Origin of the sequence: Vibrio hepatarius (assembly GCF_018860525.1) — a bacterium.
GTDB classification, from domain to species: domain Bacteria; phylum Pseudomonadota; class Gammaproteobacteria; order Enterobacterales; family Vibrionaceae; genus Vibrio; species Vibrio hepatarius_B.
On the sequence record NZ_JAHKPM010000044.1, the window covers coordinates 52,938 to 110,608 of the forward strand.

The 57,671-nt window shown below is 43.2% G+C and carries 53 protein-coding genes and 1 rRNA gene (1 of these 54 only partly in view); 13 read left to right on the forward strand and 41 right to left on the reverse strand.

Annotated elements, in window-relative coordinates:
* Positions 1-23: 23 nt before the first annotated feature.
* From KO511_RS12815 to KO511_RS12830, 4 genes are all read right to left on the reverse strand, one after another.
* Positions 24-1,581, reverse strand: a 16S ribosomal RNA gene (locus tag KO511_RS12815).
* A 553-nt stretch (positions 1,582-2,134) separates the two neighbouring features.
* Positions 2,135-2,662, reverse strand: a complete 528-nt coding sequence (gene hemG, locus KO511_RS12820; protein ID WP_215987811.1) for a menaquinone-dependent protoporphyrinogen IX dehydrogenase — start codon at positions 2,660-2,662, stop codon at positions 2,135-2,137.
* Positions 2,663-2,671: 9 nt separating this feature from the next.
* Entirely contained in the window at positions 2,672-4,129 is a 1,458-nt protein-coding gene (locus KO511_RS12825; RefSeq protein ID WP_125319546.1) for a TrkH family potassium uptake protein, read from the reverse strand.
* Between the two features lie 42 nt (positions 4,130-4,171).
* Entirely contained in the window at positions 4,172-4,798 is a 627-nt protein-coding gene (locus tag KO511_RS12830; protein ID WP_215987812.1) for a YigZ family protein, read from the reverse strand.
* Between the two features lie 242 nt (positions 4,799-5,040).
* Here KO511_RS12830 and fadB point away from each other — a divergent pair, with 242 nt between their 5' ends.
* Together fadB and fadA are read left to right on the forward strand one after the other, a co-directional pair.
* On the forward strand, positions 5,041-7,212 hold the full coding sequence (gene fadB, locus KO511_RS12835) for a fatty acid oxidation complex subunit alpha FadB (protein WP_215987813.1): 2,172 nt from the start codon (positions 5,041-5,043) through the stop codon (positions 7,210-7,212).
* Positions 7,213-7,224: 12 nt separating this feature from the next.
* Positions 7,225-8,400, forward strand: a complete 1,176-nt coding sequence (gene fadA / locus KO511_RS12840; RefSeq protein WP_215987814.1) for an acetyl-CoA C-acyltransferase FadA — start codon at positions 7,225-7,227, stop codon at positions 8,398-8,400.
* A 48-nt stretch (positions 8,401-8,448) separates the two neighbouring features.
* Here fadA and punR read toward each other — a convergent pair whose 3' ends face one another.
* Positions 8,449-9,357 carry a DNA-binding transcriptional activator PunR gene (gene punR, locus KO511_RS12845; RefSeq protein ID WP_215987815.1) on the reverse strand — a complete coding sequence of 303 codons (909 nt, stop codon included), beginning with the start codon at positions 9,355-9,357 and terminating at the stop codon, positions 8,449-8,451.
* A gap of 147 nt (positions 9,358-9,504) precedes the next feature.
* Here punR and punC point away from each other — a divergent pair, with 147 nt between their 5' ends.
* A complete protein-coding gene (gene punC / locus KO511_RS12850) occupies positions 9,505-10,704 on the forward strand; it encodes a purine nucleoside transporter PunC (RefSeq protein ID WP_215987816.1) in 1,200 nt (399 codons plus the stop codon).
* Positions 10,705-10,747: 43 nt separating this feature from the next.
* Here the strand turns inward: punC and glmU are convergent, their stop codons facing one another.
* The 23 genes from glmU to KO511_RS12965 all read right to left on the reverse strand — a co-directional run bounded on the left by glmU (position 10,748) and on the right by KO511_RS12965 (position 30,925).
* Positions 10,748-12,106 carry a bifunctional UDP-N-acetylglucosamine diphosphorylase/glucosamine-1-phosphate N-acetyltransferase GlmU gene (gene glmU / locus KO511_RS12855; RefSeq protein ID WP_215987817.1) on the reverse strand — a complete coding sequence of 453 codons (1,359 nt, stop codon included), beginning with the start codon at positions 12,104-12,106 and terminating at the stop codon, positions 10,748-10,750.
* Between the two features lie 149 nt (positions 12,107-12,255).
* On the reverse strand, positions 12,256-12,678 hold the full coding sequence (locus tag KO511_RS12860) for a F0F1 ATP synthase subunit epsilon (protein ID WP_215987818.1): 423 nt from the start codon (positions 12,676-12,678) through the stop codon (positions 12,256-12,258).
* A gap of 18 nt (positions 12,679-12,696) precedes the next feature.
* Positions 12,697-14,100, reverse strand: a complete 1,404-nt coding sequence (atpD, locus tag KO511_RS12865; protein WP_215987819.1) for a F0F1 ATP synthase subunit beta — start codon at positions 14,098-14,100, stop codon at positions 12,697-12,699.
* A 35-nt stretch (positions 14,101-14,135) separates the two neighbouring features.
* Positions 14,136-15,002, reverse strand: a complete 867-nt coding sequence (gene atpG, locus KO511_RS12870) for a F0F1 ATP synthase subunit gamma (protein WP_125319554.1) — start codon at positions 15,000-15,002, stop codon at positions 14,136-14,138.
* Between the two features lie 43 nt (positions 15,003-15,045).
* Complete coding sequence (gene atpA / locus KO511_RS12875) at positions 15,046-16,587, reverse strand: F0F1 ATP synthase subunit alpha (protein WP_215987820.1); 1,542 nt, start codon at positions 16,585-16,587, stop codon at positions 15,046-15,048.
* A gap of 13 nt (positions 16,588-16,600) precedes the next feature.
* Positions 16,601-17,134, reverse strand: coding sequence for a F0F1 ATP synthase subunit delta (gene atpH, locus KO511_RS12880; RefSeq protein ID WP_215987821.1), 534 nt, complete (start codon positions 17,132-17,134; stop codon positions 16,601-16,603).
* 14 nt (positions 17,135-17,148) lie between these two features.
* The gene (atpF, locus tag KO511_RS12885) at positions 17,149-17,619 is read right to left on the reverse strand and encodes a F0F1 ATP synthase subunit B (protein ID WP_215987822.1); all 471 of its coding nucleotides are present in this window, start codon (positions 17,617-17,619) and stop codon (positions 17,149-17,151) included.
* 71 nt (positions 17,620-17,690) lie between these two features.
* Complete coding sequence (gene atpE / locus KO511_RS12890; protein WP_006957448.1) at positions 17,691-17,945, reverse strand: F0F1 ATP synthase subunit C; 255 nt, start codon at positions 17,943-17,945, stop codon at positions 17,691-17,693.
* Between the two features lie 56 nt (positions 17,946-18,001).
* Positions 18,002-18,814 (reverse strand): F0F1 ATP synthase subunit A, encoded by an 813-nt coding sequence (gene atpB / locus KO511_RS12895; protein ID WP_125319558.1) that lies wholly within the window; start codon positions 18,812-18,814, stop codon positions 18,002-18,004.
* Between the two features lie 3 nt (positions 18,815-18,817).
* Positions 18,818-19,213 (reverse strand): F0F1 ATP synthase subunit I, encoded by a 396-nt coding sequence (locus KO511_RS12900; RefSeq protein WP_215987823.1) that lies wholly within the window; start codon positions 19,211-19,213, stop codon positions 18,818-18,820.
* 186 nt (positions 19,214-19,399) lie between these two features.
* Positions 19,400-20,281: a ParB/RepB/Spo0J family partition protein gene (locus tag KO511_RS12905; RefSeq protein WP_215987824.1), complete on the reverse strand. Its 882-nt coding sequence runs from the start codon at positions 20,279-20,281 to the stop codon at positions 19,400-19,402.
* 23 nt (positions 20,282-20,304) lie between these two features.
* Positions 20,305-21,078 (reverse strand): ParA family protein, encoded by a 774-nt coding sequence (locus tag KO511_RS12910; protein ID WP_215987825.1) that lies wholly within the window; start codon positions 21,076-21,078, stop codon positions 20,305-20,307.
* Positions 21,079-21,092: 14 nt separating this feature from the next.
* The gene (rsmG, locus tag KO511_RS12915) at positions 21,093-21,725 is read right to left on the reverse strand and encodes a 16S rRNA (guanine(527)-N(7))-methyltransferase RsmG (RefSeq protein WP_215987826.1); all 633 of its coding nucleotides are present in this window, start codon (positions 21,723-21,725) and stop codon (positions 21,093-21,095) included.
* Complete coding sequence (gene mnmG / locus KO511_RS12920) at positions 21,725-23,620, reverse strand: tRNA uridine-5-carboxymethylaminomethyl(34) synthesis enzyme MnmG (protein WP_215987827.1); 1,896 nt, start codon at positions 23,618-23,620, stop codon at positions 21,725-21,727. The genes rsmG and mnmG overlap by 1 nt, the downstream gene beginning before the upstream one ends.
* Before the next feature lie 449 nt (positions 23,621-24,069).
* Positions 24,070-24,504 (reverse strand): FMN-binding protein MioC, encoded by a 435-nt coding sequence (gene mioC / locus KO511_RS12925; RefSeq protein ID WP_215987828.1) that lies wholly within the window; start codon positions 24,502-24,504, stop codon positions 24,070-24,072.
* A 50-nt stretch (positions 24,505-24,554) separates the two neighbouring features.
* Positions 24,555-25,916 carry a tRNA uridine-5-carboxymethylaminomethyl(34) synthesis GTPase MnmE gene (gene mnmE, locus KO511_RS12930; RefSeq protein ID WP_215987829.1) on the reverse strand — a complete coding sequence of 454 codons (1,362 nt, stop codon included), beginning with the start codon at positions 25,914-25,916 and terminating at the stop codon, positions 24,555-24,557.
* 123 nt (positions 25,917-26,039) lie between these two features.
* Complete coding sequence (gene yidC / locus KO511_RS12935; RefSeq protein WP_215987830.1) at positions 26,040-27,695, reverse strand: membrane protein insertase YidC; 1,656 nt, start codon at positions 27,693-27,695, stop codon at positions 26,040-26,042.
* Between the two features lie 2 nt (positions 27,696-27,697).
* Positions 27,698-27,955, reverse strand: coding sequence for a membrane protein insertion efficiency factor YidD (gene yidD / locus KO511_RS12940; protein WP_215987831.1), 258 nt, complete (start codon positions 27,953-27,955; stop codon positions 27,698-27,700).
* Complete coding sequence (gene rnpA, locus KO511_RS12945; RefSeq protein WP_252724357.1) at positions 27,922-28,245, reverse strand: ribonuclease P protein component; 324 nt, start codon at positions 28,243-28,245, stop codon at positions 27,922-27,924. Before rnpA ends, yidD begins: the two co-directional genes overlap by 34 nt.
* A gap of 46 nt (positions 28,246-28,291) precedes the next feature.
* Complete coding sequence (rpmH, locus tag KO511_RS12950) at positions 28,292-28,426, reverse strand: 50S ribosomal protein L34 (protein WP_006880025.1); 135 nt, start codon at positions 28,424-28,426, stop codon at positions 28,292-28,294.
* 229 nt (positions 28,427-28,655) lie between these two features.
* Entirely contained in the window at positions 28,656-29,393 is a 738-nt protein-coding gene (locus KO511_RS12955) for an amino acid ABC transporter ATP-binding protein (protein ID WP_215987833.1), read from the reverse strand.
* Positions 29,390-30,061 carry an amino acid ABC transporter permease gene (locus tag KO511_RS12960; protein WP_215987834.1) on the reverse strand — a complete coding sequence of 224 codons (672 nt, stop codon included), beginning with the start codon at positions 30,059-30,061 and terminating at the stop codon, positions 29,390-29,392. Before KO511_RS12960 ends, KO511_RS12955 begins: the two co-directional genes overlap by 4 nt.
* A gap of 117 nt (positions 30,062-30,178) precedes the next feature.
* Positions 30,179-30,925: an amino acid ABC transporter substrate-binding protein gene (locus KO511_RS12965; protein WP_215987835.1), complete on the reverse strand. Its 747-nt coding sequence runs from the start codon at positions 30,923-30,925 to the stop codon at positions 30,179-30,181.
* 377 nt (positions 30,926-31,302) lie between these two features.
* Here KO511_RS12965 and dnaA point away from each other — a divergent pair, with 377 nt between their 5' ends.
* The 5 genes from dnaA to KO511_RS12990 all read left to right on the forward strand — a co-directional run bounded on the left by dnaA (position 31,303) and on the right by KO511_RS12990 (position 38,231).
* Complete coding sequence (gene dnaA, locus KO511_RS12970) at positions 31,303-32,709, forward strand: chromosomal replication initiator protein DnaA (RefSeq protein ID WP_125319572.1); 1,407 nt, start codon at positions 31,303-31,305, stop codon at positions 32,707-32,709.
* A 69-nt stretch (positions 32,710-32,778) separates the two neighbouring features.
* Positions 32,779-33,879: a DNA polymerase III subunit beta gene (dnaN, locus tag KO511_RS12975; protein WP_215987836.1), complete on the forward strand. Its 1,101-nt coding sequence runs from the start codon at positions 32,779-32,781 to the stop codon at positions 33,877-33,879.
* Between the two features lies 1 nt (position 33,880).
* A complete protein-coding gene (recF, locus tag KO511_RS12980; RefSeq protein WP_215987837.1) occupies positions 33,881-34,963 on the forward strand; it encodes a DNA replication/repair protein RecF in 1,083 nt (360 codons plus the stop codon).
* A 13-nt stretch (positions 34,964-34,976) separates the two neighbouring features.
* Positions 34,977-37,394 carry a DNA topoisomerase (ATP-hydrolyzing) subunit B gene (gene gyrB / locus KO511_RS12985; RefSeq protein WP_215987838.1) on the forward strand — a complete coding sequence of 806 codons (2,418 nt, stop codon included), beginning with the start codon at positions 34,977-34,979 and terminating at the stop codon, positions 37,392-37,394.
* A 402-nt stretch (positions 37,395-37,796) separates the two neighbouring features.
* Complete coding sequence (locus KO511_RS12990; protein ID WP_215987839.1) at positions 37,797-38,231, forward strand: Hsp20 family protein; 435 nt, start codon at positions 37,797-37,799, stop codon at positions 38,229-38,231.
* 74 nt (positions 38,232-38,305) lie between these two features.
* Here the strand turns inward: KO511_RS12990 and KO511_RS12995 are convergent, their stop codons facing one another.
* The 3 genes from KO511_RS12995 to glyQ all read right to left on the reverse strand — a co-directional run bounded on the left by KO511_RS12995 (position 38,306) and on the right by glyQ (position 42,780).
* On the reverse strand, positions 38,306-39,556 hold the full coding sequence (locus tag KO511_RS12995) for a valine--pyruvate transaminase (protein ID WP_215987840.1): 1,251 nt from the start codon (positions 39,554-39,556) through the stop codon (positions 38,306-38,308).
* A gap of 226 nt (positions 39,557-39,782) precedes the next feature.
* Positions 39,783-41,849, reverse strand: coding sequence for a glycine--tRNA ligase subunit beta (glyS, locus tag KO511_RS13000; protein WP_215987841.1), 2,067 nt, complete (start codon positions 41,847-41,849; stop codon positions 39,783-39,785).
* A gap of 13 nt (positions 41,850-41,862) precedes the next feature.
* Positions 41,863-42,780 carry a glycine--tRNA ligase subunit alpha gene (gene glyQ / locus KO511_RS13005; RefSeq protein WP_215987842.1) on the reverse strand — a complete coding sequence of 306 codons (918 nt, stop codon included), beginning with the start codon at positions 42,778-42,780 and terminating at the stop codon, positions 41,863-41,865.
* A gap of 470 nt (positions 42,781-43,250) precedes the next feature.
* Here glyQ and KO511_RS13010 point away from each other — a divergent pair, with 470 nt between their 5' ends.
* Both KO511_RS13010 and KO511_RS13015 read left to right on the forward strand, forming a co-directional pair.
* Entirely contained in the window at positions 43,251-43,811 is a 561-nt protein-coding gene (locus KO511_RS13010; RefSeq protein WP_215987843.1) for a TMEM165/GDT1 family protein, read from the forward strand.
* Between the two features lie 161 nt (positions 43,812-43,972).
* Positions 43,973-44,233 carry a hypothetical protein gene (locus KO511_RS13015; protein WP_215987844.1) on the forward strand — a complete coding sequence of 87 codons (261 nt, stop codon included), beginning with the start codon at positions 43,973-43,975 and terminating at the stop codon, positions 44,231-44,233.
* Positions 44,234-44,277: 44 nt separating this feature from the next.
* Here KO511_RS13015 and tusA read toward each other — a convergent pair whose 3' ends face one another.
* Positions 44,278-44,526: a sulfurtransferase TusA gene (gene tusA, locus KO511_RS13020; RefSeq protein WP_215987874.1), complete on the reverse strand. Its 249-nt coding sequence runs from the start codon at positions 44,524-44,526 to the stop codon at positions 44,278-44,280.
* Positions 44,527-44,660: 134 nt separating this feature from the next.
* Here tusA and KO511_RS13025 point away from each other — a divergent pair, with 134 nt between their 5' ends.
* Positions 44,661-44,837 (forward strand): hypothetical protein, encoded by a 177-nt coding sequence (locus KO511_RS13025; RefSeq protein ID WP_215987845.1) that lies wholly within the window; start codon positions 44,661-44,663, stop codon positions 44,835-44,837.
* A gap of 240 nt (positions 44,838-45,077) precedes the next feature.
* Here KO511_RS13025 and acuI read toward each other — a convergent pair whose 3' ends face one another.
* From acuI to ilvG, 6 genes are all read right to left on the reverse strand, one after another.
* Complete coding sequence (gene acuI / locus KO511_RS13030) at positions 45,078-46,058, reverse strand: acrylyl-CoA reductase (NADPH) (protein WP_215987846.1); 981 nt, start codon at positions 46,056-46,058, stop codon at positions 45,078-45,080.
* A 246-nt stretch (positions 46,059-46,304) separates the two neighbouring features.
* On the reverse strand, positions 46,305-47,855 hold the full coding sequence (gene ilvA / locus KO511_RS13035; RefSeq protein WP_215987847.1) for a threonine ammonia-lyase, biosynthetic: 1,551 nt from the start codon (positions 47,853-47,855) through the stop codon (positions 46,305-46,307).
* A gap of 3 nt (positions 47,856-47,858) precedes the next feature.
* Complete coding sequence (gene ilvD / locus KO511_RS13040; protein WP_215987848.1) at positions 47,859-49,700, reverse strand: dihydroxy-acid dehydratase; 1,842 nt, start codon at positions 49,698-49,700, stop codon at positions 47,859-47,861.
* A 27-nt stretch (positions 49,701-49,727) separates the two neighbouring features.
* Positions 49,728-50,657 (reverse strand): branched-chain amino acid transaminase, encoded by a 930-nt coding sequence (locus KO511_RS13045; protein ID WP_215987849.1) that lies wholly within the window; start codon positions 50,655-50,657, stop codon positions 49,728-49,730.
* 12 nt (positions 50,658-50,669) lie between these two features.
* Positions 50,670-50,954 carry an acetolactate synthase 2 small subunit gene (gene ilvM / locus KO511_RS13050; protein ID WP_215987850.1) on the reverse strand — a complete coding sequence of 95 codons (285 nt, stop codon included), beginning with the start codon at positions 50,952-50,954 and terminating at the stop codon, positions 50,670-50,672.
* A 1-nt stretch (position 50,955) separates the two neighbouring features.
* Positions 50,956-52,602 (reverse strand): acetolactate synthase 2 catalytic subunit, encoded by a 1,647-nt coding sequence (gene ilvG / locus KO511_RS13055; protein ID WP_215987875.1) that lies wholly within the window; start codon positions 52,600-52,602, stop codon positions 50,956-50,958.
* A 488-nt stretch (positions 52,603-53,090) separates the two neighbouring features.
* Between ilvG and KO511_RS13060 the strand changes: the two genes are divergently transcribed.
* On the forward strand, positions 53,091-54,614 hold the full coding sequence (locus tag KO511_RS13060) for a YifB family Mg chelatase-like AAA ATPase (RefSeq protein WP_215987851.1): 1,524 nt from the start codon (positions 53,091-53,093) through the stop codon (positions 54,612-54,614).
* A 27-nt stretch (positions 54,615-54,641) separates the two neighbouring features.
* On the opposite strand, the gene KO511_RS13065 is transcribed toward KO511_RS13060, so the two are convergent.
* A complete protein-coding gene (locus KO511_RS13065; RefSeq protein ID WP_215987852.1) occupies positions 54,642-55,628 on the reverse strand; it encodes a DUF2860 domain-containing protein in 987 nt (328 codons plus the stop codon).
* A 210-nt stretch (positions 55,629-55,838) separates the two neighbouring features.
* Between KO511_RS13065 and KO511_RS13070 the strand changes: the two genes are divergently transcribed.
* Complete coding sequence (locus tag KO511_RS13070; protein WP_215987853.1) at positions 55,839-56,723, forward strand: acyltransferase; 885 nt, start codon at positions 55,839-55,841, stop codon at positions 56,721-56,723.
* 57 nt (positions 56,724-56,780) lie between these two features.
* Here the strand turns inward: KO511_RS13070 and KO511_RS13075 are convergent, their stop codons facing one another.
* A complete protein-coding gene (locus tag KO511_RS13075) occupies positions 56,781-57,383 on the reverse strand; it encodes a thiol:disulfide interchange protein DsbA/DsbL (protein WP_215987854.1) in 603 nt (200 codons plus the stop codon).
* Between the two features lie 30 nt (positions 57,384-57,413).
* A protein-coding gene (locus KO511_RS13080) for a serine/threonine protein kinase (protein ID WP_215987855.1) crosses the window boundary here: on the reverse strand, positions 57,414-57,671 show its end. 729 nt of this gene lie beyond the right edge of the window; the window shows 258 of its 987 coding nt (coding positions 730-987); the start codon falls outside the window, past its right edge — the gene reads right to left on this strand; the stop codon is at positions 57,414-57,416.

Here is a 57,671-nt window from a genome sequence, read left to right on the forward strand (position 1 = left end):
ACTCATCAAAAATAATCATCGTATAAGGAGGTGATCCAGCGCCAGGTTCCCCTAGCGCTACCTTGTTACGACTTCACCCCAGTCATGAACCACAAAGTGGTAAGCGTTCTCCCGAAGGTTAAACTACCTACTTCTTTTGCAGCCCACTCCCATGGTGTGACGGGCGGTGTGTACAAGGCCCGGGAACGTATTCACCGTGGCATTCTGATCCACGATTACTAGCGATTCCGACTTCATGGAGTCGAGTTGCAGACTCCAATCCGGACTACGACGCACTTTTTGGGATTCGCTCACTTTTGCAAGTTGGCCGCCCTCTGTATGCGCCATTGTAGCACGTGTGTAGCCCTACTCGTAAGGGCCATGATGACTTGACGTCGTCCCCACCTTCCTCCGGTTTATCACCGGCAGTCTCCCTGGAGTTCCCGACATTACTCGCTGGCAAACAAGGATAAGGGTTGCGCTCGTTGCGGGACTTAACCCAACATTTCACAACACGAGCTGACGACAGCCATGCAGCACCTGTCTCAGAGCTCCCGAAGGCACACCTGTGTCTCCACTGGCTTCTCTGGATGTCAAGAGTAGGTAAGGTTCTTCGCGTTGCATCGAATTAAACCACATGCTCCACCGCTTGTGCGGGCCCCCGTCAATTCATTTGAGTTTTAATCTTGCGACCGTACTCCCCAGGCGGTCTACTTAACGCGTTAGCTCCGAAAGCCACGGCTCAAGGCCACAACCTCCAAGTAGACATCGTTTACGGCGTGGACTACCAGGGTATCTAATCCTGTTTGCTCCCCACGCTTTCGCATCTGAGTGTCAGTATCTGTCCAGGGGGCCGCCTTCGCCACTGGTATTCCTTCAGATCTCTACGCATTTCACCGCTACACCTGAAATTCTACCCCCCTCTACAGTACTCTAGATGACCAGTTTCAAATGCTATTCCGAGGTTGAGCCCCGGGCTTTCACATCTGACTTAATCATCCACCTGCATGCGCTTTACGCCCAGTAATTCCGATTAACGCTCGCACCCTCCGTATTACCGCGGCTGCTGGCACGGAGTTAGCCGGTGCTTCTTCTGCAGCTAACGTCAAATGAATGCGCTATTAACACATCCACCTTCCTCACTGCTGAAAGTACTTTACAACCCGAAGGCCTTCTTCATACACGCGGCATGGCTGCATCAGGCTTGCGCCCATTGTGCAATATTCCCCACTGCTGCCTCCCGTAGGAGTCTGGACCGTGTCTCAGTTCCAGTGTGGCTGATCATCCTCTCAGACCAGCTAGGGATCGTCGCCTTGGTGAGCCCTTACCTCACCAACTAGCTAATCCCACCTGGGCATATCTTGACGCGAGAGGCCCGAAGGTCCCCCTCTTTGGCTCCCGTTCATTACAAACAAAAGCATTATGCGGTATTAGCCATCGTTTCCAATGGTTATCCCCCACATCAAGGCAATTTCCCAGGCATTACTCACCCGTCCGCCGCTCGACGCCGAAGTAGCAAGCTACTTCTCGTTTCCGCTCGACTTGCATGTGTTAGGCCTGCCGCCAGCGTTCAATCTGAGCCATGATCAAACTCTTCAATTTAAAGTTTTCTCGGCTCAATGAATACTGACTTCAAAACTAATATTCATTCGAAAATGAACATGTCATTCTAAAGCTATTATCGTTCTCTTCTTAAATTAATAGGAACAGAACGATAATGAATTGACTGTGCCAAATAATGCCTTTCTACAAGAGAAAGTCGTTATTTGTATTGGTCACTCAGTTCATTGATACCTAAAGTGATTCAATAGAATCATTTTTGGATTATCATCAACGAGTGCCCACACAGATTGATAGGTTTATATTGTTAAAGAGCATTGTTCTGGACTTAACTCAGAACAGACGACCATTTTAGTCATATAAAGCTGAGTGTCAAACACTTTTTTCAACTTATTTTTCAGCATTTCTGCTTGACCATTAAGTCTCGCTATCTAAGTAACTTTTCACTTCGATGTATCTTTCCGAAGCCTTTCCTAGACAGCGAGGGGCATTATAGAGATAACATTTACAATGACAAGCGATTTTGAACATTTTTTTTATTTTTTTGCTTTTCGATTAAAATTTAAGCCCAAGCGGCCAAATTTGCATCTATTCTCTATAAATCACTAAACTTTTTAGCAAATAAAGAGACTTTTCCCCAATTGGTGTACTCAACCTCTTTATCAGTATTGGTCTCGCCTCCGGTCATGCTCATAATCAGCTTAATCATCACCTTATCGAACCAATTATAGCGAGGGTAATAAAGTGCACCTGCAAATACTCCGATCAATTTAGGCTGCCAAGGAGACTTGGCCAGGAACTTTTGTATATAGACACTACCTTCGACTGTATCTTTACCTTGACTTTCTTTTCTCGCGGTTAGATTTACGCAAAAAAAACCTACTTTTAAGCTATCTAGTTGAGCTTTATTCTGCTTAATAAATTGGTACAACTTCTTATTCAAGTGACCATAGCGGATGGAAGCACCAATCAATACTTTGTCATAAAGTGAAAAGTCGATATTTTTTACAACATGCAAATCTAAGGTTTCAACGTCCATGTGCGATAAATTGTTCTCGATATAGGTGAGTATTTTTTTCGTCTGGCCTTCACGGGACGAATACAGAAACAAAGCTTTTAGCACAAGGCCTCCTTAGCTACGCCAAAAAGTAGGCGTCAATAAAATCAATAAAGTGAAGATCTCTAATCGCCCAAACAGCATTGAGACAATCAACACCCACTTAGCCTTTTCATTGATATCACCAAAATGCAAAGCCACTTCTCCCAAGCCTGGCCCAAGGTTATTTAAGGTAGCGGCAACAGCAGAGAAAGCGCTAAGTTCATCCATACCTGCAGCAATTAGACCCAGCATACAAACCACAAAAACAAGAGCGTAAGCTGAAAAAAACCCCCACACTGCATCTACAACCCGTTGTGAAAGAGCTGAGCCACCCACCTTGATGGTATAGACAGCCCTCGGGTGAACAAGACGTTTTAATTCACGCGCTCCCTGTAGTGTCAGTAGTAGTACACGAATGACCTTCATTCCTCCACCAGTAGAACCCGCACAACCGCCTATAAATGAAGAGAATAGAAGTAACACTGGTAAAAACAGCGGCCAGTCAGCAAAACCCGTTGTTGTAAAGCCTGCTGTTGTGGAGATAGAAACGGTTTGAAATAAAGCTTGATCAAACGCATCGTAGAAAGAGCTATAGGAGTGATGATTTAATAAAATCAGGAAACAAACGGTAAAAAGGAGTATTTGAATTAAGATAAAAGCTCTAAACTCTGGATCTTTCCAATAGTATTTGGGGTGTACACCGCCAGAGGCAAATGCTGCAAAATGCAGCGAGTAATTACAAGCAGAAATAAGCAAAAATACTACTGTGATTATATTAATGGCATAACTATCAAAATAGCCAATACTCGTATCATGAGTTGAAAAACCTCCAATTGCTATGGTGGAAAAACTATGCCCAATAGCATCAAAGGGTGTCATACCTGCCAACCAAAAAGCTAATGCACAAGCAATTGTCAGACTTAGGTATATATACCATAACGCTTTAGCCGTCTCTGCTATCCGTGGAGTCATTTTACTATCTTTCACTGGCCCTGGTATCTCAGCACGATAAAGCTGCATACCACCAATTCCCAGCACAGGCAGAATCGCAACAGCCAAAACAATGATCCCCATCCCACCAAACCATTGCAAAAACTGGCGATAAAACAAAATAGCTTTTGGTAAATCATCAAGGCCAACAATAACTGTCGCTCCAGTAGTTGTTAAGGCAGAAAAAGACTCAAAGAAAGCATCCGTTACCGACACACTTGGGTTATCGGACAACAAGAAAGGAATCGAACCGGCACTACCGATAACTGTCCAGAATAGCACTACGATCAAAAAGCCGTCTCGTGCCTTAAGCTCATGTTTATGTCGCCGATTTGGCCACCAGCATATGGCTCCACAAATAAATAGAAAAAAGAAAGTTGTCACAAAGGAAACACCAGCACCGTCACGATAAATTAAAGCGACAAGGGCTGGAGCCAACATGGATACACTAAAAAGAGCGAGCAAAAGCCCGACAATTCGGATAATTGAACGAAATTGCATGAATTGATGATTACCGAAGCAAAGCTTCCGACTTCCTGATTATCATTGTTTGCCATCTAGTGGGGTTACCAAAATTCTGGCACCACTCTTATTTATTACACTCCGAGTGAAATCATTGACATAGCGCAGCTCAATGTCCACAACCATTTTAACTTGTTGACTATAGTCAGCTTCAACTTCTTGTGCCTCAAATTGGCAGAGTAAGCTTTGGACAATAGCAACAAAACCATAGTCTAACTCTAGTAGTAGTTTTGTGGTTATTTTTTTCTCAATTGTTTGAAGCAACTTGAGCGCCTTTTGCACTCCGCCACCATAGGCCCTAACAAGACCTCCCGTACCCAGCTTTATTCCTCCTGAATACCTAGTGACCACAGCTGTCATTTCACCGACTCCAGAGCCAGCCAGTTGAGCTAAAATTGGTTTACCTGCCGTCCCCGATGGTTCTCCATCATCACTGAATCCCCACTTCATTGAATCTTCAGGGCGACCAACAACAACCCCCCAACAATGGTGTCTAGCCGCTGCATGTTGGATTTTAACCTGGTCGATGAATGCCTTAGCTTCAGCGTTAGATGGAGTATGTTTCAGTTGAGTGATGAATAGGCTTTTTTTGATTTCCTCTTGATAAAAAATCAACTCTTTAGGTATAAGAAATGGCTTGTCATTCATTGCACTATGACCAAATTTTTCTATTTGTTGAGTCTATCACGTGAGACAAATAAGAGCGCCTAAAAGATCAGTCTCAGCGCACAATGTTAAACACTTGTTTAAAAAATGTATTGAATTTCATTTCTTCTGAGGCCAAACTGAAATAACTGGTCAAACCAGAATAAAATATAACGACATTTCTCAATGTCGGCTTAAGACCGACATACGCGCAATCCCAAGATTGTATGTCATGGAGATAGATAATGATTTACCAAGCCGAAACCCTACAGGTGAAGGAATTACATGATGGTATCGCTGAGCTCATTTTTTGCTCGCCGAAATCCGTTAACAAACTCGACCTTGCAACACTCGAATCGCTAGATAAAGCGCTTGAAGCTCTAAAAAGCCATCATGGGCTAAAGGGTTTACTACTCACATCGGATAAAGATGCCTTCATTGTTGGTGCTGATATTACTGAGTTTCTCGGACTGTTTTCTAAACCAGAGACAGAGTTGGATAAATGGCTTCAGTTTGCTAACAGCGTTTTCAACAAATTAGAAGATTTACCTGTCCCAACACTGTCTGTTTTGAAAGGGCATGCTCTTGGTGGTGGTTGTGAGTGTGTACTTGCTACCGATATAAGAATTGGTGACAAAACGACTAGTATTGGATTACCTGAAACTAAACTAGGCATAATGCCTGGCTTTGGAGGTTGTGTTCGACTCCCCCGCCTTATCGGCGCTGACAGTGCAATGGAAATCATCACTCAAGGTAAAGCATGCCGCGCTGATGAAGCGCTGAAGATCGGGTTGCTCGATGCGATTGTCGAAAGTGAATCTTTACGCGAGTCCGCATTAGCTACATTATCACAAGCAATCAACGAAAAAGTTGACTGGCAACAACGGCGCAACCAAAAAACATCAGCACTGACTTTAAGCAAACTAGAAGCCATGATGAGCTTTACTATGGCGAAAGGCTTAGTCGCTCAAAAAGCAGGTCCACACTACCCGGCACCAATGAAGGCGGTTATAGCGATCGAAGAAGGTGTACAGAGCGCTAGAAATGAAGCGCTAGATATTGAACGTAAGTATTTTGTACAACTTGCTAAGTCAGAAGAAGCGAAATCTCTCGTTGGACTATTCCTTAACGATCAGTATATTAAGGGAGTCGCCAAAGACGCCGCAAAGGCAGCAAACAAAGGCACTCAGCGCGCTACTGTTTTAGGTGCTGGCATTATGGGTGGTGGCATCGCCTACCAATCGGCCTTGAAAGGTGTGCCTGTTTTAATGAAAGACATTGAACAAGCATCGCTTGATCTCGGTATGAAAGAAGCATCTAAGTTACTCAACAAACGCCTATCTCACGGCCGCATTGATGGATTTAAGATGGCTGACATTTTGGCATCCATAACTCCTAGCTTACATTATGCTGGTATCGACGATTCAGATGTAATTGTCGAAGCCGTTGTCGAGAACCCAAAGGTCAAAGCAGCGGTTCTTAGCGAAGTCGAACAGCAAGTGAATACAGATACAGTCATTGCTTCTAATACCTCGACGATACCAATTAATCAGTTAGCAAAATCACTTCAACGCCCTGAAAACTTCTGTGGTATGCACTTCTTCAATCCAGTACACAAAATGCCATTGGTTGAAATAATCCGTGGTGAGAAGACATCAGATGAAACCATCAATCGTGTTGTGGCATACGCAGCAAAAATGGGCAAATCACCGATCGTCGTCAATGACTGCCCGGGATTTTTCGTCAACCGCGTGTTATTCCCCTATTTTGGTGGTTTCAGCATGCTACTACGTGATGGTGCAGATTTTTCTAAAATTGATAAAGTCATGGAACGTAAATTTGGCTGGCCAATGGGACCTGCTTACCTGCTAGATGTGGTTGGTATTGATACCGCTCACCATGCACAGGCCGTTATGGCGCAGGGCTTTCCGGAGCGAATGGGTAAAGCTGAACGTGACGCCATTGACGCTCTATTTGACGCCAAAAAATATGGCCAGAAAAATGGTCATGGCTTCTACAGTTACAATATCGACAAGCGCGGAAAACCGAAAAAAACCTTTAACGAAGATGTGTTACCTATCCTCTCTGATGTTTGCTCTAAAAAACAAGACTTCGATGACCAAACAATCATCCAACGTATGATGATTCCGATGATCAATGAAGTGGCATTATGCCTACAAGAAAAAATCATAGCTTCTCCTCAGGAAGGGGATATGGCTCTAGTATATGGGCTAGGTTTTCCTCCATTTCGTGGTGGCATATTCCGCTACCTTGACAGTATTGGTATCGCAGAATTCGTAGCGATGGCAAAACAACACTCAGATTTAGGAGCCATGTACCAAGTACCACAACTACTAATCGACATGGCCGCCAATGGTGAAACCTTCTATGGCAATCAGCAGCAAGGTTCTATCTAAGGAGATACCCAAATGACACATCAAACTAAAAGCGTTGTCGTCGTAGATTGTTTACGTACACCTATGGGGCGCTCTAAAGGTGGAGCCTTCCGTCATACTCGCGCTGAAGACCTATCAGCTCATTTAATGAAAGGTATACTGGCACGTAATCCACAGGTCGATGCTAAGGAAATTGAAGATATATATTGGGGTTGTGTTCAGCAAACTTTAGAACAAGGCTTCAATGTAGCACGTAATGCCGCACTACTGGCTGGGTTGCCAATTGAAATTGGTGCCGTCACAGTAAACCGCTTGTGTGGTTCATCGATGCAAGCATTACACGATGCAACTCGAGCTATAATGACAGGCGATGCTGATATTTGCTTGATAGGAGGAGTTGAGCATATGGGACACGTTCCCATGAATCATGGCGTAGACTTCCACCCTGGTATGTCAAAAAACGTTGCCAAAGCTGCCGGCATGATGGGCCTAACAGCCGAAATGTTGGGTAAAATTCATGGTATTACTCGCGAGCAACAAGATGAGTTTGCAGCCCGATCCCATGCACGTGCCCACGCTGCGACCATTGAGGGACGCTTTAAAAACGAAATATTACCGACAGAGGGGCACTCACAAGATGGTACGCTCTTCACACTTGAGCATGATGAGGTAATTCGACCTGAAACATCGATTGAAGGACTTTCTCAACTTAGGCCAGCCTTTGACCCAGCGAATGGCACTGTCACCGCAGGTAGCTCATCCGCTCTTTCTGATGGTGCATCAGCCATGCTAATTATGAGTGAAGATAAAGCAAAACAACTGGGTCTAAAAATTCGAGCACGCATCAAAGGCATGGCTATTGCCGGTTGCGATCCGTCGATTATGGGTTACGGCCCAGTACCCGCCACTCAAAAAGCACTAAAACGTGCAGGCTTATCTATCAAAGATATGGACATAGTCGAGCTAAATGAAGCCTTTGCAGCACAATCTCTGCCATGTGCAAAAGACTTAGGTCTACTCGAGGTAATGGAAGAGAAGGTAAACCTCAATGGTGGTGCAATCGCTCTTGGCCATCCATTAGGTTGCTCAGGTTCTCGCATTTCAACCACTCTGATCAACCTTATGGAAGATAAGAACGCTAAATATGGTCTAGCGACTATGTGTATTGGCTTAGGTCAAGGTATTGCTACCGTGTTCGAACGCCCGTAACCTTAACATATAAGGCCAGGTTAAACTGGCCTTATTCATATCCACATATTATTCATCATATTTAAGCCAATCCTTGTGCAATTTCTCACCATCACCTAAATAATCTACCATCCATTGAATCAGTTTATGATTGGCATCTTTACGCCATACCAAGCAGCATCGACTAACTGGATTATCATCTGGCAATAACTTTTCTAACAAAGCACCCTGGTGAACTAAAGGCACAGCAATATGACTTGGCATGTAGCCAACACCTACGCCATTTTTTAAGCACTCTGTTGCCGTATGCCAATTTGGCAACAGTAATCGACGCTGGTATGGGTAATGGCCAGAATGACGTTTAGGCAACACATTAGATGTATCATCCAAACAAATGGCTGGAAATTGGCTGACAAACTCTTCTGTCAGAACCTGATACTGTGCACATGGGTGGTGTGGGGCAACTACAAATGTCCAATCCAGACCTCCCATATCCTTCACTTCAAAGTCACCCCCAACCGGAATAGCCGAGGTCGCGCCAATAACAATGTCCGCTCTTTCTTGTGATATTGCTTCCCAAGAACCATTAAATACTTCCATATTAATTTGTAGCTCTGCATATGGAAAAGTTTGGTAAAAATCTTCAACCAAGGGCTTTAAGCATTCGAGCTTTACAACATTATCAAGAGTCAATTTCAATGTTTTTTGCCAGCCATGCGCCGCACGCTTAGTTTGAGACTTAACCTCTTCCATCTGTCGTAACATGGCTCTGGCTTGCTCGACAAACACCTCTCCAGCAACAGTCAACTCCACCTTTCTGGGGAGACGCCGAAACAAAACAACATCTAGGTCCTGCTCAATCTGACGAACACCATAACTGATTGCAGAGGGTACCTTATGTAATACTTGCGCAGCAGAAGTAAAACTTCCAAGCCGAGCAACCGTATCCACCAGCTCTAAAGATGCTTGAGAAAACATACCTACCATTTCCCTTCAATTTTTTTGATTGATAACCATAAAAAATAGCGCTTAAAAGCTAAAAACATCATGGGTAAAATATAAAAGCCTACATTAACACTGATAAATAACGAAAGTAATCCATGAATTATTTTGAATGGAATTCAAATGAATATATCTAAACTGCAATTTTTCTATTTAGCCTGTCTATCCATGCTGGGATTTGTCGCCACCGACATGTATCTTCCTGCTTTTAAAGCGATGCAACATGATTTTGCAACTGGACCAGAACAAATAGCACTATCTCTCACCGTCTTTCTTATCGGAATGGCTATCGGACAACTATCTTGGGGACTCGCATCTGATAAATTTGGTTATCGAAACACTCTAGCTGCTGGCTTGAGCCTATTTACACTTGCCTCTTTGGGTTTAACATTTAGCGATCAAGTATGGCAACTTCTGACTCTGCGCTTCATTCAAGCTATCGGTGTTTGTGCCCCAGCAGTTATCTGGCAAGCTATGGTCATTAAACGTCATGCAAATAAAAGCCAACAGATTTTTGCCACTATTATGCCCCTAGTGGCACTTTCCCCTGCATTAGCACCTCAATTGGGCGTAGCACTCTCTGATCTCTGGGGATGGCGTAGTATATTTATTACTTTAACTATTGTTGGATTGGTATTGATCGCTGCAACTATGGCGCAGGGGAGCCCAAAAGAGAAAACCAAAAAATCTTCTATTAAAGCTGATATAAAAGCCTTAATCACATCTAAAACCTATTTGGGTAATGTGGCGATGTTTGCCACAGCATCGGCAGCATTCTTTGCTTACCTAACTGGCATGCCAGAAATAATGGCTCAATTAGGTTATGATGCTAAGGATATAGGCCTAAGCTTTATACCTCAAACCATTGCTTTTATGGCTGGTGGATACCTAGGTAAAAAATGCGTTTCTAAACATGGTGATGAATACATCCTTCGCCAGATTATCGGGTTATTCAGCCTTGCTGCGATTGTTATTTTGATAGCCTCACAATTTCACCTTTCTTCTATCTGGCCCATTTTGGCTCCATTCTGCCTAATAGCTGTCGCAAATGGTGCTCTTTACCCCATTGTTGTCAACAGAGCGCTAGCAAGTGCCAAACAAAGCCCAGCAACAGCAGCGGGTTTACAAAACAGCTTACAAATATGTATCAGTAGCCTTGCTAGTGCATTAGTCGCAGCAATGGCTAGCCAAGCCCAAGCCGTAACAGGTGTTGCCATCATAATATGTATGGGTGGGCTATGGATTGGCTATTGGCTGGCGAATCGCAACCAACCAGAGGCAACTATAGATGCTAGTGAAACACAAATAGTGACTGAAAAATAGGTAGCATTAAAAAGCGCCGCTAAATAGCGGCGCTTTCGATATATTATTTTTTAGTCGGCCTTTGCCAATTTTTTATCATTCGCTCTTTAACGCGAGTAATGACCAACTCACCTTCCTCAACATCTTTAGTTAAAGTAGTTCCTGCACCAAGAGTCACACCATCAGCCACTACCACTGGTGCAACTAACTGGCTATCAGAACCAATAAAGACATCATTACCTATGATAGTTCTAAACTTGTTAACGCCATCATAGTTACAGGTGATCGTACCAGCACCAATATTAGTTCGCTCACCAATTTGAGCATCACCTAGGTATGTTAGATGATTAGCCTTGGAGCCTTCGCCTAATAGAGTGTTTTTTACTTCAACAAAGTTACCTACATGAGAGCCATTGCGCATTTCAGCACCAGGGCGAAGGCGTGTGAATGGACCAACGGTACAATCCTCTGCCACTGTGGCACCTTCAATCACACTGTATGGACGAATAACAGTGTTGTCATCGATTTCACAATCCTTAAGTACGCAACCGGTGCCAATTGTCACTTTATCACCTAGTGTGACTTTACCTTCAATAATGACATTGGTATCGATTTCACAATCCACCCCACACTGTAACTCTCCACGAAGATCAAAGCGCGCTGGATCGCGTAACATTACCCCTTGTTCGAGTAACTTTTGTGCCTGCATTTCTTGAAAAGCACGCTCTAAACGAGCAAGCTGCGCTCTATCATTCACTCCCTCTACTTCTATAGCATTTACAGGATGAACGGCTTCCACAGCACGCCCCTCATTATGGGCAGCTGCAATAATATCAGTAAGGTAATATTCACCTTGAGCATTGTTATTGTTAAGGCCAGAAAGCCAGCGTTTCAAATCACCACCAGTAGCAACCATAACACCAGTGTTGATCTCTTTAATCAGCTTTTGCTCTTCTGTCGCGTCTTTTTGCTCAACAATAGCTACAACTGGCCCATTATTACGAACAATACGACCGTAACCCGTTGGGTTATCCAACACGACTGTTAGTAACGCGATACCACCATTAGGTTGAGCATCAAGTAGACTTTCTAGTGTTTCCTCAGATATTAAAGGCACGTCACCGTAGAGAACTAAAATCTTTTCATCATTTTCAAATTGAGCAGATGCTTGATCAACCGCATGTCCTGTACCCAACTGTTCGGCCTGAAGAACCCAGTTAACTGGCTCGCCACAAAGTTCTCTCTGCATCTGATCACCACCATGACCAAATACTAGGTGCACATTTTGTGCTCCCAAATTTTTACATGTGTCAACAACATGTTGAACCATAGGCTTTCCAGCCAAGGTATGTAACACCTTAGGCTTACTAGAGTACATGCGAGTCCCTTTACCCGCTGCGAGAATCACCGCGCTAAATTTCATTCAAAACCTTTAGATGAAGTTATTAAACTGAGAAGTATTTTAGACTTTAACTAAAAATTAGTTAACTGCTCTGGAAGTATTTCCCTTAAAAAATAGAAAAAAGGCGGTCATTTGACCGCCTTTATCACTTTAAAACACCGAAAGTTGCCTTAACGGCGTTTCTTTGTCAGCTCGATAACACGTAGCTGAGCAATGGCTTTTGCCAGCTCACTGGCCGCTTGAGCAAAGTCCATATCGCCATGCTGATTCTGAATATTCTCCTCAGCGCGGCGCTTGGCTTCTTCTGCCTTCGCTGCGTCTAGCTCCTCACCACGGATAGCTGTGTCTGCCAATACAGTCGCTGTACCAGGCTGCACTTCTATCATACCACCGGAAACGTAAATAATTTCCTCGTGGCCGTGCTGTTTCACAATACGCACCATACCAGGCTTGATAGCGGTCAGTAGCGGAGTGTGGCCATGGAAAATACCTAGCTCACCCTCGCTACCGGTCACCTGAAACGTTTCAACACGACCAGAAAATAATTTCTTTTCAGCGCTGACTACGTCTAGGTGAAAGGTTATTGGTGCCATATCGCCTCCTAGTTAGCCTTATAGCTTCTTCGCATTCTCGATGGCATCGTCAATTGCACCACAGTACATAAACGCTTGCTCTGGAACGTCATCGTAATCACCAGCTAGAAGACCTTTGAAGCCACGTAAAGTCTCTTTAAGAGATACGTAAACACCTGGGTCGCCAGTAAATACTTCCGCTACGTGATAAGGCTGAGTAAGGAAACGCTCTATCTTACGTGCACGAGATACAACTTGCTTATCACCTTCAGATAGCTCATCCATACCTAGAATCGCAATGATATCTTTCAGCTCTTTATAACGCTGTAGAGTAGATTGAACACCACGCGCAATGTCGTAATGCTCTTGACCTACCACTAAAGGATCTAGCTGACGAGAAGTCGAATCTAGTGGGTCGATCGCTGGGTATAAACCCATAGCTGCAATATTACGGTTAAGTACAACCGTTGCATCTAAGTGCGCAAACGTTGTTGCTGGAGATGGGTCAGTCAAGTCATCCGCAGGAACATATACCGCCTGTACAGACGTGATAGAACCGGCTTTAGTTGATGTGATACGCTCTTGAAGTACACCCATTTCTTCCGCTAGAGTAGGCTGATAACCTACCGCTGAAGGCATACGACCAAGAAGTGCTGACACTTCAGTACCTGCCAATGTGTAACGGTAGATGTTATCAACAAACAGAAGAACATCACGTCCTTCATCACGGAAACGCTCAGCCATTGTCAAACCAGTCAAAGCAACACGTAAACGGTTACCTGGTGGCTCGTTCATCTGACCGTAAACCATCGCAACTTTTGACTCTTCAGGATTTTCAACGTTTACAACGCCAGCTTCCTGCATCTCAAAGTAGAAATCGTTACCTTCACGAGTTCGCTCACCAACACCAGCAAACACTGATAGACCTGAGTGCTGTAATGCAATGTTGTTGATAAGCTCCATCATGTTAACGGTCTTACCTACACCTGCACCACCAAATAGACCAATTTTACCACCCTTAGCGAATGGACAAATCAAGTCGATTACTTTAACACCCGTCTCTAGCAGGGATGTTTCGTTTGACTGCTCTTCGTAGCTTGGCGCTTCACGGTGAATAGAGTATTTCTCTTCTGCACCGATGTCACCACGCTCGTCAATTGCGTCACCTAGAACGTTCATGATACGACCTAGGGTCTTAGTACCAACGGGTACTGAAATTGGAGCGCCAGTATTGACAACTTCCACTCCACGACGTAAACCATCAGAGCTACCCATTACGATACAACGAACTACGCCACCGCCTAGCTGTTGCTGAACTTCAAGAACTAAACGCTCTTTTGAGTCCGTTACGTTTAGAGCGTCATATACACTAGGTACTTCACTCTGTGGGAACTCTACGTCGACTACCGCACCGATGATCTGTACGATCTTACCTGTAGCCATCGTTAATCCTCTAAACTATTTAGTTTTACCTACGCTTAAACCGCAGCCGCACCACTAACAATTTCCGACAGTTCTTGTGTAATCGCAGCCTGACGGGCTTTGTTGTACACAAGTTCTAGATCATCAATCAAATTGGACGCGTTATCAGTTGCAGCTTTCATCGCAACCATTCGAGCCGCTTGCTCACAAGCAAGGTTCTCAATTACTCCCTGATACACCTGTGACTCTACGTAACGAACTAATAGTGCGTCCAGTAAAGGCTGTGGCTCAGGCTCATAAATGTAGTCCCATGAATGATCACGCTGCATCTCTTCGCTATCTGATTTAGGCAAAGGTAGCAATTGATCGATCGTTGGTTGCTGAACCATAGTGTTGACAAACTTATTGAACACTACATACAGACGGTCCAGTTCACCTTCATCATATCTCTTCAGCATTACGCTCACAGAACCAATCAGGTCTTCCAAACTTGGGCTATCACCCAGGCCTGATACCTGTGCAGCAACTTTAGCGCCACTGTTATTAAAAAACGCAGTTGCTTTTGAACCAACGACGGCCAGTTCAACTTCAGCACCTTTGTCTTTCCAAGCTTTCATATCTGTAATGGCTTTCTTGAACACGTTAATGTTCAAACCACCACACAAGCCTCGGTCTGTAGAAACTATGATGTAACCAACTCGTTTCGCCTCACGCTCCTCTAGGTACGGATGACGGTACTCTAGATTTGCGTTTGCCACATGACCGATCACTTTACGCATTGTTTCAGCATATGGACGAGAAGCTTCCATAGCGTCTTGAGAACGACGCATTTTTGAAGCTGCTACCATTTCCATCGCTTTCGTAATTTTCTGCGTGCTTTTAACACTACCGATTTTATTACGTATCTCTTTTGCGCCGGCCATCGTTACTCTCCATTAGCTGGTGGCAATTAATGCCACCGACCTATTACCAAGTTTGGGTTGCTTTGAAATCGTCGACCAGCTTCTTAAGCTGAGCTTCGATATCTTTGTTGTAAGCACCCGTCTTGTCGATCTCAGACGCAAGTTCTGCGTATTGACCGCGAGCATACGATAGTAAAGCCGCCTCGAAATCTAGAACTTTATTCAGTTCTACATCATCAAGATAGCCACGCTCTGCTGCAAAGATAGTTAACGCTTGGTCAAAAACAGACATAGGAGCATACTGCTTTTGCTTCATTAGCTCTGTTACTTTCTGGCCATGATCCAACTGTTTCTTCGTAGCATCATCAAGATCAGAAGAAAACTGAGCAAAAGCTGCAAGTTCACGGTATGCAGCAAGTGCTGTACGTATACCACCTGATAGTTTCTTGATGATTTTAGTCTGAGCTGAACCACCTACACGAGATACTGATATACCAGGGTCAACAGCAGGGCGAACGCCCGCATTGAATAGCTCAGTTTGCAGGAAGATCTGACCATCTGTAATCGAGATTACGTTAGTCGGTACGAATGCTGAAACGTCACCAGCTTGAGTTTCAATGATAGGTAGGGCAGTCAAAGAGCCAGTCTTACCTTTCACTTCACCATTAGTGAACTTTTCTACATAATCCGCGTTAACACGAGCAGCACGCTCTAGTAGACGAGAGTGAAGGTAGAATACATCACCTGGGAATGCTTCACGGCCTGGTGGACGCTTAAGTAGTAGGGAAATCTGACGATAAGCAACAGCTTGTTTAGATAGATCATCATAAACAATCAATGCATCTTCACCGCGATCACGGAAATACTCTCCCATCGTACAACCTGCGTAAGGCGCAAGATATTGCAGCGCTGCAGATTCAGAAGCTGACGCAACAACCACAATTGTGTTTGCTAGAGCACCATGTTCTTCTAGTTTACGAACCACGTTAGCGATAGTCGAAGCTTTCTGACCAATTGCCACGTAAATTGAGTAAATACCAGAATTTTTCTGGTTAATGATCGCATCAATCGCTAAAGCAGTTTTACCCGTTTGACGGTCACCAATCACAAGTTCACGCTGACCACGACCAATTGGGATCATTGAGTCAACAGACTTGTAACCAGTTTGAACAGGTTGATCAACCGATTGACGGTCGATTACACCTGGTGCAATCACTTCTACAGGCGAAGATAATTTAGCTTCAATTGGACCTTTACCATCAATAGGCTCACCTAGTGTATTCACTACGCGCCCTAGCAACTCAGGACCAACTGGTACTTCGAGAATTCGACCTGTACCTGTAACTTTCATGCCTTCCTTTAGGTCAGCATATGGACCCATTACCACAGCACCAACCGAGTCACGCTCAAGGTTAAGTGCTAGCGCATAACGGCTACCCGGTAATTCAATCATTTCACCTTGCATCACGTCTGCTAGACCGTGAATGCGAATGATACCATCACTTACCGATACGATAGTACCTTCGTTGCGAGCTTCACTAACAACATCGAAAGATTCGATACGTTGTTTAATTAGATCGCTAATTTCAGTGGAATTAAGTTGCATGCTCCAATCCCCATTAAGACTGCAATGCATCGCTTAAGCGATTCAGACGACCACGCGCTGAATCATCGATGACTAAGTCTCCGGCTCGAATAATCACCCCACCAAGTAGGGCCTCATCTATACTGCAATTCAGCTTCACTTTGCGTTCTAAACGCTGCTCAAGTTTGCTGCTGATATTTGTAGCTTGTTCTTGTGAAAGTTCTGAAGCCGAAATAACTTCAACATCAATCTCTTTCTCACGCTCTTTTTTAAGCGCTAGGAACTGCTTACAAACATCAGGAAGGGTCGACAAACGACCATTCTCTGCCATTACCTTTAAAAGGTTTTGGCCATGAACATCAACCTGGTCACCACAAACAGCTACAAATACTTCTGCCAGTTTATCTGCTGACATATACCCTGTTAGGAGTTCGTGTATTTGCTCGTTTTTAGCAACTTCTGCAGCAAAAGATAACATCTGACCCCATTGGTCCAATGCACCCTTTTCCACAGCAAAGTCGAATGCTGCTTTAGCATAGGGGCGTGCGATAGTAGTCATATCAGACATATGCACCCCTCCATCTAAAGTTTTGCAGTAATGTTGTCAAGAATATCTCTGTGCGCATCTTTATCAATAGAACGCTCAATGATTTTCTCAGCACCAGCTACAGCCAGAGTTGCAACTTGTTTGCGCAGCTCATCGCGTGCACGATTACGTTCAGCTTCAAGTTCAGCTTCGGCTTGTGATAGAATTTTCTGACGTTCAGTCTGAGCTTCTTCACGTGCTTCATCTAGAATTTGAGCTTTGCGTTTATTCGCTTGCTCGATGACCTCAGTTGCTGTGCGCTTCGCTTCTTTCAACTGATCAGAAGCGTTTGCTTGTGCTAGATCCAAGTCCTTAGCAGCACGTTCGGCTGCTTGCAGGCCGTCAGCTATTTTCTTCTGACGCTCTTCGATCGCTTGCATTAACGGTGGCCATACATATTTCATGCAGAACCAGACAAATAGTGCAAACGAGATTGCTTGACCTAGCAGAGTTGCATTTATGTTCACAACAGCTACCCCTTCTATTCGGACTAAGTGTTAATCAATAACAAGCTAAGCTTGTCGACTCTTAACAGTGATTAACCTAGTTGACCAACGAACGGGTTCGCAAACGTGAATAGAAGTGCGATTACGATACCAATCATTGGAACCGCATCAAGTAGACCCGCGATGATGAACATCTTAACTTGTAACATAGGAGCCATTTCTGGTTGACGCGCTGCACCTTCAAGGAATTTACCACCTAAAAGAGCGAAACCAATCGCTGTACCAAGAGAAGCAAGACCGACGATAAGACCTACGGCGATTGCAGAAAAGCTCAGTAAAGTTTCCATTACTATCTCCAATTTATAGTTGTTGGCTAGTTGCCCAAATAAAAGCTTTAAAAAAATTAATGATCACTGTCTTCGTGTGCCATTGACAGGTAAACAACTGTCAACATCATAAATACGAAGGCTTGAATCGTAATAACCAATACATGGAATATTGCCCACGGAAGTGAACCCATCCATTGTAAATACCATGGCAGCATAGCCGCACAAAGAATGAATACAACCTCACCCGCGAACATATTACCGAATAGACGCATACCAAGTGATAAAGGTTTTGCTAATAGCGAAACCACTTCAATAAGTAGGTTAAACGGAATCATTAGTGGGTGATTAAATGGATGTAATGCTAATTCTTTAGCGAATCCACCTAGACCTTTCACCTTGATGCTGTAATAAATCATCAGAGCGAACACGCCTAGAGCCATAGCCATGGTGATATTTACATCAGCAGACGGTACAACCTTAAGATAAGGAATACCAAGCCAATGCTCTGCTGGGTAAGGTAAGAAATCGATAGGAACCAAGTCCATCAAGTTCATTATAAATACCCAACAAAAGATAGTCAGTGCTAAAGGTGCGATCAGTGGGTTGCGTCCATGGAACGTGTCTTTGACGTTTTCTGCGACAAATTCAACGATCATTTCTACAGCACACTGAAGCTTACCTGGTACACCCGCTGTTGTTCTCTTTGCTACTTTGTAAAAGATTCCAAGGAAAATTAAACCAGTAAACCAAGAAAAAAACAGGCTATCGATATGTACGTTCCAGAAACTTGCCTCCTCCGCTACAAGACCTAACTTATAAGTAGAAAGGTTTGTAAGGTGGTGGGAAATGTATCCGGACGAAGTTAGCGCTTCACCTGGCGCAGCCATAACTCATCCTATTTTTTTGTTGTTAATGAATAGCACTGGCGCACAGATATTAATACCTAGTGCCAGCAAATAGGTTAGCTTAAGGGGAACAAGTTCCACCTGTATATACATGTAGGCAATGGAAAAAAGCGCAACCGTAATGAAGATTTTCAACGCTTCGCCTGCGTAGAAAGAATTCGCAATGCGCTTAGCAGCACGAGCTCCTCCGTACTTAAACGCAAACCAAGCAAACACCGCATTAGCCACAACACAAATGCCGCCGCCAATCAGTGCAGAAAGTCCCCATTTAGCATTTACAGCTAGTGCCATTACCACTGCCATTAATGTAACCGCGCCAAGCTGGATCATTAACAATCGCTTTGCAAGCTCTCGCCCTGGTCTAGCTAACGCCGCTACCATGTATTCGTACCTCGAGTAAAATCCACAGCGTTATTACCTCGATGCTGGGAAATTGGCGAAAATTATACGGCGAGTCTTATTGAATGCAATTAAAACACCGCAAAAAGTTACAATTTTGTTTACAAACCGACAACTTTCGCACAAAAAATCGCTTTTTACATAATTGACTGGAAGTGATTATGTCATCTAGCCTGCCAGCTTGGCAATAAGATGCTCTAATTTATGAGGCTCATCTAGACTAATTGTTACCTTGGAGGTGCCATTTCTGGCTTTAACTATTGCTACCTTAGCATCCAACATTTCACTTAATTTTTGTGATATTTGCTGCGCCTCAGTATCTTGTGATTGGCTTTTATCCTCAGACTGCGGCTGAAGACACTTTTTCACTAACTGTTCAGTCTGACGTACTGTCATACGCTTCTTAGCGACCAATTCAGCGACATCCACTTGCTGCTCAGCATCAAGAGCCAACAACGCTCGCGCATGTCCCATCTCAAGTAGCTTTTCCGACAAAAGATACTTAACGTCCATCTCAAGCTGATTTAACCTCAGCAAGTTAGTCACCGTTGTTCTAGATTTACCAATAACTTCAGCTACTTGTTGATGAGTTAATGAAAACTCTTCTTGAAGGCGATCCAAGGCTACAGCCTCTTCGATCACATTAAGATCTTCACGCTGAATATTTTCGATTAATGCCATCGCGATAGCTGCACGATCATCAACATTTTTGATCACGCAAGGTACTTCTTTTAAGCCCGCCTTACGTGCAGCTCGCCAACGCCTTTCACCAGCAATAATCTCAAACTTATCATTATCGACTTGGCGTACGACTATAGGTTGGATAATTCCCTGTGATTCAATCGAGGCCGCCAACTCTTCAAGTGCTTCCGGTTCCATATCTGTACGTGGTTGATACATCCCAGGTTTAAGAGAATTAATATTGATATCCGTCAATTCTCCTTCGGAAGAAAGTTCCTGACTGTGCATCGCACTTTGCTGCTTGTTACGCGCAAGAGAGCTCGTAGAAAGTAGAGCATCTAACCCTTTACCTAAACCACGCTTAGACATGAAACAAACTTCCTTTGATTAAATTATGCTGGGATTTCATCGCGACGAAGCATCTCTCCAGCCAGTGCTAGATAAGCTTTTGCGCCTGCGGAGTATTTATCGTAGTACATTGCTGGCTTTCCATGACTTGGCGCTTCAGCAAGACGAACATTACGTGGAATTACTGTACGGTACACTTTGTTACCAAAGTGCTTCTTTAACTGATCAGAAACTTCATTCGATAAACGGTTGCGAGGATCGTACATAGTACGCAACAAACCTTCGATCTTAAGTTTTTCATTTACCACCGCAGCCAATTTACTAATAGTATCCATCAGTGCTGTTAACCCTTCAAGGGCAAAATACTCACACTGCATAGGAACCAAGACAGAATCAGCAGCCGCCATCGCATTAATTGTTAAAAGATTTAGTGATGGAGGGCAATCAATAAAGATAAAATCATAGTTATCACGTACTGGAGCAAGAGCCTGCTTTAATCGCACTTCACGAGCAAACACTTCCATTAGTTTAATTTCAGCAGCTGTTACATCGCCATTGGCAGCGATAAGATCATAATTTCCAGAGGTTTTACGGCAAACGACATCGTCAAATGCTACTTCCTCAACCAATAGCTCGTATGCTGTGGCATCAACTTGGTATTTGTCGACACCACTTGCCATAGTTGCGTTGCCTTGGGGGTCAAGATCGATAACCAATACTTTACGTTTCGTAGCAGCCATAGATGCTGCTAAGTTGATACATGTGGTTGTTTTACCAACGCCACCTTTCTGGTTTGCGATTGCTACGATTTTTCCCACGACTAACCTCGCTTTTATTCCTTGCGGGATAAGATTACTAGATGACGCTCGCCTTCCAATTGAGGAACACTCAAAGCTTTGACGTCTGTCACAGAACACCAACTCGGCAACTGTGTAATCTCATCTTGTGGTAATTGTCCTTTTAACGCTAAAAAGCGTCCTGAACATTCTTTAGGAAGATGATGACACCATTCAACCATATCCGTCATGGACGCAAAAGCTCGACTCAACACACCATCAAATTTATGTTCTGGCTGAAACTGCTCAACTCTACTCTGAACGGGAATTACATTACCAATACGCAGTTCATGCAATACTTGCTTAATAAAACGGATTCTTTTTCCCAAGCTGTCTAGTAAATAAAATTCCTTATCTGGTTGCATTATTGCTAGTGGGATTCCAGGCAACCCGGGGCCTGTTCCAACATCAATAAAACGTTCACCCTGTAAGTATTCACTAACAATTATGCTATCAAGGATATGCTTTACCACCATATCACTAGGCTCACGCACCGAAGTAAGATTATAAGCTTTATTCCATTTGTGGAGCATTTCGACATATCCAACCAACTGCATTCTTTGTTTGTCAGATACTTCAAGTGTAGTTTGAGCGATCAAAGAGTCCAGTTGAACACGTAATTGACTCATTATGCTTCACCGCCTTTTCTCAGTATGCCCTGTTTCTTTAAGTGAACTAATAGGATTGATATAGCAGCAGGGGTAATTCCGGATATACGCGACGCCATACCAATAGATTCAGGTCTTGAATCATTGAGTTTAACCACTACCTCATTTGACAAACCTTTAACGCTAGCATAATCCAAATCAGTTGGTAAAAGGGTATGCTCATGGCGTAACGATTTCTCAATTTCGTCCTGCTGACGTTTGATATAACCTTCATACTTAACTTGAGTTTCGACCTGCTCAGACGCTTGAGCATCATCTAGAGAGGGGCTAAATTCTTCTAACTGGGTCAGTTTTTGATAAGTCATTTCAGGGCGACGCAGTAAATCTTCACCACTAGCTTCACGGATCATTGGTGTTTTAAGTAATGAATTAAGTTGATCCACCCCAGAAGATTTAGGATTCATCCAAATGTCTTGAAGTCTTTGTCTTTCTTTGGTTATGTTTTCAATTTTTTGGTTAAAGCGTGCCCAACGTATATCATCAACCAAACCTAATTCACGTGCCTTCTCAGTTAAACGTAGATCGGCATTATCTTCTCTCAAAAGCAAACGATACTCAGCTCGAGAGGTAAACATACGATAAGGTTCTTTAGTTCCCATCGTGGATAGGTCATCAATCAAAACGCCCATGTAGGCTTGATCACGTCTAGGGCTCCACCCTTCTTTTTCTTGACTAAAGAGACTTGCGTTGAGTCCAGCCATTAGACCTTGAGCTGCAGCTTCTTCATAACCTGTCGTGCCGTTAATTTGTCCTGCAAAGAATAGCCCACCAATAAATTTAGTCTCATATGTTTGTTTAAGATCTCTTGGATCGAAGAAATCATATTCAATGGCATACCCTGGACGGACTATATGCGCATTTTCAAATCCTTTCATGGATTGTACAATTTTTACTTGAACATCAAACGGTAAACTAGTTGAAATTCCATTAGGGTACAATTCATGAGTATTTAGCCCTTCGGGCTCGATAAATATTTGATGACTGCTTTTATCAGCGAAACGCATGACTTTATCTTCAATCGATGGGCAATAGCGTGGGCCAATACCTTCAATAACACCAGAATACATGGGACTTCGATCGAGGTTTTTTCTAATAATCTCATGAGTATGATCATTAGTATAAGTAATAAAACATGGGATTTGTGTTGGATGCTGAGTACGATCACCCATAAACGAAAATATGGGAGTTGGATCGTCACCATGCTGAACACTAAGATCTGAAAAATCTACACTTCTAGCATCCACTCTAGGTGGTGTACCTGTTTTAAGACGATCAACACGAAATGGTAATTCTCGCAATCTATTGGCTAAAGCGATAGATGGTGGATCGCCTGCACGTCCTCCAGACGCATTCTCCATGCCAATATGAATCTTACCACCAAGAAAGGTACCAACTGTAAGCACAATAGCTTTAGCGTGGAATTTTAAGCCCATTTGGGTTATTACACCGATGGCTTTTTCTTGTTCAACAACTAAATCATCTACAGATTGCTGAAACAAAGTAAGGTTAGGCGTATTTTCTAATGCTTCCCGTACATAGGATTTATACAAGGCACGATCAGCTTGAGCTCGAGTTGCTCTCACTGCTGGGCCTTTAGATGCATTAAGAGTTCTAAATTGAATACCCGCATGATCAATGGCTTGAGCCATCAGACCACCCATGGCGTCGACTTCTTTGACTAAGTGGCCTTTGCCTATTCCACCTATTGCGGGATTACATGACATTTGACCAAGAGTATCAATGTTATGTGTGAGTAAGAGTGTTTTTTGTCCTGTGCGTGCTGATGCTAGAGCTGCTTCCGTTCCAGCGTGTCCGCCACCCACAACAATGACATCAAATTTTTCATGATACAGCATGCACTGACCTCTGGTATTTAAGAGAACTATGGACAAATCCGAAGAGGGTCATTCTACCTGCTTTCAGTGTGATAGAAAATCGCTTTTCATACTTTTAATATAAGTCACTGACAAAGCTTAATGTTATATGATCTTATATATGATCTTTTATTGGATCTATTATTAGGATCGACGATCTCTGTGGATAAGTGAAAAATGATCAACAAGATCATCGATATTAATCAGATCTTATTCTGTGATCTAGCTTTGATCTAGATGAGGATTTCCTGGGATCAAAATGGCAAGTTATACACAGGGCAAGATTGGATCTTACTTTGTTCTTTGGATAACTAAAGGTTAATCACCGGATAACTGCTATTTTATGCACAGGGAAAAAGGAAGCTTATTTGGTTGGATACGGGGAAATTTGAGGAAGTGGTTACTAAAATCCACTTCCAGTAAGGGGCTTCTTAAAGTTGATGTATATGCTTTGCTAACCAAACTTCTGCTGCATCTTCTGCCACTATATGGCTAAGAACGTCAATGGTTAGACAGTCAGTTACTGGTGTTGCTCCAATATCTTCTAATAAAGCATAAGCGTGTTTACCTGCCCCGCAGAAGGTATCGTAACTTGAGTCACCGATGGCAATCACAGCATATTTAACACCTGACATTTTGGGGGGTGAAGTTTGTAATGCTTGAATAAAAGGCTGAATATTATCTGGGTAATCTCCAGCCCCGTGGGTAGAAGTGATGATTAGCCAAGTCCCTTCAGCTGGAATTTCACTGAGTTGAGGTTGATTGTGAATACAGGTTTCAATCCCTTTTTTATTCAGAAGATCGCTGAGGTGATCGCCAACATATTCAGCCCCACCTAAAGTACTGCCTGTGATGATTTGGATCATGTGGTTTCCTTTATCTAATGACCGCTCGAAATAATAGTCGAGCTAATGAGTTATTTTCCAATACAGAAGGAAGAAAAAATACGACCGAGTAAATCGTCAGAACTAAATTCTCCAGTAATTTCGTTGAGGTGCTGCTGAGCAATCCTCAGCTCTTCTGCAAGAATTTCTCCAGCCATATAACCTTCTAGCTGTTGCTGGCCAATGAGAATATGTTCTGCTGCTACCTCAAGTGCTTCAAGGTGACGTCGCCGAGCCATAAAGCCTCCTTCATTGTTTCCTGAAAAACCCATGCACTCTTTGAGGTGTTGACGTAATGACTCAATACCTTGGCCTGTTCGTGCAGATAAACGAATCAGGGTTGGTACATTAACGTGACAAATGCCGATCTCTTCATTTGTTTGATCGGCTTTATTACGGATCACAGTTATTCCGATATTACTCGGTAAACGGTCGACAAAGTCAGGCCAAATCTCTTTTGGGTCTGTGTCTTCCGTTGTCGTTCCATCAACCATGAAAAGTACCCGATCTGCTTGTTCGATCTCTTCCCAAGCTCTTTCTATACCGATTCTTTCCACTTCATCAGATGCATCACGTAATCCAGCGGTGTCAATGATGTGCAGGGGCATGCCATCTATATGTATGTGCTCACGAAGAACATCACGAGTCGTACCTGCAATATCGGTTACTATCGCAGAGTCTTTGCCAGATAAAGCATTAAGAAGGCTAGATTTACCAGCATTGGGCCGGCCTGCGATAACGACTTTCATCCCCTCACGCATAATGGCACCTTGGTTGGCTTCTTTACGCACGGAATTGAGGTTATCTATAATAGCCTGAAGATCTGCTGATACCTTTCCATCGGCGAGAAAGTCGATTTCTTCCTCTGGGAAGTCAATCGCTGCTTCGACATAGATCCTAAGATGGATGAGTGACTCGACTAAGGTATGAATACGTTGTGAAAAAGCACCTTGAAGAGACTGTAAAGCGGATTTAGCCGCTTGTTCAGAGCTGGCATCAATTAGATCGGCAATGGCTTCTGCTTGAGCAAGATCTAACTTATCATTAAGAAATGCTCTTTCAGAAAACTCACCAGGTCGTGCGGTTCTTATCCCCTCTATTTTTAATATACGCTTGATTAGCATATCCATTACGACAGGACCCCCGTGCCCTTGTAGTTCAAGTACATCTTCGCCAGTAAAGGAGTTTGGGTTGGGGAAAAAAAGAGCAATACCTTGATCAATTTGGATACTATTTTGGTCTATAAATGGCAGGTATTCAGCATAACGATGGCGTAGTTCTTTACCTGTCACTTCCAATGCGACTTGACCTGCAAGAGGGCCGGATACTCGGATAATACCAACGCCTCCACGACCGGGAGCTGTGGCTTGAGCAACAATGGTATCAGTTGTCATAAATGTGCCTGTGTTGTGTCTGGATGCCGAAATAAAGGCAAATATATCTTAGCTGAATTGTAATCAGCTCAAAACTAAAAGGCGACCCTTTGGCCGCCTTTTTATGTTATTTCTTATTAAGGTTTATTTGCTATGTAAGCCTTTCTTTTCTAGTGACTTGTATATCAAAGTTTGCTGGATGAGTGTCACAACGTTCGATACTAGCCAGTAAAGAACCAACCCAGATGGGAAGAATAGGAAGAAGAAAGTAAACATAACCGGCATAAAGGTCATTATCTTCTGCTGCATCGGGTCAGTAACAGTAGTCGGGCTCATTTTTTGAATCATGAACATAGAAACACCCATCAGCAGTGGCAAGATATAGTATGGGTCTTGTGCTGATAAATCAGTAATCCAGCCAAAGAATGGCGAGTGACGCAATTCAACCGACTCCATCAGTGCCCAATAAAGAGCGATGAAAATAGGCATCTGTAATATAAGAGGTAAACAGCCACCAAGTGGGTTCACTTTCTCTTTCTTATACAATTCCATCATTTCTTGGCTCATGCGCTGGCGGTCATCACCAATACGCTCACGCATTGCTTGCAACTTAGGTTGCAACATACGCATTTTGGCCATTGAGGTGTACTGTGCTTTAGTCAACGGGTACATAGCACCACGAATGCAGAAAGTTAGTAGCATTATCGATAGACCCCAATTTCCTACACCGAATGGGAAATCAATGAATCCAAATAACTGTCCACCTGACTGAATAAAGGATAGGAATGTATGTAAAGGTTTAGCGATGAACCACAGCCAACCATAGTCAACAACTAACTCTAAGTTAGGTGCAACTTCGGCCATCTGATCTTGAAGTTTTGGTCCCACCCAAAGGGTCGCTTGAAACGTAGCTGAGTCACCATTGGCTATCGTTTTATTTGGCATACGAATGCCAATATCACCTAAATTACCAATAACACGTGTATATAAGTTGGTGCCAGGTTCATCACGAGGAATCCACGCAGAAGCGAAATAGTGTTGGATCATCGCTGCCCAACCCTGACCGTTTGACAGGTTAATTGATAAGTTACGATCTTGCATATCGTCGAAGCTGTACTTCTTGTAACGTGTATCTTCGGTTGAGTATGCACCGCCACGATAGGTTGGCATCGTTATACTGCCACCATCGTCCATTAAATTTTGGCGAAGATGCGCGTACATACCAAAGGTAGCGTTGTTACCTGAGTTATTTTTTACATCATACTCGACATTCACAGCATAGCTGCCACGTTTTAATACGAACGTCTTTGTATATTCAAGGCCGTTTGCTTGGTAAGTCATTGGAATGCGCAATTCATCCTGGCCATCCGCTAGAATATAGCTATCAGAGCTGACTTGATACGCAGGACGATTACCGCCGCTTAAGTCGATACCTTGAGGCCCTACTAAACCACTTTGGGCGATGAATTGATGGCCTGGCTCATTTTTTAATAAAACGAATGAGTCAGCAGAGTTGAGCTCAGCTGAGTATTGGTTGAGGTCTGCGGTGATCACGTCACCACCCACCGTATCAATAGACAGAGTCAAGACGTCAGTTGCCACGGTAATCGTTTTAGCGGACGCTTTCTGTGCTGGAGCGGGATCTAAATCGTCCGCAAGAGATGGTGCAGGTGCGGTACTGCTAGATTGTGCCTGTTCAACCGGCTGTGGAGCTGGGTTCTTTGCAACTTGCCATTGTTGAAACAACAAGAAAGAAACCAGTGCTAGCGCGATCAACAGGATATTACGTTGAGAATCCATCGTTATTTATCTCTGTCTTGTTTCTGGAGTGGTGGTACTGGGTCAAAACCACCCGTATTCAAAGGGTGGCATTTTAATAGACGTTTGCTCGATAACCAACAACCTTTTACAAATCCATGAGATTTTAGTGCTTCAACAGTATAAGTTGAGCAGGTTGGAGTAAAACGACAACGTGGTCCGATCAGAGGACTTATTAAGCCTTGATATAGACGCACCAAGCCGATCGCTACCCGCGTGAAGGGCGAGACAGGCGCTGCCATAACTTATCAAATATTTTATACATTTCATCATTACTGAGATCTTGTGCGCTTTTTTTAGCTATAACAACAAAATCCTTATGTGGGAGTTGATGCTGCTGATTGCGAAAGCTTTCACGTGCTAGGCGTTTAAAGCGATTACGTGCAACAGCTGTCTTAATCTGTTTTTTAGGAACCGCTAATCCTAATCTTGGATGAGAAAGAGAATTATTGCGAGCAATGATGGTGAAATGAGGTGAGCCAGCTCTATGAGCTTGCTGGAAGACATTTTTATAATGCTCGGGAGTTAACAAACGTAACTCCCGATCGAACGCGTACGTATTCAAAATAAACTAATGATTACTTTGATAGGCGCGCACGGCCTTTTGCACGACGTGCATTAATTACTTTGCGACCGTTCTTAGTTGCCATGCGAGCACGGAAACCGTGAGTACGCTTGCGCTTTAGAACTGAAGGTTGAAAAGTGCGTTTCATGATAATTACCTTTACTGATCAGTAGTTTTAGGTCAATGTTATCCTTGCGTTGGTCGTTTTTATCTTTTGCTATTGCAAGAAGATGGACCAACACCTCTAAACAAAGAGGCGGAATTGTAATCACAGTCACACAAAGTGTCAATCATTGAGCAACTGATAAATTCCGGCCGAGCGATTATACGGAGTGTGAACGAAATCTCAAGGATCAAGCGATGTTCTTTGGTGATCTTTATTTTCCGCCCACCTGTCTTAGAAATTTTTTTAACCTAGGATCCTGTGGATGATTAAAAATATCCTGTGGATTACCTTGTTCTACAATATGCCCTTCTGCCATAAAGATCACTCTATCTGCAACCTCTCGAGCAAACTGCATTTCATGCGTAACCACCAGCATTGTCTGGGATTTATTGGCTAGCTCTTTCATAAGTTGAAGGACTTCACCAACCCACTCTGGATCAAGAGCTGAAGTAGGTTCATCAAATAATAATAGTTCGGGCTCTAGCGCCATAGCTCGACCTATCCCTACACGTTGCTGCTGACCACCGGAAAGAGCTGCTGGGTAACTATCTCCTTTATTTCCTAGCCCAATATCATCAAGGATTTTTTGTGCGTGTTCGAGAGCTTGACCTTTCTTCCAGTTGTGTACCGTAATTAATCCTTCGGCTATATTTTGTTTAGCTGTCATATGAGCAAAGAGTGCATAATTCTGAAAGACAAAGCCTGTTTTTCTGCGTAGGGTGAGCACTTCTGACTTGGAGTATTTCTCTGTATCAACACTGATGTCACCAATGGTGATTTTACCTTGATCGGCACTTTCTAAGAAATTGACAGTTCGTAGTAATGTCGATTTTCCGGTACCACTGGAGCCAATGATAACAATGATTTCACCTTGTTTGATTTCAAGATCAATACCATTAAGTACTTGAGAATCGCCAAAGCGCTTATGGATGTTGGTTAATTTTATCATCTAATATACGCCTTATTAAGTTTGACCTCTGCCCATGTTTGTATGCGAGTTAGGATCACTACGACTGCCCAGTAAATTAATGCTACAGCTAAAAAAGCTTCAAAAAAACGGAAGCTTGATGATGCTTCCATTTGTGCCCTAGCCATAATTTCTGCCACACCAAGTGTGAAAGCGAGTGACGTTGACTTAATCATATCGATAAAATAATTCATCAATGAAGGTAGTGCAATTCGAGTCGCTTGAGGCAATATAATGCGGCGCATCGCTTGTGTAGTCGTCATGCCTACTGACATACTGGCTTCCATTTGGCTACGATCTACGCCTATTATCGCTGCCCGAATGCTTTCTGCCATGTAAGCGGCAAAATGGAGAGTTAAACCTATAACGGCAGCACTGAAAGCGTTGAGCCCCACCAATAAAGGAAATACCTGTGGTAACCCGTAATAAAGAAGAAACAGCTGAACCAGCAGTGGTGTGCCACGAAAAAAACTAATATAAACTTGGCTTAGCTGGTCTAGTATGGGCACACGAAAGACACGGATGTTAGCCAATATGACTGCTAGTGCTAGAGCAAATATTAAGCCCCATGTCGCCATTTCCATCGTTGTGCCAAGATACTTTAGAAGTATTGGCATCAGATTTAGCATGTAGTTGAAATCAAATCCCATAGCCTATTCCGGTATAGTTATTTCATGAAGCTTAAAAACCCACAGCAAGAAAAGAATCTGTGGGTAGTGGGTCTATCTATCAGGTCTCTAGATGGACTTAGTGCAATAAAAGATGCGTTATTGAGTTATATCAGCGCCAAACCATTTTTGCGATATGGTGTTTAGTGTCCCATCCGTTCGCATGGCTGTTAGGGCATGGTTAACTTCTTTTTGAAGCCGATTGCCTTTTTCGTTATCGACAAATGGCCATGCATTTTCGATGGTTTCAAAAGGTTTACCCGCCAGCTGTAGGGGAAGGCCTGTTTTTTTGATAAGTTCAAGTGCAGAAAGACGATCCATGACAAAGGCATCTACTCTGCCCAATGCCACATCATGTTCAATACCAGTGTCGTATGTTTTAATGATTATTTTACCATCTTTGTCATGGCTTCTTAGCAATTGCTCAAAGTTGGAACCTAAGTTAACGGCAACCGTTTTACCTTTTAGATCTGTAATACCTTTAATGCTGGTATTGCCTTTTCTTACGGTAATTTGTGCACCATCAACAACATAAGGGGCGGCAAAAAGGTATTTGTTTTTACGTGCATCTGTCATGGTAATTTGGTTCGAAATAGTATCAATACGCCCCGTTTCAAGCAGGCCAAACAATCCAGAAAAATTGGCGGTAATGTATTCCACATTATAGTCATTGCGTTTGCCTATTTCATCCCACAAGTCAACTTCAAAGCCTTGCAGTTTATCTTGCTCAACAAAAGTAAAAGGGTAGTAACGTCCAGACATTCCAACTTTAACTTCGGTTGCAGCTTGGGCTACTGCCACAGAAAGTGTAAACGCTGTTATTGTGGCTTTAATCCAGTGCTTCATAGTGTATCTCCATAGTTTATAAAATCAGATACTACTGTTAGTTTGGTTATTAATGAAAATAACCAAGAGCAATAACCTAGACGGTGGGGGAATAAGCTAAGTAAATAGAGGGTATAAATAGAGGGAACAGTCACAACTTAAGAAAACTTATTCCACAGACTTATCACCAGACTGAAGATCTGTGAGAAATTGCCCAAATGTGGATCTTTATGTGAGTAAGAATAGGATTACTTGTGTTGATCTAACTAATGATAGTGAAAATATTGTGAATAAGTTAGATCTTATTCACCGGAACGTCGATCATTTACTGGCGATCTTGGTTATCAACAGGTAAAATTACAAATCTTTTTCGATCACTAAATTAGGGTGGGGCCAACGTGTCATCTTCGCTTTGGTTGCAATGTATGCAGCAGCTTCAAGAAGAGCTACCAGCTACAGAATTCAGTATGTGGGTACGTCCGTTACAAGCGGAGCTCAATGACAGTACGCTCACTTTATTTGCACCTAACCGTTTTGTAATGGATTGGGTGCGAGATCGTTACCTTAATAGCATCAACAGGCTATTGCAGGAATATTGTGGGAACGATATTCCTAGTTTGCGGTTTGAAGTTGGCAGTAAGCCAATCTCTGTCCCTAAACCTGCGCCGAAACGAACTCCAGCAGATGTCGCTGCGGAATCGTCTGCGCCAGCACAACTTCAAGCACGTAAACCAGTACATAAAACGTGGGATGATGATGAGCAGAAGCTTGCTGAAATTAATCATCGTTCTAATGTGAATATCAAGCATAAATTCAATAACTTTGTTGAAGGTAAGTCCAACCAACTGGGTTTGGCTGCTGCGCGGCAAGTTGCTGATAACCCTGGAGCAGCATACAACCCTCTATTTCTTTATGGTGGGACAGGTCTAGGTAAAACGCACTTACTGCACGCGGTTGGCAATGCAATCGTGGATAATAAACCCAATGCAAAAGTCGTATACATGCACTCTGAACGTTTTGTTCAGGATATGGTTAAAGCACTGCAAAACAATGCTATTGAAGAGTTTAAGCGTTACTACCGTAGTGTTGATGCTTTGCTCATAGATGACATCCAATTTTTTGCTAATAAAGAGCGCTCCCAAGAAGAGTTTTTCCATACATTTAATGCTTTATTAGAAGGCAACCAGCAGATTATTTTGACGTCTGACCGTTACCCTAAAGAGATTAATGGTGTGGAAGATCGTCTTAAGTCACGTTTCGGCTGGGGTTTGACGGTTGCGATTGAGCCTCCTGAACTTGAAACTCGTGTAGCGATCTTGATGAAAAAAGCGGAAGTTCATCAAATCCACCTTGCCGATGAGGTAGCATTTTTTATCGCTAAAAGATTGAGATCCAATGTGCGAGAATTGGAAGGGGCGCTCAATCGTGTTATTGCAAATGCAAACTTTACCGGCCGACCGATCACTATTGATTTTGTCCGTGAGGCTTTGCGTGACCTCCTTGCACTGCAAGAAAAATTAGTCACTATAGATAACATTCAAAAAACAGTTGCTGAGTATTATAAAATTAAAGTGGCTGATTTGTTGTCTAAACGTCGTTCACGTTCTGTTGCTCGTCCTCGTCAGTTAGCTATGGCATTAGCAAAAGAGCTGACTAACCACAGCTTACCAGAAATAGGTGATGCATTTGGAGGCCGTGACCATACAACAGTACTGCACGCTTGTCGGAAAATAGAACAACTGCGCGAAGAAAGTCACGATATTAAAGAAGATTATTCTAATCTGATCCGTACCCTTTCTTCTTAAATCACAGTATTCTAAGCACTAAATATAATCACTCCATATAAAGCTAAACGAATTCTGAAAGAGTGTACTATGAAATTTTCCATTGAACGTAACCACTTACTCAAGCCGCTTCAGCAAGTGTCTGGCGCTTTGGGTGGTCGTCCAACCCTCCCAATTCTTGGTAATTTGTTGCTTAAGGTTGAAAGCAACATGCTTTCCATGACAGCAACAGATTTGGAAGTAGAGCTCATCAGTCGTGTGACTCTAGAAGGAGATTTTGAGGCAGGTAGTGTCACTGTGCCTTCTCGTAAGTTCCTCGATATTTGCCGTGGACTGCCCGATAACGCAGTCATTACATTTATCCTTGAAGGTGAGCGAGCTCAAGTTCGCTCTGGCCGGAGTCGTTTCTCTTTATCGACTCTGCCTGCTAATGACTTTCCAAATATTGAAGATTGGCAAAGTGATGTTGAGCTTTCTCTTACCCAAGGCGCATTGAGAGGGCTGATAGAGAAAACTCAGTTTTCAATGGCTAACCAAGATGTTCGCTACTACCTAAATGGAATGCTGTTTGAAATCGATGGTTCCACATTGCGCAGTGTGGCTACCGATGGCCATCGTATGGCGGTATCACAAACACAGCTAGGGACAGAATTTATACAGCAACAGATCATTGTGCCGCGTAAAGGGGTCCTTGAGTTAATGAAATTGCTTGATGTACCAGAGCAGCTTGTGACATTGCAAATTGGCAGCTCAAATGTTCGCGCTGAAGTCGACAATTTTGTATTTACATCCAAGCTCGTAGATGGTCGCTTTCCTGATTATCGTCGAGTTATGCCTCAATCAACAAGTAAAACACTTGAAGCTGGATGTGATGAATTACGTCAAGCATTCTCTCGCGCAGCGATTTTATCGAATGAGAAGTTTCGTGGAGTGCGGGTGAATTTGGCTGGTAATGAGCTACGTATTACGGCAAATAATCCTGAGCAAGAAGAGGCAGAGGAAATGCTGGATGTCAATTTCGAAGGAGAAGCTATCGAAATTGGATTCAACGTAAGTTATGTTTTGGATATTCTGAACACATTACGCTGCGAAAAAGTTCGTATTTCTATGTCTGATGCAGTAGCTAGTACTATGGTCGAAAATGTTGATGACGACAGTGCCATGTATGTGGTGATGCCAATCCGACTCTAACATGCCACTTTCGCGCCTTATTATTCAGCAGTTTCGAAATATTGAAGCCTGTGATATTGAACTATCAGCAAGCTTTAACTTTCTTATAGGTCCAAATGGTAGTGGCAAAACGAGTGTTCTAGAAGCAATATATTTGCTTGGACATGGCCGCTCCTTTAAAAGCAGCCTTACGGGGCGAGTGATTCAAAATGATTGTGATCAGTTATTTGTCCATGGTCGTTTTTTGAACTCGGATCAATTTGAGCTACCAATTGGCATTAATAAGCAGCGTGACGGCTCAACAGAGGTTAAAATAGGTGGTCAACCTAGTCAAAAACTGGCTCAGTTAGCGCAGGTATTACCATTACAGTTGATCCATCCAGAAGGCTTTGATTTGCTAACTGATGGACCGAAACATCGTAGAGCTTTTATCGATTGGGGCATTTTTCATACTGAACCTGCATTTTATGATGCGTGGGGGCGTTTTAAACGTCTTAACAAACAAAGGAATGCGCTTTTAAAAACAGCATCTTGCTACCGTGAACTCTCGTATTGGGATCAAGAAATGGCGGGTCTGGCTGAGGACATTAGCCGCTGGCGTGCTGATTATGTTGAGCAGGTGAGTGAGAAAATCACACAAATATGTCAGGTATTTTTGCCTGAATTTGAAATTCAATTGAAGTATTCACGAGGATGGGAAAAAAACACACCTTATGATCGCATCCTAAAGGAAAACTTCGAACGAGATCAGGCGCTAGGGTATACTTTTAGTGGTCCTAATAAAGCCGATTTAAGAATTAAAGTGAATGGGACTCCTGTCGAGGATGTTTTATCACGTGGTCAACTCAAGCTTATGGTGTGTGCGCTACGAGTAGCGCAGGGGCAGCACCTGACAGAGGTGACCAGCAAGCAATGTATCTACTTAATTGATGATCTTGCCTCTGAATTAGATAGTCAACGTCTCAAGCGTCTTGCGGACTGCTTGAAAGAGACGCGGGCACAGGTTTTTGTTAGCTCTATTACCCAAAGTCAAATCGACGATATGTTGGACGAAAATGGCAGGATGTTCCGCTTGGAACATGGCACAATAGAGCAAAATATATAGTGGAAGATAACTCATGTCTGAAAATTACGATTCATCGAGTATTAAAGTACTAAAGGGCTTGGATGCAGTACGTAAACGTCCGGGAATGTACATCGGCGATACCGACGATGGTACCGGCCTACACCACATGGTTTTTGAGGTGGTTGATAACTCTATTGATGAAGCGTTAGCGGGTCACTGTAAAGATATCATCGTGACGATTCATGAGGATAGTTCAGTATCGGTTAGTGATGATGGACGTGGCATTCCAACTGAAATGCACTCAGAAGAAAACGTTTCGGCTGCTGAAGTTATTATGACAGTTCTTCATGCTGGTGGTAAATTTGATGATAACTCATATAAGGTATCGGGCGGCCTGCACGGTGTGGGTATTTCAGTAGTAAATGCATTATCTAGACAAGTGTCATTAAAGATATGTCGTGGCGGTAAAGTTCACACTCAAACCTATCATCATGGTGAACCACAAGCACCACTTTCTGTAACTGGCGATACAGATAAAACAGGGACAGAGATCCGTTTTTGGCCGAGTGAAGGCACTTTCACTAATACAGAATTTCATTACGACATTCTTGCCAAGCGCTTGCGTGAACTATCATTCCTCAACTCTGGTGTATCGATTAGGCTCATTGATGATCGCGAAGAAGATAAGAGTGACCACTTTATGTATCAGGGTGGTATCCAAGCATTTGTGGAGCATCTTAACACCAATAAAACTCCGATTATTGAAAAGGTATTTCATTTTAATACTGAGCGAGAAGATGGTATTGCAGTTGAAGTTGCGATGCAGTGGAATGATGGTTTCCAAGAGAATATCTACTGCTTTACTAACAACATTCCTCAACGCGATGGGGGGGCTCACCTTGCTGGCTTTAGAGCAGCCCTGACGCGAACTATTAATTCCTTTATGGATAAAGAAGGTTTTTCTAAGAAAGAAAAAACATCTACTTCTGGTGATGATGCACGTGAAGGTTTGACTGCTGTTGTCTCGGTTAAGGTGCCAGATCCTAAGTTCTCAAGCCAGACTAAGGATAAGCTTGTTTCTTCTGAAGTGAAGTCGGCAGTGGAGTCGGTAATGGGTGAGAAACTATCGGAATTTTTAGTTGAACACCCTAACGAAGCTAAGATTGTTTGCTCTAAGATTATAGATGCTGCCCGTGCTCGTGAAGCGGCGCGTAAAGCGCGAGAAATGACACGTCGTAAAGGCGCTCTTGATTTGGCAGGATTGCCAGGTAAACTGGCTGATTGCCAAGAAAAAGACCCCGCACTATCTGAACTTTACATAGTGGAGGGTGATTCCGCTGGTGGATCAGCAAAACAAGGCCGTAACCGTAAAAACCAAGCTATTCTTCCGCTAAAAGGTAAAATTCTTAACGTAGAAAAAGCGCGTTTCGATAAGATGTTGTCTTCTCAAGAAGTCGCAACCTTAATCACAGCCCTTGGTTGTGGTATTGGTAGGGATGAATACAATCCAGATAAACTGCGTTACCACAACATTATCATCATGACAGATGCGGATGTTGATGGTTCACACATTCGTACTCTATTGTTAACCTTTTTCTATCGTCAAATGCCAGAGCTTATTGAGCGTGGCTATATCTACATTGCACAGCCTCCACTTTACAAGGTGAAGAAAGGTAAACAAGAGCAATACATAAAAGATGAAGATGCAATGGATCAATATCAGGTTGCGCTTGCGCTTGATAATGCTGCTTTGCATGTAAACGCACAAGCACCAGCATTTTCTGGAGAGGCGCTTGAGAAACTTGTTCACCAATATAATGCTGGAATAAAGCTGGTGGATCGCATGAGTCGTCGCTATCCACGTGCACTGATACATGAGTTGATCTATACGCCACGCATTACCGCAGAAAAATGCCATGATGCAGCCTTTGTTGAAGCATGGACTAAACAGTTGGTAGAGCAACTTAATGCTAAAGAAGTTGGTGCAAGTCAATATCATTTCGAAGTTGAGCAGCACGCTGAGCTTGGCCTAAATCTACCGAAAATTTTGGTTCGTACGCACGGTGTTACTCATGAATTTGCTTTAAGTGTCGATCTTATAAACTCAAAAGAGTACGGAAAATTAGCAAGTTTATCTGAAGCACTTGATGGTCTGATTGAAGATGGAGCATATATTCAACGTGGTGAACGTAATCAGCTTGTATCAACTTTTGTTGATGCACTGAATTGGTTAATCAAAGAGTCGCGCCGGGGTCTAAGTCTTCAGCGTTATAAAGGTCTGGGCGAGATGAACCCTGATCAGCTTTGGGAGACGACGATGGATCCAGAGACCCGTCGTATGATGCAGGTTACGATTGAAGATGCTGTCGGTGCTGATCAGCTGTTCACCACCTTGATGGGTGATCAAGTTGAACCACGTCGAAACTTTATTGAAGAGAATGCATTAAAGGTAGCCAATTTGGATGTGTAGTCCTGCTATGTGTTCATGAAAACACCGCCTTCCGGCGGTGTTTTTGTTTTTAAATCAAAGAATCCTGTGCTTAAAAATTAACAAATAACCCTTGAAAAGTGATTTTCCTGTCCATATATCTACTATTGAAGAGGGCGAACGTCTTGCTCAAAAGAGAAGACATGTTACCTCTGCAGCGCAGGCTGAATATTGCTCAAATTACGAGGATAGTCAGCAACGCACTTAACTTAACTTAACTTAACTTAACTTAACTTAACTTAACTTTGGTTTATTTTTATGTCCCCGAATATCAAAAGATATCAGTGGAATAGCGATAAACTCCCTTAGTCGACAGGTATCTAACTAAGCCTAGATTCTGGTTCACTCTCGACTAAGACTATTGCTTACAATGAGGATAGCATTATGAGAACTGTAGATTTCACTCCTTTATACCGCAACGCCATTGGTTTCGACCGTCTATTTAATATGATGGAAGCAACATCAGCAAAGAACACATCTGGTGGTTACCCCCCTTACAATATCGAACAAAAAGATGAAAACAACTACCGCATCACTATGGCAGTTGCAGGGTTTTCCGAGCAGCAGTTAGAGCTGACCCAAAAAGAAAACACACTTATTGTTAAAGGTGAGCGTAAAGAGGAAGAAAGTAAGAACTATGTGTACCAAGGTATTGCCGAGCGTGATTTCGAGCGTAAATTCCAACTTGCAGATTATGTGAAAGTTGTTGGTGCAAGTATGGAAAATGGTCTTTTGCACATAGATTTAGAGCGTGAAATTCCAGAAGCGATGCAGCCGCGCACTATTGCCATTAATGGTAAAACGCTCCTTGAGAGTTAATCCCAAGTCGTCAGTGTTTTTGATAAAGAGTGAAAGAGCGCCTTAGGCGCTCTTTTTAATTGTGTTAAATGGCGTTAACTTTCTTGGTAAGCTTTGCTTACTTCTTCTGCGATAATTTTGATACCTTTTTGCATCATCTTATCGTCTTGTACGTAGTTCATGCGAAGGCATTGATGAGCATGTTCCCAGTCATCTTCTTGGCCAATAAAGAAATATTCTCCCGGAACAATGAGTACGCCACGTGCTTTTAAGCGTTGATATAATTCCATTGTCGTGATGGGGAGCTTATCAAACCAAAGCCAAAGAAAGATAGCACCTTCAGGTTTGTGGATTCTAAAACGAGGATCTGTTATTTCTGTTTGCAAAAGCTCAACAGCGCGCTGTGATTTTTGTTGATAAAAGGGTTTGATAACCTCAGTGCTAAGCGTGAGCAGATCATTATTTTTGATCATATGATGACCAAGGGCTGGCCCTAGGCTTCCAGGTGCTAGACTGATGATGCCATTCATATTGGTTAGGGCTTGGGTGACCTCTTCGTTCGCAATAACAATACCGCAACGCACACCCGGAAGGCCAAGTTTTGACAGACTCATACACAAGATAGTGTTTTCGTTCCAAAATGGTTTTACATCCTCAAAAATAATGTTGGGGAAGGGGAGTCCATAAGCATTATCTATTAATAGCGGAATGTTATTTTCACGGGCGAGCTTGTCCAGCTTTTGGATTTCTTTATCGGTTAGTACATTGCCTGTTGGGTTGGTTGGACGTGATGCGCAAATGGCAGCTATAGATTTATCTACCTTGAGCTCTTCAAAATTGACATGGTACTTAAATAGACCATTATCGAGTATGTTGATTTCAGGTCGATATGAAATAAAAATATTTTCATCCACTCCAGCATCACCATAGCCAATATATTCTGGTGCTAAAGGTAAAAGGATTTTTTTATGTGAGCCATCAGTTTGCTGACCCGCAAGTAAATTAAACAGATAGAAGAAGCCGCTTTGACTACCATTCGTGAGGCTAATATTTTTGGCTGTGATATTCCAGCCATAGGTTTGTTTGAGTACATCAGCCAAGGCGGTAATAAAAGCATCCTTACCCTGCGGACCATCGTAGTTTGCGAGAGCGGCAACCAGCTCTCCATTGGTGAGCATTTCTTTACTGGCTTGGTGAAAGTATTCGAGCATGGTTGGAATTGCTGCTGGGTTTCCGCCTCCAAGCATCATGGCTCCAGGAGTGCGCAGACCGTCATTTAAATCGTCCATTAAGCGTGTTATACCGGAATACTGGTTGAATTTTTCACCAAACTTAGAGAATTGCATTTGTCGTTATACCTAATATGTTGTGATTGTTTTTATCTATGGATTGCTAGATGCTTGTGGATACAACAAGGCCTAGTACTTCACAAGACTAATAGACTGTGAATACACGAGCAATCTTTGAACATACCCTAATGTGATATTGAGGCAAAGGACAAAATTCGGCTATTTAAAAATAAAGCCCAACTTTAATAAGTTGGGCTTTATTGCATTACTATCGTAGCCTGCTTTATTTCTGAAGAAGGGAAATATCTGCGATTTGCAGGAAGAGATTTCTTAGCTTGTTTAATAAAGTAAGTCGGTTCTTCTTTAAGGCTTCATCATCAGCCATGACCATTACGTTATCGAAAAATGCATCCACGGGCTCACGCAAGTCTGCGAGCTTACTAAGTGCTTCTTGGTAATTACCTGTTGCAAATGCTGGCTCAAGAGCTTCTGTCATGATATCAACACTTGCCGCAAGCGTCTTTTCAGCTTCTTGTTCTAGAAGCGCAAGGTCGATCTCAGCTGCTAAATCCCCTTCGAATTTTGCTAGAATATTGCCAACTCGTTTATTGGCTGCCGCGAGAGATTCTGCAGCTTCTAATTCACGGAAGTGTGATACTGCTTTTACGCGTTGATCAAAGTCTGCAGGTTTGGTTGGGCAACGTGCGAGCACTGACTGTATAACGTCTACACTAAAACCTTCATCTTGATACCAAGAGCGAAAACGACCGAGCATAAATTCAATCACATCATGATCAACGTTGTCGTTTGTTAGCCTTTCACCAAACAGTGATTTTGCTTTGGCAATAAGGTCTACTAGATCAAGCTTATAACCATATTCAACAATAATGCGTAATACACCAAGAGAGGCTCGACGCAGAGCAAATGGGTCACTGCCTTTTGGAGCTTGGCCAATGCCAAAAATACCTACTATGGTATCTAGCTTGTCGGCGATGGCTACAGCAGTAGATATACCGTCAGATGGTAGGGCATCACCAGAAAATCGAGGCATATATTGTTCATTAAGTGCTACTGCGACTTCTTCTGTTTCACCGTCATGGCGTGCGTAGTGCATACCCATCACACCTTGAGTATCGGTAAACTCAAATACCATTGAGGTCATAAGATCACACTTGGCAAGTAGGCCAGCACGCTTTGCCTTTTCAATATCTGCATCAATTTGTTCGGCAATGTATCCAGCAAGTTCAGTGATACGATCAGTTTTGTCTTTTATGGTACCCAGCTGCTTTTGGAAGATGGCTTGTTCTAGTTCGGGTAGACGATCGATAAGAGGACGTTTACGGTCAGTGTTGAAGAAAAACTCTGCATCGGCAAGGCGTGGTCGAACGACTTTTTCATTCCCTTCAATAACATATTTAGGTTCTTTAGACTCAATGTTTGAAACGAAAATAAAGTTAGGTAGTAACTTCTTGTCTTCTGTATAGACAGGGAAATACTTTTGATCACCTTTCATGGTATACACTAAGGCTTCGGAAGGGACCTTTAGGTACTCTTCTTCAAACTTGGCTGTGAGAACTACCGGCCACTCCACTAGGGATGTCACTTCTTCCACTAGTTCATCTTCTAGGTCAGCGGTACCACCAACTGCTGTTGCTGCTTTTTGAGCTTGTGCAATTATGATGGTCTTACGCGCTTCATAATCTGCCATGACCTTACCACGTTCTTGTAAGATAGCAGGATATTGTTGAGCTGATTCGATAGTGAATGTTTGCTCACCCATGAAGCGGTGACCGCGAATGGTGCGAGTGGAAGTTACACCAAGTATTTCGCCTTCAATAAGTTCTGAACCCATGAGCATAGTTAAGGTTTTAACTGGGCGGATAAATTGTGTTGTTTTGTTACCCCAGCGCATTGGTTTCGCAATCGGTAGATTGGCAAGTGATTTGGATACAAGTTCAACTAAGATTTCAGAGGCTAGCTTACCCTTGACTTCTTGCTTAAATAACAGCCATTCACCCTTATCTGTTACCATGCGTTCTGCTTGTTCAATTTCGATACCACAACCACGAGCCCAGCCTTGAGCTGCTTTAGTGGGGTTGCCCTCTGTATCGAATGCTGCAGTAATTGCAGGACCACGTTTTTCAACAGTTTTATCTGCTTGGCTCTCTGCTAGTTCAGTTACTTTGAGTGCTAGGCGTCTAGGAGTGGCGAACCATTTTACCCCTTGATGAGCAAGTTCAGCACCCTTGAGCTCAGATTCAAAATTTGCTGCGAATGCTTCAGCTAGAGCTCGAAGTTGTGTCGGTGGAAGCTCTTCTGTACCTAGCTCGATTAGAAATTCTTTTGCCATGTGACTGTATCCCTTACGCCTGTTCTTTTTTACACATTGGGAAGCCAAGTGCTTCACGAGATGCATAGTATGCTTCTGCAACTGATTTCGAGAGGTTACGAATGCGTAGAATGTAGCGTTGACGTTCTGTTACAGAGATTGCTTTGCGAGCATCAAGTAGATTGAATGCATGACCTGCCTTTAGTATGCGCTCATAAGCGGGCAGTGATAATGGTGTTTCGAGTTCTAGTAGTTCGCGACATTCTTTTTCGCATTGTTCAAAGAAGCCAAATAAGAACTCAACGTCAGCATGTTCGAAGTTGTAAGTCGATTGTTCTACTTCATTTTGATGGAAAATATCACCATAAGTAACACTACTTCCATCTGGCGCTTTGTTCCATACTAAATCATAGACAGAGTCTACTTCTTGAATGTACATAGCTAAGCGCTCAATACCATAAGTGATTTCACCAGTTACAGGTTTACACTCAATACCTCCAACTTGTTGGAAGTAAGTAAACTGAGAAATCTCCATACCATTCAACCAAACTTCCCAGCCTAAACCCCAGGCTCCAAGTGTTGGATTCTCCCAGTTATCTTCTACGAAGCGAATATCGTGAACCAAAGGGTCGACACTAAGTGCTTCAAGCGAGCCTAAATACAACTCCTGAATATTATCCGGTGATGGCTTAAGCGCTACTTGAAATTGGTAGTAGTGCTGTAGGCGGTTTGGGTTTTCACCATAACGGCCATCGGTTGGGCGACGTGAAGGTTGTACATAAGCAGTGGACATTGGCTCTGGGCCAAGTGCTCGTAAACAGGTCATTGGATGCGATGTGCCAGCACCAACCTCTATATCAAGCGGTTGAACAATAGTGCAACCATTTTGAGCCCAATAATCCTGTAGCGCGAGGATCATTCCCTGGAAGGTTTTGGTATCGTATTTTTGCATAAGTCAGGTTCGCGAAATTCTGTGATTACTTGTGTTTTCGTCTGGTTTGTTGCTTTTTTGCGCAACAGCTGCGATTCAAAGTAACTAGGGTTGAAAAAATGACAATCAAGTATACCTACATCTGGTCTATGGGAGTAGAGGTAATATTGCTTAATTGGTAGTCAAAAGTTCGTTTTAATAGAATTTACGGCGCTTATTGTTTTTATTTTCAATAAAAGATGTTTTTTGATGGAAATCTGACTTGTACTTTGTGGTTGTGCTCTTTAGAATTTGGCCATCTTTGGGGAGTAGTTTACCAGCAGGATTTCTGCCTGGTTTGTTCGTCAACATAATTGGTGCAAAATCACCATGGCGTTCGAGGCTCATCGCTTGATGGGTTTAGCAAGACCTTAGATAAACAACGTGAACCGAGGTGGGGCGCGGGGTTTATCTTGGGTTAAAATTATAATCCCTGCCTCATTGAGCATGTCGTGAGCGTTTTAGCTATTTCAATTACTACCGTCGCCTTAGCCGAAATAGGCGATAAAACTCAGTTATTATCATTGTTACTTGCCAGCCGTTACCAAAAGCCTATCCCTATTATTATTGCTATTTCTTTAGCAACATTAGTCAACCACGCCCTTGCTGCCTGGTTAGGAGTGGTACTTGCCGATCATATTCCTCCTCAGATTTTAAAGTGGGTCTTGGTTATCAGTTTTCTTGCAATGGCATGCTGGGTTTTAGTTCCAGACAAGCTAGAAGGGGATAACACCATGGTAAATCGCGGCGCTTTTCTGACTAGTTTTATTGCATTCTTTATTGCTGAAATCGGCGATAAAACTCAAATAGCGACCTCTGTTCTTGGTGCCCAATATGCGCAAGCAATAGTTATTGTGGTCATCGGTACTACACTCGGTATGTTGCTGGCTAATATACCGGTTGTTTTTATTGGCCGCCTTTCTGCTGGAAGGCTACCACTCAATATTATTCGAAAAATTACTGCCATGATTTTTGTCGGCTTGGCTGTGGGCGGTGTGTTTTTTAGTGTGTAGCATACGTAAAGATAGGGTATCTGTTGGTTATTTATTGTAGGGGATGACCAACTACATATCAGTTTGATAGTTGTCGTGCTATGTTAGTTGTGTGAATGATGTTATTCGAAGTGTTGGAAAATTTTATCAATACTCGAAGACCTAAACGGGAGGGCAAAATTATGCTTACACGTTATATGGGAATGTCTCCAAGAAGTCAGAGTTATCTGTTTAGCTTAGGTTTGGTATTGTGCTTACTGGCTATGGCTCTGACAGATATGTGGCTACCAATAGTTGCAGGCTCCTTTGTTTTGACTGCTCTAACCGTAGAGGCTTGGATTAGGGTTGCGCACATAGTACCCCTGCACGAAGAGGTGCGCCTGATGAAAGAGCAATTGGATCAGTTGCAATCGAAGCTGTATGAGCAGGGAAGGGATGGTTAACTAACAGTCGAGTAGGGCTATTTGCTTTTTTTCATTCGATCCTTCTACCTAATACCTTTTCTGATTAAGTATTGATAGGGTAATTGTTCAGTTTGAGCATCGATTAATTGATGATCCATAAAGCGGCAAAAGCTTGGTATATCTCTGGTGGTGGAAGGGTCGTCAGCTGTAACGAGCAATATTTCACCGTCTTGCATGTTTCTAATCGTCTTCCTGACCATCATTACTGGCTCTGGACAGCGCATTCCCTCAGCCACCAGTATTTTATCAGCCTGCTCTGTATTGAATGTCATGGTCATATCTCATGTTGCCTTTTAAGGAGGTAGATGATACTGGCGAAGAAAAAATATTCAATAACCTCTTGGCAAACGAAGAGAATTGATTTAACTTGGTTAACAACCTGATAACATAAGTGCGGAGATTGCTCATGACTGGACTCGATCGTTTGACTCTATACTCCGTACTTTGCTTTATGTGTTTCTGCGCTCTTGTACTTAGCCCTTCACATGAAGGCTCCTTAATGCCTATAGCGGGCATGGTAGCGACTGTAATGGGTATTTGGGTTGAGACGCGTGGTTGGTCAGAATCTTCAGAAGAACATTAAAACCCAAGTATTGGCTAAAAGCACCAGTTACATTCCGACACTATCCCCAGTTTTTCTTGGGCTTCCCCGCTGAAAGGCGGGATTTTTTTATCTAAATATTGGCTAATTTAGAATTCATAACATACAAGTCTATCGTTTCATTTTTGGTAGACTTTGATTGTGCTGGTTAAGTATTTAACATAGATTAAGTTATCTAAGTAGAGTCAGCCAAATCTAAACTGACTCTTGGTTTTATTTACACTATAGCTTAATGACAACTCGGCCAGTGACCTGCCCGTTGGTGATGTCTTGTGCGTATTTTAGTACCTCATCCAAAGTTATCTCGGTACACGCTTGGTCGAAGTAGCTTTGAGGTAATAATGCCACTAATTTATTCCAAGCTTCTATGCGTTTTTCCTTTGGGCACATAACCGAATCTACGCCCTGAAGGCGTACATTACGTAGAATAAATGGCATAACAGAAGTGGGTAAATCAACCCCACCTGCGAGGCCACATATTGCAACCGCACCATTATAATCCATCTGCGATAAGACTTTTGCTAAAACTGTGCTGCCAACAGTGTCTATGGCACCCGCCCATAGCTGTTTTTCTAGTGGGCGTGCTGGTTGCTCAAATTCAGTGCGGTCGATGATGCGCTTAGCACCGAGTTTTGCGAGTAGAGGACCGTTTTGTTCAATTCTGCCTGTGACAGCAGCAACTTGATAGCCAAGTTGAGCCAATAAAGTTATGGCTACCGATCCTACTCCTCCGCTTGCTCCAGTGATGAGAATTTCTCCTGACTCAGGCTCAATGCCAGCATCGATTAAAGCCTGAACACACAGCATGGCGGTTAAGCCAGCGGTGCCAATTACCATTGCTTGCTTGTGATTTAGTCCACTGGGTAAAGGGACTAGCCAATCTGCTTTTAGACGAGCGCGCTGTGCCATACCACCCCAGTGATTCTCGCCCACCCCCCAACCTGTCAATATTACATTATCTCCTACTTGGTAGCGTTCATCATCTGAGTGAGCGACGGTGCCAGTGAGATCAATACCCGGAACCATAGGGAAGTTGCGGATGATTTTACCCTTACCAGTAATCGCTAAGCCATCTTTGTAGTTGAGAGAGGAATAGTCGACATTGATCAACACATTTCCTTCAGGTAATTGGCTGTCATCCGTTTGCTCAATACAAGCGAGAGTTTGGTTTTGTTCTTGTCTTAAAATCAGTGCATTAAACATAAATGGTCTCCACAACTAGGAAAGAGGTTATACCGGATTGTGAGTTTAGATCTAAATCGAGTATGACTGAAATGAAACTTTAGTATTCTGAGCGTGTTCTTGAGGTAGGTTAAGGTGTGATGCTTTTGGGAGAGTATTTGTTAACATATAGAGTATTTTGAATTCATTACCATAAAAAGGTGTTATTAGTTATGTGGTGGTCAAAGCAAGTTTAGAGCTGAATACCTTCAGCCCTAAGCTTATCTTTTATGCTGAAAGAAAAAACTTATAGGATGGATTATCGGTCTCATCTTTACACTGATAACCAAGTTCTCTCAAGTGAGCGGAAAAGCGTGATAGATCTGACTCATCAAGTTCAAAACCACACAGTACTCGGCCATAGTCAGCACCATGGTTACGATAATTAAATAAGCTGATGTTCCAGTGAGTGCCAAGGGTGCTAAGGAACTTAACAAGTGCACCTGGGTATTCAGGAAACTCGAAGCTGTACAGCCGTTCTTTAATTTGCCTTGATGGTTTGCCTCCAATCATATATCGAATGTGCAACTTAGCCATTTCATCATCTGATAGATCAACAACAGGGTAACCCCCTTCTCGTAAATCATGAATGATATGTACCAGTTCTTCTTGACCGCCTTGTAGGCGTATACCAACGAATATATTGGCAAGTGCGTCGTCGTTATAGCGGTAGTTAAACTCAGTCACTGCCCGTCCACCGATAAGATTGCAAAACTCAAAGAAGGCACCCTGGCGCTCTGGGATGGTTACTGCCAATAAACCTTCGCGCTTTTCGCCTAGTTCGCAACGCTCTGAAACATAACGCAGACCATGGAAGTTAGTGTTCGCTCCAGACAACACAGTGCCAAGGTTGTTACCTTTCAATTGGTTTTGCTCGGCATATTTTTTTAGGCCTGCAAGTGCGAGTGCGCCGGAAGGTTCAGCTATGGCGCGAGTATCTTCGAATATGTCTTTGACGGCAGCACAAATCTCATCACTCGAAACACTAATGTGTCCATCGAGATATTGTTGGCAGAGCCTGAACGTCTCGTCACCGATGCGTTTTACAGCTACTCCATCGGCGAACATACTGACTTGATCTAGTACGACAGGTTTTCCTGCATCTAAAGCAGCTTTAAGACATGCAGAATCTTCAGGTTCTACTGCAATGACTTTGATTTCTGGCATTAGTTGTTTTACCAACACTGCCACCCCCGCCGCTAAACCTCCGCCACCGACAGGAACAAAGATATGATCCAAGTGACCATTTTGCTGGAGCATCTCCATACCAATCGTTCCCTGACCTGCTATCACCAAAGGGTGATCGAAAGGAGGAACGAAGGTATAACCATTCTGCTGGGATAAACGCTCTGCTTCAGTTTTTGCCTCATCGAAGTTGTTACCGTGCAGTAGCACATGGCCACCGAAGCTACCTACCGCATCAACTTTGATATCTGGTGTTGTTTTTGGCATCACAATGGTGGTTTTTATACCGAGCTTGGTCCCTGATAAAGCCAATCCCTGAGCGTGATTTCCCGCAGAGGCTGCGATCACACCAGCCGCTTTTTGTTCTTCAGATAAACTGGCAACCATATTATAGGCACCACGTAATTTAAAAGAGTGTACTGGTTGGCGGTCTTCACGCTTAATTTGCACATTATTGCCAATGCGCTCACTCAAACGTGGCATCACTTGCAATGGTGTAAGGGTGACAACTTCATACACTGGTGCTCTTAAAATCTGGCGCAGGTAATCTGCGCCAGTCTGGTGGTTTTTCCCTGAAAATACACAAGCAGTCATAAGCTAGTCCTCTAGCTTAGACTTGTCTCGTACTGCACCTTTGTCAGCACTAGTCGCCATGCTTGCGTATGCTTTGAGGGCAAACGAAACTTCGCGTTGGCGATCAACTGGTTTCCAGCCCAGATCGTCTTGTTTAGCGCGGCGATCAATAAGCTCTTGATCTGACACTTGCAAAGAGATTGAGCGGTTTGGAATGTCAATCGCAATGATGTCTCCTTGCTTGACTAGACCAATTGCACCACCATTGGCTGCTTCTGGTGAGGCATGGCCAATAGACAGTCCCGATGTGCCCCCAGAGAATCGGCCATCTGTAAGTAGAGCACACTCTTTGCCTAAGCCCATCGATTTAAGGTAGGTGGTTGGATACAGCATTTCTTGCATCCCTGGGCCGCCTTTGGGGCCTTCATAACGAATTATGACAACGTTGCCAGCTTTGACTTTTCCGCCTAGTATACCTTCCACGGCATCTTCTTGGCTCTCAAACACAATCGCTGGACCAGTGAATTTGAGATTGCTTTCATCGACGCCAGCTGTCTTAACTATACAGCCATCTAGAGCAATATTACCCGATAGAACCGCAAGCCCACCCTCTTGGCTAAAGGCGTTGTCTTTTGTTCTAATGCAACCAGCAACTCTGTCATCATCGAGGCGATCCCAGCGACAATCCTGAGAGAAAGCTTTGGTGGTACGAATACCCGCAGGACCTGCTCGAAAAAACTTCAGAACGTCAGCGTCCTCAGTTTGTATTATGTCATATCTGGCCAGTTGTTCTTTCATTGAAAGGCCAAGCACAGTGCGAGTGTCATTATGCAAGAGGCCTGCTCGATCTAGTTCACCGAGAATGGCCATCACCCCCCCAGCACGGTGGACATCCTCCATGTGATATTTAGGAGTAGATGGCGCGACTTTACATAAATGTGGAACTTGTCGAGACAGGCGATCAATATCATCCATATCGAAGTCGATTTCGCCTTCCTGCGCAGCGGCAACTAAATGAAGTATGGTGTTGGTTGAGCCCCCCATAGCAATATCTAACGCCATGGCATTTTCAAACGCATCAAAGTTGGCAATGTTGCGCGGTAGTGCTGACTCATCGTCTTGCTCGTAGTAGCGACGCGTAAGCTCAACGATACGTTTACCTGCATTAATAAATAAAGCTTCACGATCAGCGTGAGTGGCGAGCATGGAGCCGTTACCAGGTTGCGACAAACCAAGCGCTTCAGTTAGACAGTTCATTGAGTTGGCGGTGAACATACCAGAGCATGAACCACATGTTGGACAGGCTGAGCGTTCTACCTGTTCACTTTGCTCATCAGAGACTTTAGGATCGGCACCTTGAATCATGGCGTCGACTAAATCGAGTTTGATCAGTTGATCTGAAAGCTTGGTTTTACCTGCTTCCATTGGGCCACCTGAAACAAAGATCACAGGAATGTTGAGGCGCATTGACGCCATCAACATTCCTGGAGTAATTTTGTCACAGTTTGATATACACACCATGGCATCTGCGCAATGAGCATTAACCATATATTCGACTGAATCGGCAATCAGTTCACGTGATGGCAGTGAGTACAACATGCCACCATGACCCATGGCAATACCATCATCTACAGCAATAGTATTGAACTCTTTGGCGATACCACCAGCTTTCTCTATTTCACCAGCGACCAGTTGGCCCATGTCTTTAAGGTGTACGTGGCCTGGTACAAACTGGGTGAAAGAGTTCACTACTGCGATAATTGGTTTACCAAAGTCTTCATCTTTTACGCCAGTTGCACGCCATAGAGCACGAGCGCCTGCCATGTTGCGACCGTGAGTGGTGGTTGCTGATCTATATTTAGGCATTCTACTACTTCCTTAATTTGCCGTGTCTTATGGGTGGACGTAATCTAACCAGTCCCACTTATCTTCTGTGGTGCCATTGAAAAGTCCAAAGTAAGCTTCTTGGAGCTCTTTTGTGATTGGGCCGCGCTTACCGCTGCCGATTTCCATTTTATCGATAGTCGCAACAGGAACGACCTCTGCTGCGGTACCCGTCATAAATACTTCGTCTGCGAGATAAAGTGCTTCGCGAGCAATGTTAGTTTCTTGCACTTGGTAGCCTCTATCGCGAGCGAGTGTCATGATTGAATCACGAGTGATGCCCGGTAGGATAGCACTGGTTGCTGGAGGGGTGGTGATAACACCATTCTTGACGACGAAAATGTTCTCGCCAGCTCCTTCCGATAAATAGCCATCGACGCTCAGAGCAATTCCTTCATCATAGCCGTTACGACGAGCTTCACCACCCACGAGCAAAGAAGATAGGTAATTACCACCCGCCTTTGCTGCGGTAGGAATGGTATTAGGTGCAGCTCGGTTCCAACTCGATATCATGGCATCAACGCCTTTTTCTAACGCTTCTTCACCTAAGTAAGAGCCCCAAGGGAAAGCTGCAATGATTAAGTCCATTGCAGTACCTTGAGGTGGGCAAACACCAAGACCTACGTTGCCAACAAAACCTAACGGGCGAATATAAGCACTATCAAGTTTGTTTTCACGCAGTGTTTCACGGGTTGCTTCCATGATTTCATCTACGCTATATGGAATGGGGAAGCGGTAAATTTTGGCAGAATCTTTAAGCCTTTTTGCATGTTCGCGGTGGCGGAAGATTATTGGTCCTTTGGGAGTGTTGTAACAACGTACGCCTTCAAATACTGAAGTGCCGTAGTGCATTGCATGAGTCAAGACGTGAACATTCGCCTCTCCCCAAGGAACTAATTCACCGTTAAACCAGATGTAATCCGCTGTTTTTGTAGCCATTCTTGCCTTCCTTTATGCGCAAACTTTTTGCTGAAGATTGTTGTTTGGTAGTTGATTACTCGCAATTTGAGTCACCTCAACAGTACGCACATCCCAGAGTTTTTCAATTTGATTAGTCAGGAAAGAGATTGGCCTATCGCTATCAACTATGATTTCAACACTGGCAATCTTACTTTCGTGATTCTGTGTCCCTGCAACTTGCCTTACTATGAAGCCACGGTGACGAACAACTCTTAGGACGCGTTCAAGTAAAACGGGTTTATCGTCTGCTTTTATGTCGATTAGGTATCTTTCCATTTTACGTGTTCTCCAGCATATCATTATTTGAAGCACCTGGTGGTACTAGTGGCCATACGTTTTCCTCTTCGTCGATCATGACATGAAGTAAGTATGACGTCTCACTTGCCAGCATTTCTCTAATTGCAGGCCCAACTTCTGATTTGGTTGAAATCGTTTTTCCAGGAATATCAAACGCTTTTGCTAAAGTGATGAAATCTGGGTTGTCATCCAAAATGGTTTCACTGTGGCGCCCATCAAAAAACAGTGATTGCCACTGACGAACCATGCCAAGGCGTTGATTATTTAATAGAACAATTTTTACTGGTATTTGACGACGCTTAAGAGTTCCCAGTTCTTGAATATTCATCATGAAAGAGCCATCACCTGTAATAAGGATAGACTGGTCATCAGGCCGAGCGACAGCGGCTCCCATTGCAGCAGGCAGACCAAAACCCATGGTGCCTAAGCCAGCAGAAGTGATAAAATTTTGTGGTTGACGAGGTTGGATATGTTGCGCCGCCCACATTTGGTGTTGACCAACATCTGTAGATACTATTGAGCTATCTGGCATCATGTCTGATAACTGTTTAAGTAAGCTAGGAGCGAATATGAGTTCACCTGGATGATCATATCGCCACTTGAAACCGCTGCGTAGACTTTCACTGTGCTTGACCCATGGAGTGATATTTTGTGTTAGTTCAAGTTGTGGAAGTGTTTCTCTTATTTCACCACGCAGAGGCGCATTAGCATGACGCAGTTTATTGATCTCTGCGGCATCTATATCTACGTGTACTACACGAGCATGAGGGGCAAAGGTTTCAAGCTTACCTGTGACTCGATCATCGAATCTAGCACCGACAGCAATCAATAAGTCGCATTCCTGAACCACTAAATTAGCTGCTTTTGTACCGTGCATTCCTAGCATGCCTAGATAATGAGGGTCATGACGCTCGATGGTCCCCAAGCCTTTTAATGTACTGACTGAGGGCATCGGATTTAAGCGCAAAAACTCACGAACTACGCTGGTTGCTTTACCAAGCTGGACACCCCCACCGACGTAGAGAACTGGTCGTGTGCTTTGTGATAATAATTCTTGGGCTGCAATGATTGCGTCTTCTTTTGGTTCAGGGGAACGCGGTGGAGCAAGGGAAGGCAATACACTAACCGGTGCTTGAGCAAGTTGTACATCTTTTGCTATGTCGACAATCACAGGTCCAGGTCTGCCAGCTTTTGCTACTTCAAAGGCTTCTGCGAGTGTTGGGGCGAGATCCTCTATATCTGTGACAAGATAGCTGTGTTTAGTGCAAGAGAGTGACATGCCGATGACATCCATCTCTTGAAAAGCATCTGTACCTATATGAGAACTTGCTACTTGGCCTGTAATTGCCACCATAGGGATGGAATCCATTAAAGCATCGGCTAGTCCAGTAACTAAATTGGTCGCCCCTGGTCCCGAGGTAGCCATGCAAACGGCCACATCTTGGGTTGCACGGGCCATACCAATAGCAGCCATTGCAGCGCCTTGTTCATGGCGACAAAGTATATGTTCAACACCGCCATCATAGAGCGCATCATAAATTGGCATAATGGCACCACCTGGGTAGCCAAATACCGTTTTTATACCTTGTTGTTTTAGAGCCGATACAACTAATTCAGCACCTGTCATTGAGCGCCCCCATCTTGCTTCGTGTTTTTTGTTGTGTTGCACCTCATGTGCGTTCCCCATTCTTCCTGCTCGTTATTGGTCGAGCTAATGTTTCCGACTTATTTAAAATTGTGATTATTCTCTTGCTGATAGCAGCATTTAAGTTGAAAAAAAACCCCGGACTTTTCAGTGCGGGGTTTTTTTAAAACTTGGTGTTTATTTTTTGCCCACCAGCCCCCGCGCGGAATCAATAATGACCACGATAATCAGGTTAATTAGTACGTTAATGTGAGCGTTAATATTCATCTGTTTTTATGATGCTTTATATGTGTAATTTGATACTAAATGTTTACACCCTTAGTGTTAACACAGATTTCTGTTATATGACAAGAAAAATATCATTCTTTTTTCACATTATTTCATTATCTCAGTGCGCTATATAACAAGCTTAATAAAAAATAAATTAACTATCAGATAGATAATTTAATGATGTGGGAGTGAGATAAAGTATGGGACTTGCGATTATTTATAGCCGAGCATCGGTCGGTGTAGAAGCCCCGTTAGTTACAGTGGAAGTACATATTAGCAATGGTATGCCTGGTTTTACCTTAGTGGGTTTGCCTGAAACTACGGTAAAGGAATCAAGGGATCGAGTAAGAAGTGCGATAATTAACTCGCGATTTGAATTTCCAGCGAAGCGAATTACGGTCAATTTAGCTCCCGCAGATTTACCTAAAGAAGGAGGACGCTTTGATTTGCCAATCGCTCTTGGCATTTTGGTAGCTTCAGATCAAATCCCTGCAGCTGATTTACCTAACAGAGAGTTTATAGGTGAATTGGCACTATCGGGGAAACTTCGTAAAGTGAAGGGGGTTTTACCTGCAGCGTTAGCAGCCAATAGGGAGCAAAGAAGCTTAGTTGTACCTCATTTTAATGGTGATCAAGCAGCTTTAGTGGGGCGAGATGTACATCGGTCCGCTGATAGCTTACTTGAAGTTTGTTCTGATATATGTGGTCAGAAAAAACTGACGTTATATCAGACAAGTAAATGCATTCAATTAATTGAACAAGACCGTGACCTACAAGATATAATCGGTCAACAGCAAGGAAAGCGAGCACTTGAGATCGCCGCTGCGGGTAATCATAACTTACTCTTCTTAGGTCCTCCAGGTACCGGAAAAACTATGCTGGCTTCGCGTCTATGTGACTTGTTGCCAGAGATGACCGAAGAGGAAGCGATGGAAACCGCATCTGTTGCCTCCCTGACCCAGCAAGACATTCATGCGCTTAATTGGAAGAAGCGTCCGTTTCGCGCACCTCATCATTCAAGCTCTATGGCTGCTTTAGTTGGTGGAGGAACGATCCCTAGGCCGGGTGAAATCTCTTTGGCGCACAATGGTTTGCTTTTCTTAGATGAAATACCAGAATTTGAAAGAAAAGTATTGGACTCGCTACGGGAGCCTTTGGAGTCGGGAGAAATAATTATCTCAAGAGCTCAAGGTAAAACTCGTTTTCCAGCAAGGTTTCAGCTGGTTGGAGCCTTAAATCCCAGTCCAACAGGATATTATGAAGGTAATCATTCTAGAGCTAATCCACAAATTATTCTGCGCTATCTCAGCCGACTTTCTGGCCCATTATTAGATCGCTTTGACATGTCGATAGAAATCCCTGGGTTACCGAAAGGAACATTGTCAGAAGGGGGAGAGCGTGGAGAGCCTACACAAGCCGTTAAAATAAGAGTCGCAAGTGCGAGGAGCTATATGCTTGAGAGGTCTGGAAAGGTTAATGCCTTATTGGGAAGCCGAGAAATGGAGCAGTATTGTCCACTTGAAAAACAAGATGCGCAATTCCTAGAGAGTGCATTGCATCAACTTGGGCTATCGATACGGGCCTATCATCGCATTATAAAAGTAGCGCGAACCATAGCCGATCTTGATGGAAAAGAGTGTATTACTCGGCATCACCTTGCTGAAGCGCTTGGTTATAGAGCAATGGATCGCTTGCTGAAACAATTGAATTCTCAGGCAGTATAATGGCCCACAATATATGGGCCAGCTCTTTTAGAACTTGTAGTTCATACCTACAGTCAACAAGTACTGCTTTGTATCGTAGAAATCAATGTTTGAATCCGACTCTGTATAGCCTGAAAGAGAAATGAAAGACCAGTTTTTCCAACCCATAAAGTTTTTATATTCGTATGCGGCGAATAAGCTCAATTCATCTTCGTCACGAACTTTACCGTAGATGGGGTTGGTGCCATCGAAAGAACGATTGGTATAACCGGCTGTTAGTGCTAGCTGGTGTCTATCGAATATTCTTAGATAGGTTAGTTCACCGCCGACGGAAGTTAAAGAGTTAGCGTCGCCATCTGCATCAGTTTTGATATAAGTGAGAGAAGGTTTTATGAAAGAGGTCTTACTTATCGGTTGGCGAAAATCGCCTTTAACATAGATGGATGTAGAGTCTCGCTGCAAGGTATTGATGTCTTCAGATGTTAGGCCTGAGTATGAAGTTCCAGACTGTTCATTTTCTACATCTCTACTGGCATACGCCGTATCTAAGCTAAATCTAGAACCCATTATATTATTGAACTTAAGACGAAATGCATTGCCTTTTTCATCTGTAGTTTGGCGCTCTTGGTTGGTTAAGAAAGGGTCTGCCCATGTATCAGTGGGCATGATCGTTGGTAGAAATGAGGCGTCAATAATGGTTCCCGAATCTAATTCTTGTTTATACCCAACTTCAAGAATTAGAGTACCTACAGCGATATCTTCTCGAGATGTACCAACATAGAACTGTTTGTCTGAGCTTGCACCAAAGGTATAGGCCAATGAACCAAGCGGTAGTGCTAGTCCACCACTATCTTCATTAGCATTTTGGTTGACATCAGTAATGACTTTATCACCATTAGTATTAAGATTAGAAGTTGTTGAAGCAAAGCCTGCACTGAGTGCTAACTCCCCACCAAGTCCAGAGTGCTCTGCAAGCTGTGCCTGAACAGAAGATGTTATCATCGCAAGAGCTAACAGCGAGAGTTTGGTTTTCATCGGGTGATTTCCTTGTCATTTAATTATCGGTCGTTGGTTAGTATTTGGAGGTATTCTCGCAGAACTTGTCTGACCTGAGTCAGAGAGAGTACAAAACTCTGTCATATCGATTTCAATATGACCTCGACATTGTATAATTACACGCTGTTTTCTTCTTAAATAGATGAATTCTTATAAATTCTACTCGAGATCTCATAATTACTTAACGCTATGTTTGTATATCTACTTCTTGTATTGAATATCACCTTAGTCATTTTGAATTCTGCATTTTGTTCTATCGCAATATGTATGATTGCATTGGCTAAATTAACCTTACCAACCAGTAGTTTGAAAGCAAAGTCAACCACAATGGCTAATCGAGTGATGTGGTTATGGGCAACAATGAACTCTGGCATTTTAACCGTATCCAATGATATCGAATGGGATGTGGAGGTGGAGGACGGTTTGCGCAAAGATGGTTGGTATTTGTTAATTAGCAATCATTTAAGTTGGACCGATATTGTGGTTCTCTGTTGTGTGTTTAAAGACCGCATTCCTATGCCAAAATTCTTTCTTAAGCAACAGTTATTATATGTGCCATTTATCGGTATGGCTTGTTGGGCTTTGGATATGCCTTTTATGCGCCGTTATTCTAGAGAATACTTGATTCGTCACCCAGGAAAGCGCGGTCAAGATTTAGATACAACACGACGCTCTTGCACAAAATTTAAGCACACACCAACCACTGTAGTGAATTATGTTGAGGGAACACGTTTTACCGTTCAGAAGCAAAAAATAGGTCAAGCAGGATACCAATACTTGCTGCAACCAAAAAGTGGAGGTATTGCTTATACCTTAGCTGCAATGGGGGAACAATTTGATAATATTATTGATGTTACTCTGGCTTATCCGCGCAATAGTAAGAGTCCATTTCGGGACTTATTATCAGGGCGCATGACAAAAGTGGTTGTGCGCAGCCAAATATTACCAGTTGATGGTGCTATGCGTGGTGACTATTTTAACGACAAGCCATATAAGCGTCAGTTTCAGCGCTGGCTTGGTGGTGTATGGCAAGAGAAAGATGAGCGGCTTAAGAAAATCCATCAAAGTAAGTAGCTGGTATGGGAGCAGCAAAGGGAGAGTTGCCTTCCTTTGCTGCTTTAATTATGATGATTACTTCTTAGATAGTAGGAAGTTAACCAATTCGATATACTCATCTATCGTTTTAAGTCCCTGGGCCTCAACAAGATATTTGTTGTTAACTATCACGGCAGGTACCCCTGATAGACCACTTTGTGTGAATTGCTTATTAAAACGGCGCACCATGGAATCAACTGCAAAACCCTTGAATGCTGCATCGAACTTTTTGGCATCAATGCCTTCATCTAGAAAAATTTGGCGCAGTTCTTGTTCGTTTTGTGGTGGCTTATGCATATTATGAATTCGATTGAACATGACCGGGATCATCTTACTTTCAGCTTTCAGCGCGACCATTGTGGCGTAGGCCTTACTCATGGGCCCACCCATACTGCCCCCCATAAAAGACACATGGACTTTTTGAAATTTTGCATCTTCGGGGAGTTGAGCTTTTAGCTGCTGAATGATGGGCTCAAAGGTGTTGCAATGTGGACAAAAGAAGGAAAAGAATTCCGTGACAGTAGGCTTTTTTGAAGCCTCAAGTTCAAGGGTTTTGTAGTGATCTCCTTCTTTGAATTGGGCAGCATTTACTGACATGCTCAGCATAACGGTTGCGACAAGTGCAAACAGCTTTTTCATTGTTGACTCCATGTTGGTTATTTTAGCTTCTTACCACTGTGGCAGAAGTGACAGTGGTGGCTCACTTAGTGCCGATATTTGTTCTTTGAAAGCAAGTACTTGGCTTTCCCAGTATTTTGCATCATTGAACCAAGGGAAGGCGATAGGAAAGGCAGGGTCTTGCCACCTTTTGGTCAGCCACGCCATATAATGCACCATGCGTAGACCGCGTAAAGGTTCAATTAGTTTCAATTCGTTAGCATCAAAGTCGTTAAATTCTTGGTATGCTTCCAAGATAATGTCCAGTTG

Coding starts and splice junctions, on each gene's coding strand:
- KO511_RS12860 (WP_215987818.1), bottom strand. CDS start 12,678: ATGGCACCAATAACCTTTCACCTAGACGTAGTCAGCGCTGAAAAGAAA.
- KO511_RS13075 (WP_215987854.1), bottom strand. CDS start 57,383: ATGAAAAAGCTGTTTGCACTTGTCGCAACCGTTATGCTGAGCATGTCA.
- ilvM (WP_215987850.1), bottom strand. CDS start 50,954: ATGGAAAGATACCTAATCGACATAAAAGCAGACGATAAACCCGTTTTA.
- dnaN (WP_215987836.1), top strand. CDS start 32,779: ATGAAATTTTCCATTGAACGTAACCACTTACTCAAGCCGCTTCAGCAA.
- KO511_RS12825 (WP_125319546.1), bottom strand. CDS start 4,129: ATGCAATTTCGTTCAATTATCCGAATTGTCGGGCTTTTGCTCGCTCTT.
- KO511_RS12900 (WP_215987823.1), bottom strand. CDS start 19,213: ATGGTAGCGGCGTTAGCTAGACCAGGGCGAGAGCTTGCAAAGCGATTG.
- atpH (WP_215987821.1), bottom strand. CDS start 17,134: ATGTCTGATATGACTACTATCGCACGCCCCTATGCTAAAGCAGCATTC.
- KO511_RS13015 (WP_215987844.1), top strand. CDS start 43,973: ATGCTTACACGTTATATGGGAATGTCTCCAAGAAGTCAGAGTTATCTG.
- KO511_RS12830 (WP_215987812.1), bottom strand. CDS start 4,798: ATGAATGACAAGCCATTTCTTATACCTAAAGAGTTGATTTTTTATCAA.
- fadA (WP_215987814.1), top strand. CDS start 7,225: ATGACACATCAAACTAAAAGCGTTGTCGTCGTAGATTGTTTACGTACA.
- rsmG (WP_215987826.1), bottom strand. CDS start 21,725: ATGAGTCAATTACGTGTTCAACTGGACTCTTTGATCGCTCAAACTACA.
- KO511_RS13045 (WP_215987849.1), bottom strand. CDS start 50,657: ATGGCTACAAAAACAGCGGATTACATCTGGTTTAACGGTGAATTAGTT.
- atpD (WP_215987819.1), bottom strand. CDS start 14,100: ATGGCTACAGGTAAGATCGTACAGATCATCGGTGCGGTAGTCGACGTA.
- KO511_RS12905 (WP_215987824.1), bottom strand. CDS start 20,281: ATGTCTAAGCGTGGTTTAGGTAAAGGGTTAGATGCTCTACTTTCTACG.
- acuI (WP_215987846.1), bottom strand. CDS start 46,058: ATGTTTAATGCACTGATTTTAAGACAAGAACAAAACCAAACTCTCGCT.
- fadB (WP_215987813.1), top strand. CDS start 5,041: ATGATTTACCAAGCCGAAACCCTACAGGTGAAGGAATTACATGATGGT.
- glyQ (WP_215987842.1), bottom strand. CDS start 42,780: ATGCAAAAATACGATACCAAAACCTTCCAGGGAATGATCCTCGCGCTA.
- KO511_RS13025 (WP_215987845.1), top strand. CDS start 44,661: ATGACTGGACTCGATCGTTTGACTCTATACTCCGTACTTTGCTTTATG.
- atpA (WP_215987820.1), bottom strand. CDS start 16,587: ATGCAACTTAATTCCACTGAAATTAGCGATCTAATTAAACAACGTATC.
- ilvA (WP_215987847.1), bottom strand. CDS start 47,855: ATGACTGCTTGTGTATTTTCAGGGAAAAACCACCAGACTGGCGCAGAT.
- mnmG (WP_215987827.1), bottom strand. CDS start 23,620: ATGCTGTATCATGAAAAATTTGATGTCATTGTTGTGGGTGGCGGACAC.
- punR (WP_215987815.1), bottom strand. CDS start 9,357: ATGTTTTCTCAAGCATCTTTAGAGCTGGTGGATACGGTTGCTCGGCTT.
- gyrB (WP_215987838.1), top strand. CDS start 34,977: ATGTCTGAAAATTACGATTCATCGAGTATTAAAGTACTAAAGGGCTTG.
- KO511_RS12995 (WP_215987840.1), bottom strand. CDS start 39,556: ATGCAATTCTCTAAGTTTGGTGAAAAATTCAACCAGTATTCCGGTATA.
- punC (WP_215987816.1), top strand. CDS start 9,505: ATGAATATATCTAAACTGCAATTTTTCTATTTAGCCTGTCTATCCATG.
- atpE (WP_006957448.1), bottom strand. CDS start 17,945: ATGGAAACTTTACTGAGCTTTTCTGCAATCGCCGTAGGTCTTATCGTC.
- rpmH (WP_006880025.1), bottom strand. CDS start 28,426: ATGAAACGCACTTTTCAACCTTCAGTTCTAAAGCGCAAGCGTACTCAC.
- KO511_RS13065 (WP_215987852.1), bottom strand. CDS start 55,628: ATGAAAACCAAACTCTCGCTGTTAGCTCTTGCGATGATAACATCTTCT.
- KO511_RS12965 (WP_215987835.1), bottom strand. CDS start 30,925: ATGAAGCACTGGATTAAAGCCACAATAACAGCGTTTACACTTTCTGTG.
- atpB (WP_125319558.1), bottom strand. CDS start 18,814: ATGGCTGCGCCAGGTGAAGCGCTAACTTCGTCCGGATACATTTCCCAC.
- atpG (WP_125319554.1), bottom strand. CDS start 15,002: ATGGCCGGCGCAAAAGAGATACGTAATAAAATCGGTAGTGTTAAAAGC.
- ilvG (WP_215987875.1), bottom strand. CDS start 52,602: ATGACAGGTGCTGAATTAGTTGTATCGGCTCTAAAACAACAAGGTATA.
- KO511_RS12955 (WP_215987833.1), bottom strand. CDS start 29,393: ATGATAAAATTAACCAACATCCATAAGCGCTTTGGCGATTCTCAAGTA.
- yidD (WP_215987831.1), bottom strand. CDS start 27,955: ATGGCAGCGCCTGTCTCGCCCTTCACGCGGGTAGCGATCGGCTTGGTG.
- mioC (WP_215987828.1), bottom strand. CDS start 24,504: ATGATCCAAATCATCACAGGCAGTACTTTAGGTGGGGCTGAATATGTT.
- recF (WP_215987837.1), top strand. CDS start 33,881: ATGCCACTTTCGCGCCTTATTATTCAGCAGTTTCGAAATATTGAAGCC.
- KO511_RS12960 (WP_215987834.1), bottom strand. CDS start 30,061: ATGGGATTTGATTTCAACTACATGCTAAATCTGATGCCAATACTTCTA.
- yidC (WP_215987830.1), bottom strand. CDS start 27,695: ATGGATTCTCAACGTAATATCCTGTTGATCGCGCTAGCACTGGTTTCT.
- KO511_RS13060 (WP_215987851.1), top strand. CDS start 53,091: ATGGGACTTGCGATTATTTATAGCCGAGCATCGGTCGGTGTAGAAGCC.
- glmU (WP_215987817.1), bottom strand. CDS start 12,106: ATGAAATTTAGCGCGGTGATTCTCGCAGCGGGTAAAGGGACTCGCATG.
- tusA (WP_215987874.1), bottom strand. CDS start 44,526: ATGACATTCAATACAGAGCAGGCTGATAAAATACTGGTGGCTGAGGGA.
- mnmE (WP_215987829.1), bottom strand. CDS start 25,916: ATGACAACTGATACCATTGTTGCTCAAGCCACAGCTCCCGGTCGTGGA.
- KO511_RS12990 (WP_215987839.1), top strand. CDS start 37,797: ATGAGAACTGTAGATTTCACTCCTTTATACCGCAACGCCATTGGTTTC.
- ilvD (WP_215987848.1), bottom strand. CDS start 49,700: ATGCCTAAATATAGATCAGCAACCACCACTCACGGTCGCAACATGGCA.
- glyS (WP_215987841.1), bottom strand. CDS start 41,849: ATGGCAAAAGAATTTCTAATCGAGCTAGGTACAGAAGAGCTTCCACCG.
- KO511_RS13070 (WP_215987853.1), top strand. CDS start 55,839: ATGTTTGTATATCTACTTCTTGTATTGAATATCACCTTAGTCATTTTG.